This is a genomic window from Kitasatospora sp. NPDC092039 (genome assembly GCF_044756065.1).
Lineage (GTDB): Bacteria > Actinomycetota > Actinomycetes > Streptomycetales > Streptomycetaceae > Kitasatospora.
In genome coordinates this window covers 724,631-771,165 of record NZ_JBIVSD010000001.1, presented here as the reverse complement: position 1 = coordinate 771,165, position 46,535 = coordinate 724,631, and the positions used below count along the sequence as shown (strand labels likewise).

Annotated in this window: 31 protein-coding genes (1 of these 31 cut by a window edge); 16 read left to right on the top strand and 15 right to left on the bottom strand. The window is 74.5% G+C overall.

Annotated features, from left to right (window positions below):
- Positions 1 to 118 precede the first annotated feature (118 nt).
- Entirely contained in the window at positions 119 to 706 is a 588-nt protein-coding gene (locus ACIQI7_RS03310) for a hypothetical protein (RefSeq protein WP_401104500.1), read from the bottom strand.
- Positions 707 to 950: 244 nt separating this feature from the next.
- Here ACIQI7_RS03310 and ACIQI7_RS03305 point away from each other — a divergent pair, with 244 nt between their 5' ends.
- The 4 genes from ACIQI7_RS03305 (at position 951) to ACIQI7_RS03290 (ending at position 4,558) form a co-directional block, all read left to right on the top strand.
- Complete coding sequence (locus tag ACIQI7_RS03305) at positions 951 to 1,088, top strand: hypothetical protein (RefSeq protein ID WP_401104498.1); 138 nt, start codon at positions 951 to 953, stop codon at positions 1,086 to 1,088.
- A 39-nt stretch (positions 1,089 to 1,127) separates the two neighbouring features.
- A complete protein-coding gene (locus tag ACIQI7_RS03300) occupies positions 1,128 to 1,985 on the top strand; it encodes a PhzF family phenazine biosynthesis protein (RefSeq protein WP_401104495.1) in 858 nt (285 codons plus the stop codon).
- Between the two features lie 110 nt (positions 1,986 to 2,095).
- Positions 2,096 to 3,628, top strand: a complete 1,533-nt coding sequence (locus ACIQI7_RS03295) for a phosphotransferase (protein ID WP_401104492.1) — start codon at positions 2,096 to 2,098, stop codon at positions 3,626 to 3,628.
- A 9-nt stretch (positions 3,629 to 3,637) separates the two neighbouring features.
- Positions 3,638 to 4,558, top strand: a complete 921-nt coding sequence (locus tag ACIQI7_RS03290) for a LysR family transcriptional regulator (protein WP_401104491.1) — start codon at positions 3,638 to 3,640, stop codon at positions 4,556 to 4,558.
- A 7-nt stretch (positions 4,559 to 4,565) separates the two neighbouring features.
- Here ACIQI7_RS03290 and ACIQI7_RS03285 read toward each other — a convergent pair whose 3' ends face one another.
- The 3 genes from ACIQI7_RS03285 to ACIQI7_RS03275 form a co-directional block, all read right to left on the bottom strand.
- Positions 4,566 to 5,780: an MFS transporter gene (locus ACIQI7_RS03285; RefSeq protein WP_401104488.1), complete on the bottom strand. Its 1,215-nt coding sequence runs from the start codon at positions 5,778 to 5,780 to the stop codon at positions 4,566 to 4,568.
- 155 nt (positions 5,781 to 5,935) lie between these two features.
- A complete protein-coding gene (locus ACIQI7_RS03280) occupies positions 5,936 to 6,193 on the bottom strand; it encodes a ferredoxin (RefSeq protein WP_401104486.1) in 258 nt (85 codons plus the stop codon).
- Complete coding sequence (locus ACIQI7_RS03275) at positions 6,190 to 7,404, bottom strand: cytochrome P450 (RefSeq protein ID WP_387753825.1); 1,215 nt, start codon at positions 7,402 to 7,404, stop codon at positions 6,190 to 6,192. Before ACIQI7_RS03275 ends, ACIQI7_RS03280 begins: the two co-directional genes overlap by 4 nt.
- Before the next feature lie 518 nt (positions 7,405 to 7,922).
- Between ACIQI7_RS03275 and ACIQI7_RS03270 the strand changes: the two genes are divergently transcribed.
- The 3 genes from ACIQI7_RS03270 to ACIQI7_RS03260 are packed head-to-tail and all read left to right on the top strand — an operon-like array spanning position 7,923 to position 10,101.
- On the top strand, positions 7,923 to 9,008 hold the full coding sequence (locus tag ACIQI7_RS03270) for an S-(hydroxymethyl)mycothiol dehydrogenase (RefSeq protein WP_401104483.1): 1,086 nt from the start codon (positions 7,923 to 7,925) through the stop codon (positions 9,006 to 9,008).
- Complete coding sequence (locus ACIQI7_RS03265; protein WP_401104480.1) at positions 9,005 to 9,640, top strand: MBL fold metallo-hydrolase; 636 nt, start codon at positions 9,005 to 9,007, stop codon at positions 9,638 to 9,640. Before ACIQI7_RS03270 ends, ACIQI7_RS03265 begins: the two co-directional genes overlap by 4 nt.
- Positions 9,641 to 9,699: 59 nt before the next feature.
- Complete coding sequence (locus ACIQI7_RS03260) at positions 9,700 to 10,101, top strand: pyridoxamine 5'-phosphate oxidase family protein (protein ID WP_387753819.1); 402 nt, start codon at positions 9,700 to 9,702, stop codon at positions 10,099 to 10,101.
- 42 nt (positions 10,102 to 10,143) lie between these two features.
- On the opposite strand, the gene ACIQI7_RS03255 is transcribed toward ACIQI7_RS03260, so the two are convergent.
- The 5 genes from ACIQI7_RS03255 to ACIQI7_RS03235 form a co-directional block, all read right to left on the bottom strand.
- On the bottom strand, positions 10,144 to 10,896 hold the full coding sequence (locus ACIQI7_RS03255; protein WP_401104477.1) for an SDR family oxidoreductase: 753 nt from the start codon (positions 10,894 to 10,896) through the stop codon (positions 10,144 to 10,146).
- A 112-nt stretch (positions 10,897 to 11,008) separates the two neighbouring features.
- A complete protein-coding gene (locus ACIQI7_RS03250) occupies positions 11,009 to 12,334 on the bottom strand; it encodes an MFS transporter (protein WP_387753815.1) in 1,326 nt (441 codons plus the stop codon).
- A gap of 3 nt (positions 12,335 to 12,337) precedes the next feature.
- Complete coding sequence (locus ACIQI7_RS03245; RefSeq protein ID WP_401104473.1) at positions 12,338 to 12,973, bottom strand: DUF5825 family protein; 636 nt, start codon at positions 12,971 to 12,973, stop codon at positions 12,338 to 12,340.
- Positions 12,973 to 14,880, bottom strand: a complete 1,908-nt coding sequence (locus ACIQI7_RS03240; RefSeq protein WP_401104470.1) for a RiPP maturation radical SAM C-methyltransferase — start codon at positions 14,878 to 14,880, stop codon at positions 12,973 to 12,975. Before ACIQI7_RS03240 ends, ACIQI7_RS03245 begins: the two co-directional genes overlap by 1 nt.
- 164 nt (positions 14,881 to 15,044) lie before the next feature.
- On the bottom strand, positions 15,045 to 15,890 hold the full coding sequence (locus ACIQI7_RS03235; RefSeq protein WP_401104467.1) for a ferritin-like domain-containing protein: 846 nt from the start codon (positions 15,888 to 15,890) through the stop codon (positions 15,045 to 15,047).
- Positions 15,891 to 16,275: 385 nt separating this feature from the next.
- Here ACIQI7_RS03235 and ACIQI7_RS03230 point away from each other — a divergent pair, with 385 nt between their 5' ends.
- Positions 16,276 to 17,670 (top strand): FAD-binding oxidoreductase, encoded by a 1,395-nt coding sequence (locus ACIQI7_RS03230; protein WP_401104465.1) that lies wholly within the window; start codon positions 16,276 to 16,278, stop codon positions 17,668 to 17,670.
- Positions 17,671 to 17,685: 15 nt separating this feature from the next.
- Here ACIQI7_RS03230 and ACIQI7_RS03225 read toward each other — a convergent pair whose 3' ends face one another.
- The 6 genes from ACIQI7_RS03225 to ACIQI7_RS03200 form a co-directional block, all read right to left on the bottom strand.
- On the bottom strand, positions 17,686 to 18,423 hold the full coding sequence (locus tag ACIQI7_RS03225; RefSeq protein WP_401104462.1) for a class I SAM-dependent methyltransferase: 738 nt from the start codon (positions 18,421 to 18,423) through the stop codon (positions 17,686 to 17,688).
- A 126-nt stretch (positions 18,424 to 18,549) separates the two neighbouring features.
- Positions 18,550 to 19,761: an MFS transporter gene (locus ACIQI7_RS03220; protein ID WP_401104459.1), complete on the bottom strand. Its 1,212-nt coding sequence runs from the start codon at positions 19,759 to 19,761 to the stop codon at positions 18,550 to 18,552.
- A gap of 174 nt (positions 19,762 to 19,935) precedes the next feature.
- Positions 19,936 to 20,181, bottom strand: a complete 246-nt coding sequence (locus ACIQI7_RS03215; RefSeq protein WP_401104456.1) for a hypothetical protein — start codon at positions 20,179 to 20,181, stop codon at positions 19,936 to 19,938.
- Between the two features lie 152 nt (positions 20,182 to 20,333).
- Entirely contained in the window at positions 20,334 to 21,767 is a 1,434-nt protein-coding gene (locus tag ACIQI7_RS03210) for a glutamate-cysteine ligase family protein (protein WP_401104453.1), read from the bottom strand.
- Positions 21,764 to 23,296 carry a flavin monoamine oxidase family protein gene (locus ACIQI7_RS03205; RefSeq protein WP_401104450.1) on the bottom strand — a complete coding sequence of 511 codons (1,533 nt, stop codon included), beginning with the start codon at positions 23,294 to 23,296 and terminating at the stop codon, positions 21,764 to 21,766. Before ACIQI7_RS03205 ends, ACIQI7_RS03210 begins: the two co-directional genes overlap by 4 nt.
- Before the next feature lie 101 nt (positions 23,297 to 23,397).
- Entirely contained in the window at positions 23,398 to 24,084 is a 687-nt protein-coding gene (locus tag ACIQI7_RS03200) for a DUF6308 family protein (RefSeq protein ID WP_401104447.1), read from the bottom strand.
- Between the two features lie 181 nt (positions 24,085 to 24,265).
- Here ACIQI7_RS03200 and eccB point away from each other — a divergent pair, with 181 nt between their 5' ends.
- From eccB to ACIQI7_RS03160, 8 genes are all read left to right on the top strand, one after another.
- Positions 24,266 to 25,837, top strand: coding sequence for a type VII secretion protein EccB (gene eccB / locus ACIQI7_RS03195; protein ID WP_401104444.1), 1,572 nt, complete (start codon positions 24,266 to 24,268; stop codon positions 25,835 to 25,837).
- Between the two features lie 74 nt (positions 25,838 to 25,911).
- Positions 25,912 to 26,238 carry a hypothetical protein gene (locus ACIQI7_RS03190; protein ID WP_355256093.1) on the top strand — a complete coding sequence of 109 codons (327 nt, stop codon included), beginning with the start codon at positions 25,912 to 25,914 and terminating at the stop codon, positions 26,236 to 26,238.
- Positions 26,239 to 26,273: 35 nt separating this feature from the next.
- Entirely contained in the window at positions 26,274 to 26,582 is a 309-nt protein-coding gene (locus ACIQI7_RS03185) for a WXG100 family type VII secretion target (protein WP_401104442.1), read from the top strand.
- Between the two features lie 21 nt (positions 26,583 to 26,603).
- Positions 26,604 to 26,969 (top strand): hypothetical protein, encoded by a 366-nt coding sequence (locus tag ACIQI7_RS03180; protein ID WP_401104439.1) that lies wholly within the window; start codon positions 26,604 to 26,606, stop codon positions 26,967 to 26,969.
- An 80-nt stretch (positions 26,970 to 27,049) separates the two neighbouring features.
- On the top strand, positions 27,050 to 29,320 hold the full coding sequence (locus tag ACIQI7_RS03175; RefSeq protein WP_401104436.1) for a hypothetical protein: 2,271 nt from the start codon (positions 27,050 to 27,052) through the stop codon (positions 29,318 to 29,320).
- A gap of 136 nt (positions 29,321 to 29,456) precedes the next feature.
- Positions 29,457 to 29,906: a YbaB/EbfC family nucleoid-associated protein gene (locus ACIQI7_RS03170; protein WP_401104434.1), complete on the top strand. Its 450-nt coding sequence runs from the start codon at positions 29,457 to 29,459 to the stop codon at positions 29,904 to 29,906.
- A complete protein-coding gene (locus tag ACIQI7_RS03165; protein ID WP_401104433.1) occupies positions 29,899 to 30,198 on the top strand; it encodes a hypothetical protein in 300 nt (99 codons plus the stop codon). The genes ACIQI7_RS03170 and ACIQI7_RS03165 overlap by 8 nt, the downstream gene beginning before the upstream one ends.
- Before the next feature lie 130 nt (positions 30,199 to 30,328).
- On the top strand, positions 30,329 to 46,535 hold the 5' portion of the coding sequence (locus tag ACIQI7_RS03160) for an ADP-ribosyltransferase (RefSeq protein WP_401104577.1). Its footprint extends 7,808 nt past the window's final position; the window shows 16,207 of its 24,015 coding nt (coding positions 1–16,207); the start codon lies at positions 30,329 to 30,331; the stop codon falls past the right edge of the window.

Below are 46,535 nucleotides of genomic sequence, written 5' to 3'. Positions count from 1 at the left end.
GACAACATGACCCGCCGTCTCACCGGCGAATCAACACCCACCTGGCGAGGCACCTGAACCCGACATCATGGAACTCACGAGATCAAACGCCCTCTAAGACACCGCTGATCCGGAAGGGCTAAGGCACGAGCGGCGGGCCCTCGTCGCGGGTCCAGAGCGCGAAGTCGCTGCTGGTGGCCACCGCGAGGGTGCGGCCGGTCGGCGAGAAGCCGGCCGCGCGGAAGGTGGACCGGTCGGCGTCGAGGACCGGCCACCAGCTCTCGCCGGGCTCGCCCTGCCACGGCCCCCGCCCGGTGGCGAGCAGCACCCGGTGGTGCGGCCACTCCGGGGCGACCACCTCGACGTGCCAGCCGCCCTCGGCGGAGGTGTGCAGCCCCCCGCCCCACATCCCCGCCACCGGGACGCGCACGTCAGCGACCTGGCCGAGACCGGGACAGGCGAGGTCCGGGCCGTCCGGGTCCTCGGCGGGCTCGCGGTCGCGGGCCAGCTTGCGGCCGGTCACCGCGTCGAACAGGCCGTGGCCGCTGTGCGAGACCGTCAGCACCACGTCGTGGCCGCTCTCCGGGTGGACGGCGAAACCGATGCCGAGCAGCCCGCCGACGGCGATCAGCCCCTGGCCGACCGGCCGCCACGGCTCCGGCGGGGAGGCCACCCCGGCGGCTGTGATCCGGTCGCGAAGGTGCCGCTGGTACGGGGTCAGGGCCATGCGGACGATCATCCCACCGGCGCACGCCCGCCGCGTCGGGCCGTCGGCGGGCGGCCCGTCAGCGCTCCGGTCCCAGCCGCAGCACCGCCGGCGCCCCCGGCCCGGCCGCCGGCAACGCCGCCGGCACGGCCGGCGCGGCCGCCCGGCCCACCCCCGACGACACCTCCCGGCGGGCTGGGCCCGTCCCAGCAGGTGCGGCGGGGCGACGGCCGCCACCAGCGCCGTCCAGCCCAGCGCCCCCGAGGTGTCCCGGCACCTGGCCGTGCTGCGCCGGGCCGGCCTGCTCACGACCCGGCGGCGCGGGCGGTACACGCGCTACGAGTTCGACCTGGCGTGCGGCGCCACGCTCGGCTCGGACTTCCCGGAGGCGGTGCCACGGTGAGCGGGGAACAGTGATCGCCGCGCGCGCGTTCCTCCGGGCATGACCGACGACGCCGCTCCCGAGATCCTCCGCTACGCCGCCTTCGCCACCCGCCCCGAGGGCGGCAACCCGGCAGGCGTGGTGCTCGACGCCACCGGGCTGACCGACGAGCGGATGCTCGCCGTCGCCGCCGAGGTCGGGTACTCCGAGACCGCCTTCCTCACCCCCGGACCGGCCGAAGGGGCCTACCGTGTACGGTACTTCAGCCCGCTCGCCGAGGTGCCGTTCTGCGGCCACGCGACGGTCGGCTCCGCCGTCGCCCTGGCCGAGCGCACCGGCCCCGGGCAGTACGTCTTCGCGACCGCGGCCGGGGACGTCCCGGTCGAGGTCGAGCGCGGCGCCGACGGACTGCTGCGCGCCACCCTCACCAGCGTCGAGCCGAAGGTCGAGGAGGTGCCGGCGGCCGACGTGGCGGAGGCGCTCGCCCTGCTCGGCTGGTCCGCCGCGGACCTCGACCCGGCCCTGCCGCCCCGGCTCGCCTACGCCGGCGCCCGGCACCTCGTCCTGGCGGTCGCCACCCGCGAGCGGCTGGCCCGGCTCGACTACGACTTCGACGGCCTCGCCGACCACATGCGCGCCCGCGACCTGACCACCCTGCAACTCGCCTGGCGGGAGGCTCCCGAGGTCTTCCACGTCCGCGACCCGTTCCCGGTCGGTGGCGTGGTCGAGGACCCGGCCACCGGCGCCGCCGCGGCCGCCTTCGGCGCGTACCTGCGGGACCTCGGCGCGGTGGCGGCCCCGGCGGTGCTGACGCTCCACCAGGGCGACGACCTGGGCCGTCCGGGCCTGCTGCGGGTCGAACTGCGGGCCGGGGACGCCCGGGTGCGGGTCTCCGGCACGGCGGTGGCCATCGGCTAGCGCCGCCTCCGGGCCTCAGGGCGGGGGCGGCCGCAGGACCTGCTCGCCCTCGCCCCCCGGGGGATCGGCGCCGTACCCTTCGGTGCGGGCCGTCTCCGGAAGAAGCTCCCGTGCTCGACCCCGCGCTCAAGCGGTCGCTCCGGCAACTGCGTTCGGTGCGGGCGCGCAGACCCGACGGCAGCGACCCGGGCCGCCTCGCCGGTTGGCGGGAGGAAACGGCGGACGCCCTGGACGAGTCGGCCCTCCGGCTCGTCTTCGCGTCCGACCGGGCGCGGGCCGCGGCGGAGGCGGAGGCGGAGCGCGAACGGGCGCGGGCCGCGGCCCTCCGGTCGGCGGGCGCGGAAAATCGGTCGCGCCCGTCCGCCCTGGTGGGCGAAGCTGCTCCGATGCAGCGAGCGAGCAACCGGACCGTGACGGTCGATCTGACGTACGGCGACGAGTACTTCGGGCAGCTGGGCCCCTTCGAGGTGGAACTCGGCTGGTGGTCCTCCGTGGACGAGGTGGTCGCCCGGGCGACGGAAGCGGCCGGGGTGCCGGTGCTGGTGGCGCGGCTGGTCGAGGGCCGGAGCGGGGAGCCCGGCCACGGCGGGCGGGTGCGCTACCACGCCGAGGCGCTGCGCCGGCCGACCGGGATCGAGCCCGGGGCCCCGGACGGCGGGACGGCCGCGCTGCTCGGCCCCGCGGAGCACCGGGCCGCCTGGGCCACGCCCGTCGGGCTGCGGGAGGCGCTGGCCTGGGCGGAGGCGGAACTCGCGGCCGCCGGACGCCCGTCGGCCGCGCCCGCGCGGCAGATCCGGACGTGGAACCTCTCCGGCCTCTTCCGTCTGCCCACCTCCACCGGGGCCGACGCCTGGCTGAAGACCACGACGCCCGCGTTCAACGCCCAGGAGGGCGAGGTCATCGCGCTGTTCGGCGGCGTCGCCCCCCGGCTCGTCCCCACCGTCCTCGCCGCCGACGCCCCGACGGGGCGGCTGCTGCTCGACCACGTCCCCGGCGAGGACTGCTGGAGCCCGTCCGCCGGGACCGTCGCCGAGGTCGTCCCCCGGCTCGTCGCCGCCCAGGCGGCGCTCGCCGACCGCCCGGCCGACCTGGCCCGCCTGCGCGACCGCACCCCCCGCGCCCTGGCGGCCCAGCTGACGGCGCGACTGGACCGGCTCGCCGAGGAGACCGACCTGACGCCCGAGGAGCTGGAGCGGCTGGCCGGCTTCGCCGCCGAACTGCCCGGGCTGCTGGACCGGCTCGCCGCCTGCGGCCTGCCGGAGACGCTGCTGCACGGCGACTTCCACCCCGGCAACTGGCGCTCCGACGGCGCGGGCACGGTGGTCGTCGACTACAGCGACTCCTGTCTCGGCCACCCGGCCCTGGACGGTTTGCGTCCGCGCGCCTACCTCGGCGAGGAGGCCTGGCAGCACCACGCCCGGGTCTGGACGGAGGCCTGGCGGCGGCACGCTCCCGGCTCCGACCCGGGGCGCGCCCTCGAACTCGCCGAGCCGCTCTACCACCTGTCCTACGCCCTGCGGTACCAGGAGTTCCTGGACCACATCGAGCCGAGCGAACGCCCGTACCACGAGGGCGATCCGGCCGCCGAGCTGCGCGCCCTGCTGGCCTGCCGGCCCGCGGACCGGCAGGCCGGGCGGGCGTAGACTGCCGGGGTGGAACGACCGACGCCGGCTCCCGGAGCCTCCGGGACAGCCGTCCTGCCCGAGCTGCCGTTGCAGGAGCTGGAGTGCTTCTCCGTCCTCGTCCACCAGTTGCACTTCGGGCGGACGGCGGAGCGCCTCGGCGTCTCGCAGGGGCGGGTGTCCCAGCTGATCAAGCGGCTGGAGAGCCGGGTCGGCGCCCCGGTGTTCCGACGGACCAGCCGCCGCGTGGAGTTGACCGCGCTGGGACGGGCGCTGGCCGAGCAGGTGGTGCCCGCCTTCGAGCGGCTGCGCGAGGGGTACGAGGCCGCCCGGGCCGGGGCGGCCACCGCCCGGCCGCTGCGGCTGGGCTTCCAGTGCGCGGTGTACGAGCCGGTGGCCCGGGTGATCGCGAGCCTGCCGGAGGGTACGGCGCGGCTGGTCGAACTGCCGTGGGCGGACCCGTTCTCGCACCTCGCCCGGGGTGAGATCGACCTGGCCATCGTGCTCGCCCCGTGCCGTGAGCCGGGGCTGGAGGTGCTGTTGGAGTTCTCCCGCCAGCCGGTGTACGTGGCGTTCTCCGCGGCGCGGCGCCTCGGCGGGGCGGACGGGGTGAGCGCCGAGGAGCTGGCCGCGCTGCCGCTGATCGAGCCGTGCGGCCCGGCGCCCGAGTACTGGCGGCGGGTGAACGCGCCCCGGCGGACACCGGACGGGCGGGAGCTGTGCTACGCGGCGGGTGCGGCCACCATCCAGGAGGGACTGTCGATGGTGGCCAGCACCGGCCAGGGGCTGCTGCTGTGCGGGCGCAGCACGACGTACGTCCAGCGGCCGGACATCCGCTTCCTGCCGGTGCCCGAGCTGGAGCCGACCGCGCTGGAGGTGGTCCGGAACGAGCGGCGGCCGCACCGGCTGGCGGCGGAGTTCGTCGAACTGCTGGCCGGGCACGTCGACTGAGCCCGGGCTACACCGGCTGCCCGCCCTCCCGGCCGGGCCGCCGCTCGCGCGGCCGGGTGAGCAGGGCGAGCAGCAGCCCGACGGCCGCCAGCCCGGCCGCGGTGAACAGGACCGCGTGGTTCCCGGCCCGGTCGACGACCAGGCCGCCGGCGAAGGAGCCGAGCGCGATGCTCGCGTTGAACACGCCCGCCCAGACCGCCGCCGAGGCCTCGAACCGGGCCGGGGCGGCGGTGCGGACCCAGGTCTGGGTGGAGACCGAAACCCCGCCGTACGAGGCGCCCCAGACGACCAGGACGAGCAGCACGGCGACCACGCCGGTGGCGTACGCGAGCAGGGCGGCGGCCAGGGCGACGCCGCTGAGGGCGAGGGCGACGGCCGTCTTCGGGCGGCGCCCGGACAGCGGGCCGAGGGTGAAGTTCCCGGCGACGCCCGCGAGTCCGTACACCAGCAGGCAGGCGGCGAGCACGCCGCCGCCGAGGCCCGCCTCGGCTTCCAGGACCGGGCGGACGTAGGTGTAGCCGGCGAAGTGGCCGAGCACGACGAAGCCGGTGATCGCGATCCCGGCGGCGACGCCCCGGTGGCGCAGCGCGCCGGCCAGTCCGCCGAGCCGTCCGCGCTCGTGCGCGGGCAGCGCGGGCAGCGTGGCGGCGAGCACGGCGGCGGACCCGGCACCGAGCAGGGCGAGCGCCCAGAACGCGGCGCGCCAGTCGAGCAGGGCCGCCAGGTAGGTGCCCAGCGGGACGCCGAGGACGGAGGCGATGGAGATGCCGGAGAAGATCAGTGTCATGGCGAGCGCGATCCGCGGACCGTCGGCGAGGCGCGGACCGATGCCGACGGCGAGGCCCCAGACGATGCCCATGGCGACGCCGAGCAGGACGCGTCCGGCGGCCAGGACGGCGAAGTCCGGTGCCAGCGCGGTCACCGCGTCGGCCAGGGCGAGCAGCAGCATGAAGGCGACCAGGACGGTCCGGCGGTCGCGCCGGCCGACGAGCAGCGGGGCGAAGGGGGAGAGGACGGCGGCGATCAGGCCGGTGATGGTGAGGGAGAGGCCGGTGACCCCGTCGGTGACCCCGAGGCTGCGGGACATCGGGGTGAGCAGGCCGACCGGCATCATCTCGGAGGACACCACGGTGAAGGTGGCGAGCGCGACGGCGAGGACCGGCGACCAGCGCTGGCCGGTGGGTGAACCGGCCGGTGGGGCAAGGGTTTCGGCGTTCGTCATGCGGCCAGCTCACCAGCCGGCGAAAGGGCCGAACAAGATCGATGAACTCATCGACCCATTAGCCGGGCTCATCGATCAGTCGGCCTGCCGGAGGTTCCCGGTGGCGCCCGCCGCCGCCGTCGTCGTCGGAGCGGGCGGGCGCCACCGGGGCGGACTCACTCCGCGGGGTCGATCCGGTAGCCGCCGCGGGCCGAGTGCAGGCTGAGCGCCTCCACCGGGCAGAAGTCCACCGCCTCGCTCAGCCCGTCCGTCAACTCCGCGCCGCCGTCCGCGTACCCGGCCAGCGGTGCGGCCAGCCCGTCGGCGCCCAGGGCCAGCGAGTCGGGGGCGCTGCGGGCGCACATCCCCGAGCCGATGCAGCGGTCCCGGTCGACCCGGACGAGCACCGGCTCGGTGTCGGCGCGGCCCGTCACCAGACCACCCGCAGGGCGTTCGGGCTGCGGGTGAGCAGACCGCGCCGCCAGTCGATCAGCTCGACCGGGTCGGCCAGCCGCAGGGCGGGCAGCCGGCGGGCCAGCCGGTGCAGGGCGAGCTCCAGCTCCATCCGGGCCAGCCAGGCGCCCAGGCAGTGGTGCGGCCCGGCGCCGAAGGTGAGCGTGGGCGCGGCCAGCGGGGAGAACAGCTCGGTGCGCAGGTCCTGGGTGAAGACCGACGGGTCGTGGTTGGCGGCGGCGGCGTCGGCGGCGACCACGCTGCCGGCCGGGATGACCACGCCGCCGATCTCGACGTCCTCGACGGTGCGGCGCATCAGTCCGGGCATGTGCTCCTGGGCGTCGCCGAGCGGGACGGCGCGCAGCAGCTGCTCGGTCGCGGCGGCGGCGCCGGCCTCGTCGGCCGCGAGCCGCTGCCAGGCCTCGCGGCCGTCCTGGAGCAGGTAGACCAGGGCGTTGCCGAGGCTGGTCATGGTGGTCTCGTGCCCGGCCACGACCAGGCCGATGACCAGCGCGACCAGCTGGCCCTCGGTGATCGAGCCGTCCTCGGCGGCGGCCGCGAGCAGACTGCTCACCAGGTCCTCGCCGGGGGCGGCGCGGCGCTCGGCGATCACCTCGGCGCCGAAGGCGGCGAACTCGGTCATCGCGGTGACGATCTCGTCGGCGCTGTGGGCGGTGATGGAGAGCGCGTGGTCGCTCCAGTGCGCGAGCCGGTTGCCGTCCAGGTTGTCCAGGCCCATCAGCCGGCTGATCACCGCCACCGGCAGCGGGCGGGAGTAGCCGGCGATGATGTCGGCGGGGGAGCCGTGGTCGATCAGCTCGTCGATCAGCGACTCGACCACCGAGGCCACCCAGGGCCGCCAGCGTTCGATCGCGCGCGGGGTGAAGGCCCGCTGCACGGTGCGGCGCAGCCGCTGGTGCTCGGTGCCGTCGATGTTCAGCATTCCCTGCGGGTCGTCCAGGATGTTGGGCGTGACCGTGATCGGCGGGGCGTCCGGCGCGTAGAGCGGGGCGCGGCCCAGCCGCGGGTCGGTCAGCACCTGGCGCACGTCGGCGTGCCGGCTGACCAGCCAGACCGGCGTGCCGGTGGGCAGTGCGGCGAGGCGGGGCGGACCGGGTTCGAGCCGGCGCATGCAGTGCAGCGGGGGGAGCGGGGCGGTACCGGCGCTGGTCGCACTGTTCTCGGTGGACATCCGTACTCCAGACTCCAGAGCGGTGGGCCGCGGGGTGCGGCCCGACGGGGGGTGGATCCGGGGATGGTGCAGGGGGACGGGTGGTGCGGCCGGCTGGCGGCTCGACACGGGCCGGGTGCGGTCGGGCTCCTACGGGGGGTGGCGCGAAATGTGCGGGGGCGTACGGTCGGTACGCCCGCGGCGCGGCCGGCGCACGGTCGCGCGCCGACGGGTGGGGCGGGTGTGCTGAGCGTGGTCGCGTGGACCGTCTCAGCTACGACCGTACGTGGGCGGCGGGCCGCCCGTCTGCGGCACTTCCAGCCAACGCCGGTGCTTTCCGGGCACTTCGAGGCGCGCTGACAGGCGCTCAGCGCCACCCGCGCGCCCCCATCCGTACGGCCGCGCTGGACCCTCGGCGGGTACGCCCCGCCGGAGCCCGGCCCGGGCGGGCGATACGCTTCGTGGGCAGTACGTCCCGCAGTCTTTTGTCGCAGGTCACGCCGGTGCAGAGCCGCACCGGCCGACGGAGGTGGAATCGGATGCCCCAGCAGGTCAAGGCAGTCATCGCGCGCGCCAAGGGCGCGCCCGTGGAGGTGACCACGATCGTGGTGCCGGACCCTGGCCCGGGCGAGGCGGTGGTCCGGATCCAGGCGTGCGGCGTCTGCCACACCGACCTCCACTACCGGGAGGGCGGCATCAACGACGAGTTCCCGTTCCTGCTCGGCCACGAGGCCGCGGGCATCGTGGAGTCGGTCGGCGAGGGCGTCACCGAGGTCGAGCCCGGCGACTTCGTGGTCCTCAACTGGCGCGCGGTGTGCGGCCAGTGCCGCGCGTGCGAGCGGGGCCGCCCGCAGTACTGCTTCGACACCCACAACGCCAAGCAGCGGATGACGCTGCTGGACGGCACCGAGCTGTCCCCGGCGCTGGGCATCGGCGCGTTCGCCGAGAAGACCCTGGTCGCGGCCGGCCAGTGCACCAAGGTGGACCCGGCCGCCGAGCCGGCCGTCGCCGGCCTGCTGGGCTGCGGCGTGATGGCGGGCCTCGGCGCGGCGATCAACACCGGCAACGTCGGCCGGGGCGACTCGGTCGCGGTGATCGGCTGCGGCGGCGTCGGCGGCGCGGCCGTGATGGGCTCCCGGCTGGCGGGCGCCGCGAAGATCATCGCGGTGGACATCGACGACCGCAAGCTGGAGACCGCCCGCCGGCTGGGCGCCACCCACACCGTCAACTCCCGCACCACCGACCCGGTCGAGGCGATCCGCGAGCTGACCGGCGGCCACGGCGCCGACGTGGTGGTCGAGGCGGTCGGCCGGCCGGAGACCTACAAGCAGGCCTTCTACGCCCGCGACCTGGCCGGCACCGTCGTCCTGGTCGGCGTGCCGACCCCGGAGATGACGCTGGAGCTGCCGCTGCTCGACGTCTTCGGGCGCGGCGGCGCGCTGAAGTCCTCCTGGTACGGCGACTGCCTGCCCTCGCGGGATTTCCCGATGCTGATCGACCTCCACCTCCAGGGCCGCCTGGACCTCGGCGCCTTCGTCACCGAGACCATCGAGCTCGACCAGGTGGAGCAGGCCTTCGAGCGGATGCACCAGGGCGACGTCCTGCGTTCGGTGGTGGTCCTGTGAGCGAGGGGACGCGCATCGACCGGCTGGTGACGGCCGGCACCTTCGAACTCGACGGCGGCAGCTGGGAGGTGGAGAACAACGTCTGGATCGTCGGCAACGACGACGAGGCGGTGGTGATCGACGCCGCGCACGACGCCGAGGCCATCGAGGCCGCGCTCGGCGGGCGCCGGCTGCTGGCGATCGTCTCCACCCACGCGCACAACGACCACATCGACGCGGCCCCGGCGCTCGCCGCCCGCACCGGTGCGCCGATCCTGCTGCACCCGGACGACCTGCCGCTGTGGAAGCTCACCCACCCCGAGCGGCTGCCGGACGGCGAACTGGCCGACGGCCAGCGGATCGAGGTGGCCGGCACCGAGCTGACGGTGCTGCACACCCCGGGCCACGCGCCGGGCGCGGTCTGCCTGTACGCACCCGCGCTGGGCACCGTCTTCACCGGCGACACCCTGTTCCAGGGCGGCCCGGGCGCCACCGGCCGGTCGTTCTCGCACTTCCCGACGATCGTCGACTCGATCCGCGAGCGGCTGCTGACGCTCCCGGCCGAGACCGTGGTGCGCACCGGCCACGGCGACCCGACGACCATCGGCGCCGAGGCCCCGGCCCTGCCGGAGTGGATCGCCCGCGGGCACTGACGCTCCACCGGTACGGCCCCCGGGGAACGACCGTTCCCCGGGGGCCGTACCATCCGGTCATGGCCCATGACCCGCGCGACCTCGACGAACCGTTCCTCGCCTTCTGGCGGGAGCGGCACATCTCCACGCTGACCACCACCCGCCCGGACGGCACGCCGCACGTGGTGCCGGTCGGGGTGACGTACCAGCCGGAGACGGGGACCGCCCGGGTGATCACCAGCCGCACCAGCCGCAAGGCCCGCAACGTCGCCGAGGCCGGGCCCGAGGGCCTGCGGGTCGCGGTCTGCCAGGTGGACCGGGCCCGCTGGTCGACCCTGGAGGGCGTGGCCGTCGTCCGCGACGAGCCCGAGCAGGTCGCCGAGGCGGAGCGCCGCTACGCCGAGCGCTACCGCGAGCCGCGGGTCAACCCGGACCGGGTGGTCATCGAGATCACCGTGGACCGCGTCCTCGGCCGGGCCTGAGAGCGCCCGGGCGGGACGGGATCGCCCCGGCCGCCGGGCCGCTTAGTACCGGGCGTCGGTGGGGTCGATGGTGAGCTCGGTGACCCGGGCGTGTCCGGGCCGGCTCATCGCCCACTCGACGGCGGCCGCCACGTCCTCGGCGAGCAGCGGGTGGTACGGCCAGTCGTCGACCTCGTGGACGCGCGGGGCCGCGGCCCCGGAGAGCACCGAGGCGAACTCGGTGTTGGTGGCGCCGGGGGAGATCAGGCAGATCCGGCAGCCGCCGGCCGGCCGTTCCTCCTCGGCGAGCGAGCGGACGAAGCCCGCCAGGCCGTGCTTGGTCGCGGCGTAGGCCGCGTAGCCGGGCGAGGGCCGGGTGCCGAACAGGGAGCCGATCAGGACCAGGTCCCCGCCGGTGGCGTCCAGTTCGGGCAGCAGCCGGCGCGTGACGACCATCGGGGCCAGCAGGTTGACCCGCAGCTGGGACTCCCAGGGCGCGCAGTCGGCCTCCCGCACCGGGCCGTAGCCGCGGCCGTGCCCGGCCGCCAGCACCGCGCCGGCCAGCGGACTCGGCAGGGCCGCGAGGACCTCCGTCAGCGCGTCGGACAGCTCGTCGGTGCGCTCCAGGTCGAGGGGCACCGCCACGGCTGCGGTGCCGTGCCCGGCGGACAGCTCCGTGGCCAGCGCCTTCAGGCGGTCCTCGCGCCGGGCGATCAGCACCAGGTCGTGTCCGCGGGCGGCGAGCCGGCGCGCGGTGGCCGCTCCGATGCCGCTGCTCGCTCCGGTGACGAGCACGGTTCCCGTTGTGCGGGGCATGCGTCCTCCTGCTTCTTCGGTGACGGACTCGGGGGCTTCGGCGCAGGCCCCAGGCCCCAGGCCTGGGGCCTCGCACCTCAGGACTCGCACCTCAGGACTCACGCCTCACGCCTCAGGACTTCTTCGCCTCGGCCGCCCGCTCGATCCCGGCGAGCATGTCGCGCGGGAACCAGAGGCTGCTCGCGCCCGCCAGGGCGACGGCCGCGGCGCCGACCAGCACCGGCACGATGCCGACCCGGGAGGCGAGCCACCCGCCGACGAAGGCGCCGACCGGCAGGGTGGCGGTCAGCACGGCCCCCAGGAAGGCGTTGACCCGGCCCAACAAGTGGGCCGGGGTCACGAGTTGGCGGCCGGTGGTCATGGCGATCGACCAGACGGTGGCCAGCAGCCCGAACAGCAGCTGGTACAGGACCAGCACCGGGAAGGGCAGCCCGAGGGAGGCCGCCGGGATGAGGAAGAGGGCCGCCCCGGCGCCGACGGCGCACAGCCGGATGGCCCGGGCCATGCCCAGCGCCCGGGTGACGGAGGTCGCGGCCAGCACCCCGGTGCCCATGCCGACGGCGTAGGCGGCGTAGACCGTGCCGAGCTGCCACGGGGGCAGCTGCAGCTCCCGGTCGGCGTACAGGATGAACAGCCCGCCGCCGGCCCCGCCGCCGAGGTTGAGCCCGGCCGCGGCCAGCGCCTGGCGGCGCAGCAGGGTCTCGCGCCGGATGACCGCGAGGCCCTCCTTCAGCGCCTCGACACGGGAGCGCGCACCGCTGCCCGCCTCCTGCGCGGACCGGTTCAGCGACGCGGGCAGCGCGAGGAACAGGGCCCCGCCGACGAGGTAGGCGGCGCACTCCACCAGCAGCGCCGGGGCCGGGTCGATCACGCCGATCAGGATGCCGCCGAGCGCCGGCCCGCCGATCAGGCCGATGGTCCGGGCCCCGGTGAGCGAGGAGTTGGCCGGCAGCAGGCGTTCCGTGGGCACCACCCGGGGCAGACAGGACTGCAGCGCGACGCTCTGGGCGGAGCTCAGCGCCCCGGAGGCGGCGGCCGCGGCGAACAGGTGCGGCCAGGTGAGGCCGTCCAGCGCGGCCGCGAGCGGCACGCTGCCGATGGCGGGGACCTGCAGCCAGGAGACCGCGACCAGCATCCGCCGCAGCCGGGCCCGGTCGACGGCGACGCCGATCAGCGGGCTGAGCAGGACGCCGGGCAGGTAGGTCATCGCCATCAGTGCCGAGGAGCCCAGCGGCCCGGCGTGCAGGTGGGCGATGGCCAGCAGCGGCAGCGCCAGCGCGGTGACCTGCCGCCCCACCGAGCTGGTCATCTGCTCGGTGACCAGCAGCAGCAGCGGCCGGTGCCGGCGCAGCGGTACGGATTCCGGGGCCGGGGGCGGCGTCGCGGGCGGGCCGGACTCCGCGGGTACGGACGACTCCTCGGCCGTGGAAGATCCCATGTATCAGACTCCTGTGTCGGGCACGGTCCAGTGGCGGATGCGTGGCGGCAGCGTCACCGCCCAGCCCCGGGTGACGAGCACCAGGCCCTCGGACGCCAGCACGGACACCGCCTCACGGCCCGTACCGCTGAGGTCGTCCAGGGCGGTGGGGGTCAGGCAGGTCCGGAAGGTGGCCACCAGGTCGGGGTGGTCCAGGGCGAAGCGGGCCGAGGCGTCCGGGTCCCGGCGGTCCCTGACCTGGAGGAAGCCCGGGCCCTGCCGGTAGTAGAACCGCCCGTACCCGTACGTGGCGCGCCAGTCGGCCAGGGCCCGGCTGGGCGCCGGGCCCGTCGGGGCCGCGTCCCCAGGGCCCCCGGCCGCGTCGGCGGGCGGCGGCAGGTGGTGCAGGTGGTGGAGGGCGAAGTCGGCGGCCGCCGGCTCGCGCAGCACCGGGTCGTCCGGGGCCAGGGACCAGCGCACCGGGAGGACGTGGCTCTGGCACTCGCGCAGCAGCCGGACGGCCTCGGCGGCGGCACGCCCGCCCGCGCCGAGCGGGACCGGCTCGGTGAGGACGACCAGCCGGCCGTCCGTCCGGTACGGCAGCGCGTCCGGCAGCTCCGGCCGGTCGGGCGCGGCCAGGGAGGGCTTGGCGATCGGCATCACACCACCTCCTCGGGGGTCGGCACGGCGGCGACGAGCGGGGCGTCCTGGCCGGGGGCGCGGACCGGCACCGCCCGGGTGGGCAGCGCGAGCAGGGTGTCGCCGTCCTTGAACACCAGTCCGTGCGCGAGGAGTTCACGTCCCCAGGCGGTGAGCTCGGCCGGCGGGACGTGGTGCCCGGCCTCGGCCAGGCGACGGTGCAGGGCGGCGATCGTCCGGCCGTGGTCCAGTTCGCGGAACGCGGCGGCCCGCCACTGGGTCAGCCGGTGGGTGCGCCGCGGCCAGCCCTCGCGTTCGTCGTGGACGAGCAGGTCGCCGTCCTCGCCGCCGTCGCCGTCCGCGGCCGGTTCGAGCAGGAGCCGGGAGGACGGGTAGGCCTCCGTCCAGCGGTCGATCTCCTCCACCAGCCGTCGTTCCAGCTCGCCCTGGATGCCGGCGGCCGGGGCGTCGAACAGGTAGACCAGGTCCTCCAGTTCCTCCCGCGGCAGCTGGTAGACGTGCTGGTAGATGTCGGCCGGGCGGCGCTCGGTGAAGCCCAGCGCGGGGTTGGTGAAGTGCGGGCTGAACCGCTCCAGGGCGATGCGGGTGGCACCGCCCGGGGGCTGGAGGTGACGCAGCGCCGGCATCTGGTCGATGATCTCCGTGTAGTCCTCGTCGTGCTCGCCCGGGAACCCGTACAGGTAGTTCCAGACGCAGGTGAGCGCGTGGTTCTCGCACTCCCGCATGGTACGGACGTTGCGGGCGCCGGTGACCCCCTTGTCCATCAGGCCGAGCACCCGGCTGTTCAGGCTCTCGATGCCGGGCTGGACGTGGGTGACCCGGGCGCGGCCCAGCAGGGCGATCTGCTCCCGGCTGAGGTTCGACTTCACCTCGTAGTGGATGCGCAGGTCCCACTCGCTCTCGGCGGCCCGTGGCAGGAAGTCACGGAAGTAGTCCATGCTGATGATGTTGTCGACCGTGATGACGTCGAGCAACTTGTGCCGGTGGACGAGCCGTTCGATCTCGGACCAGAGCTGCTCGCCGCTCTTGGAGCGGAACTCCATCAGGCTGCCGTTGAGCCCGCAGAAGGTGCAGTGGTGCTTCTCGCCCCACCAGCAGCCCCGGGCGCCCTCCACCACGAGCTTGGGTTCGACGAACTCGGCCACCGGGGAGGCGTCGAAGGACTCCTGCCAGGCGTCGAAGTCGGGGCTGGGCAGCAGCCCGACGGGCACGGTGCCCTTGGCCTCCCGGTTGGCGTGCGAGGTGTCGCCGTCCCACCAGCAGACCCCGGGGACGTCCGCGGGGGCGGTGCCGCGCTCCAGGTGGGCGAGCAGCGCCGGGAAGGCCCTCTCGGCCTCGCCGCGCACGACGTGGTCCAGGAAGCGGTGGTTGCGGTGCAGGGCGTGGCCCATGACGCTGTCGCAGTTGCTGCCGCCCAGCACGGTGACGACCTCGGGCCGCAGCCGCTTGATCTCCCGGGCGAGGGCCAGCGAGGGCACGTTCTGCAGGAAGGTGGTGGTCATGCCGACCACGTCGGGGTCGCCGGCGAGCACCTCACGGGCGGCCTCGGCGATGAACCGGGCGGCGTGCGGCCGCATCCGCAGCAGGCTGTCGATCGACGACCCGGTGCGCTGCGCGTAGGCGGTCAGCTGCTCGGTGCCCCAGTGCTCGTCGTCGTACAGGCAGCCCGAGAAGACCCAGTCGCCGAAGCCGTCGAACACCTGGTCGTCGGCGACGGTCATGTACTCCATCGGGGTCAGTTCGCCGTCGCTGTGCTCCAGCAGGAACTCGGCCCAGCGCAGCCACCCGTGGTACTCGGTGACCTCGTCGGCCGGCCGTTCCCGGGTGACGAGCGCGTGCAGGAGACCGACCTGGAGCGACGGCATCTCCAGGGCCTGCCACGGCATGGAGACGAGCGCGATACGCATTCCCTGGCCTTTCGGACTCTCGGAACAGTGGAGAGGCGGCCGTACCACCGGGGGTACGGCCGCCTCGGTACAGATGCGCGCTTACTTGGCGGCGCGGCGTGTGCTCACGCTGTACTTGTTGGCCGCCTTGGTCTCAGCGCGGACGGCAACCTTCTTGATCTCCATCACACCTCCATGTGTTCTCGCGGGGATTTGCGGCGCCGGGACAGTTCTTGCCGGTCGTCCCGGACGTTCAGGAGCACCCGCATGCGGGTGGCGTGCCGCGCCCGGAGCCAGGCGGCGACACGGGGTGCCGGCGTACCGGGCAGCAGCCGGTGCACCAGCTCGGACAGCTTGTCCACGTCGTTGTGCCTCAGCACCACCTGTTCGGCGGCGAGCAGCAACTCGGCGGGCAGGCTGCGCAGTCGGTCCGCGCCGGGTCCGTGGGTGAGGTAGGCCATGCCGAGCGCGACGTGGCGGGACTCGTCCCGGCGCACCAGCCGGTACACCTCGCCCAGGCCGTCCCCGCGCAGGCCCTCGTCGAACCAGCGGAACTCGTCGGCGGCGAAGCCCTCGGCCAGGGTGTGGGCCAGGAAGCGGGCGGTGTAGTCGTCCAGCGACCACAGGTCGTGCGACAGCTCCTCGACGGCGTCCCCCGGGTCCTTGACCGACCCGGCGACGGCGTGCGCGTAGCGGTGGAAGACGGCCGAGTGCTTGGCCTCGTCGGCGACCGCGGTGGCGAGCACCAGCTTCATGTCGCCCTCGGGGCAGGCGTGCAGCAGACCGGCCGCCACGTCCATGCCGACCTGCTCGGCGTAGGTGCTGCCGCTGGCGATCAGCCAGGAGAGCTCCGAGGGCGGGGCCGGGTCGGTGCGGTCCCGCAGGGCCCGGTGGACCACCTCGGCCGGCTCCCAGTCGTGCGAGCGGGCGTCACGGATGAAGCGGTGGTGCAGGTCGGGGACGCCGCGGGTGCGGTAACGGGCCACGCCCGACGGACGTGGCCCGCCCGGAGCACCTTCGGTCCCTGCCATCCCTCACCCCGTCGCCGCCGCGCCGACCGCTGTCATGTCCGGGGAAGCAAAACACGGCGACCCCGATTGTTCGAACGCTTTCGTCGCTCCGTCCCCGCAAACGCGCCAAGATCCAGCGGGCGGACGCTCCTTGTGCGGCGCGCCGGGAGATCCACGGATGACCAGCGGAGATCACCGGCGGGCGGACCGACGGAACGGTCGGTCCCGGCGGGTTCAGGTCGCCCCGGAGGATGGCCGAAACCCGACCTGTGGCCGGGAATTCACCCCCACGCGGCCGGTGGTCCACCTATCGTGTGTGCGCCATGCATCGGTCACGGGGGGCGGCGCACCGGCTGACGGAGCCCCCCGCCCGGCCGTGACGCCGTGAGGGAGAGGGGCCGCCACCATGCCGCAGGACACTCCGGAGGACGTCGCGCCGCAGGCGGCACCGCCCGGGCACTGGCTGAGCCCCGGCGACGCCGGGTACGACGAGGCCCGCGCCGTGTGGAACGGCATGCACGACCGCCGCCCCGCCCACATCGCCCGCTGCCGCAGCGCGGCGGACGTCGGCGAGGCACTGCGCTTCGCGGCGGCCCACGGCCTCGACGTCACCGTCCGCGGCGGCGGCCACAACGTCGGCGGCAGCGCCGTCGCCGACGGGGCCCTGATGATCGACCTGTCGCCGATGCGCGCCGTCACCGTCGACCCGCGGGCCCGCACCGCCGAGGCCCAGGGCGGCTGCCTGCTGCGCGACCTCGACCAGGCCACGGCGCCGTACGGACTGGCCTGCCCCGCGGGCGTGATCTCCCACACCGGCCTGGGCGGGCTCGCCCTCGGCGGCGGGTACGGCTGGCTCGCCCGGCGCTGGGGCCTGACCTGCGACCACATCCTCGCCGCCGAGGTCGTCCTCGCCGACGGCTCGGTCGTCGAGGCCACCGAGGAGAGCCACCCCGAACTGCTGTGGGCGCTGCGCGGCGGCGGCGGGAACTTCGGCGTGGTCACCCGCTTCACCCTGCGGCTGCGCCCGGTCGGGCCGGCCCTGTTCAGCATGGGCGTCTACGCCCTGGACGACGTCCCGGACGCCCTGGCCGCCTACCGCGAGTACACCGGGCGGCAGCCCGTGGGCCTGCACACCGTCGGCGGGCTGAAGCGCGCGGGCGACCAGGAGTGGATACCGGAGCACCTGCGCGGGCGGCCCGCGCTGCTGCTCCTGGCGGTGTGGACCGGGGACGAGGAGGAGGGCCGGGCGCGGACCGAGGAGCTCTACCGGGAGGTCGTGCCCGCGGCCCGGATCAGCATCCCGATGTCGTACCCGCAGCTGCAGGCGCTCGGCGACAGCAGCGAGCCCAAGGGCGACCGCTACTTCGTCAAGTCCTGCTACGTCGAGGACCTCTCGCCCGAGGCCGTCGCCCGGCTCGTCGAGGCGACCAGGGCCAACCCGTCCGCGCTCTGCTCGATCGACTTCGAGTTCCTGCGCGGGGCCATCGCCGACGTCCCCGAGGAGGACTCCGCCTTCCCCGGCCGCGCCGCGCCCTTCCAGGTGACGGCGGAGGCGCACTGGACCGACCCGGAGCAGGACCCGGAGCACGTCGCCTGGTCACGCGCGACGGTGGAGGCCCTGCGGCCCTTCGGCACCGGCGGGGCGTACGCCAACTACGTGCAGGGCGAGGGCGACCGCAGGGCGCGGGACGTCTACGGCCCGGAGCGCTACGCCCGGCTCGCGGCCGTGAAGAAGGCGTACGACCCGGCGAACGTCCTGCGCGGCAACCTGAACATCCGCCCCGAGGGCGCGGCGGAGTAGCCGGCGGCCCCTCGCTCAGCGCGGCGCGCAGCCGCCCGGCCCGACGACCAGCCAGTGCGCGGGCAGCTCGATCCGGGCGCCGTCGGGCGTGGACTCCGTGGTGGACAGCGGCAGTTCGCCGGCGGCGAGGACGTCGAGGCCGGCCGCGCGGAACAGCTCGGGGAACACCGAGTCGGCGACCTCGCCGGGGGTGAGTCCGTGGGCGAACACCGGGCGCAGCTTCGGCGGCGGGCCGGCCGGGCCGCGGGCGAGCTCGCCCAGCACGCCCTTGGCCGCCTCGGCGAGCTCGAACACGAAGGCCCGGCCGCGTGCCCCAAGCAGGACGCCGATGGCTTCGACCACCCGTGGGCGGTCGGCCGGCTCGCTCTGGTGGATCACCCCGCGCACGTACACGTTGGCGTCGCCGAGGCGGCGGTGGAGCGCCCGGACGGCCTCGGCGTCGGTGGCGTCCAGCCGGGTGAACTCGGCCCGCCCGGCCGGGTCCCCGCGCCGGGCGCGGTCCAGCGCCGCTTCGGACAGGTCGACGCCGAGGGCGAGCGGGAAGCGTTCGGCGAGGAAGCGGGTCTGGGTGCCGTTGCCGCAGCCCAGGTCGACGACGGGCAGCGCAGGGTCCGCCAGGTGGGGGCGGAACAGCGTGAGGTGGCGTTCGGCGCTCAGGGCCGGGTCGGCGTCCCAGATCACCGAGCCGGGTTCCTCGGGCGCGTCGCGCCAGAAGCCCTCCCAGGCGTCCAGGTACCGACTCGTCACGCTCATGGCGGAGACCTCCGGGTTTCACACAGGGTGTCTGGCTCGTGTCTATCGGTACCCGGCCGGGGCGGCAAGCGCGGCCGGGCGGCCGGTGGCCGGCGCGCGGCGGGCGCGCACGGCGGCGCCCGGGGGTCAGGCCTCCGGGCGCGGCAGGCGCAGCAGGCGCAGCAGGTAGAGGCCGGAGGCGGCGGCGAGCGCGGCCATGCAGGCGGCGAAGACCAGGCCAGCGTGCGCCAGGCCGAGCGGCCCGCTGAGCAGGCCCACCCCGATGACCGGGATCGAGATGCCGAAGTAGGCGACCACGAACAGGGCCGAGAGCGCGCCGCCGCGGTGCGCGGCGGGGGCGGCGCCGGCCACCTCGCCGACCGCCCCGCGCAGGCCCATGCCCTGCCCGGCGCCGCCCACCAGGGCGCTGAGCACCAGCGGCGGCAGGCTCTTCCAGGCGAGCGAGGCGGCCAGCAGGGCCATTCCGGCGATCAGCACCAGGCAGCCCAGCGGGATCGCCCGGGCGGTGCCGAGCCGGGGCACCAGGAGCTGGCCGACGGTGGAGGCGAGGAAGGCCGTGAAGACCACCAGGCCGACCAGCGCGCGGTTGTGGACGCCCAGGCCGGAGCCGAGGAAGGCGGGGCTGACCGAGGTGAACAGGCCCAGCAGGGAGAAGCCGGCGAAGGCGGCGACCCCGGCCGGCACGAACACCCGGCGGACCTCCGGCGGCAGGGTCGGCCGGGCGGCGCGGGCGGTGCGCAGCGGGCGGGCCCCGGCGACCGTCTCCGGCAGCAGCAGGGTGAGCGCGAACGAGACGGCGAGCAGCCCCAGGTGCACGGCGAACGGCAGCACCAGCGGGTGCGGCGCGTACTGCGAGAGCAGGCCCGACAGCAGCGGTCCGCAGCCGAGCCCGCCCATGTTGGCGGCGGTCGCGACGAAGCTCGCGCGGGCCCGGTGCCCGGGCGGGGCGAGCTCCAGCACGTACGCCGTCCCGGTGCCGGTGAACAGGCCCGCCGAGAACCCGGACAGCAGCCGGCCCAGGCAGAGCAGGGCGACGCTGTCCGCGGCCAGGAAGACCACCGCGCTGGCGGCCGAGCAGGCCAGCCCGCAGAGCAGCACGGGCCGGCGCCCGACGGTGTCCGAGACGTTGCCGACCAGCAGCAGGACGCCGATGACGCCGACGGCGTACACGGCGAACACGACCGTCACCGTCAGCTCGGAGAAGCCGAGCTCCTCCTGGTACAGCCCGTAGAGCGGGGTGGGCAGCGTGGTGCCCGCCATGCAGACGGCGAAAGCGGCGGCGGCGGCGAGGTGGCCCGCCCGGGCGACACCAGGCCGGGCGGTCCGACGATCGGTCATTCGCCCACCCTAGGCGCGCCGCCGGGGGCGGGCCCGCGCGTCCGGGGCAGTGCTGCGCCGAATGGCCGTCCGCGGGCGGCCCGGTGGCCGTCGGGCCGCGCCCGGGTGTCCGGGCGTTCGGGCGTCGGGCGTTCGGGCGTTCGGGCGTCCGGGCGTTCGGGCGTCCGGGCGGGGTCAGTGCTCCGGGTGCCGGGCGGCTTCGAGGGCGGGGGTGCCGTCCGGCCGGGGCGCGGGCTGCCACCGGGCGCGTGGTCCGGCCGGACGGGTGTCCGGGCGGGGCGTGCCCAGGGCGTCGAGCACGGTGTTGTCGAGCGGGCCGGCGGCGAGGCGGTCCAGGACCCGCGCGCAGGCGGTGCGCAGTCCGTGGCCGTGGCGGCGCACGTCGGGGACGACGGAACGGAACGCAGCGAGGACGGACATGCGGCTCACCTCCGGGGCGACCTGCCGGTCTTGCAGGTGCGGTCCGTTCAGCTTCCACCCGCCCGCCGGTGCCGGGGCCCGGATTGACGGGCTGCTGACACCCCGCTGACGAACTGCTGACGCGGGGTGGTGCGTGTCCCCCCCGGCCGGCCTCAGACCCGGTGCGCGGCGACGTAGCGGGCCGGGTCACGGCGCAGGTCGCCGTGCCAGCGTTCCCGGCACTGCTCGGCGAAGGTCCGGCCGGTGGCGAGGACCTCGTCCAGCGGATCCAGGTACCCGAGGACGTGCGGCGGTTCGAGGCCGGCCGCGATCCGGGCGGCGAGGCCGGCCCGGGCCAGCCGCAGCAGTTCGGCGGCGAGCGGGCGGACCGGGTCGCCGCCGAGGCGGGTGGACAGGCCGAGGGCGGGCAGTTCGGCCAGTGCCGCCCGGTGGTCGTGCAGGGTGTAGCGGCCGAGCAACTCCCAGGCGGCGGACAGGGATTCGGGGTGGTAGCTGAGCCCGGCCCAGAGTGCCGGGACGGCCGGGATGTGCGGGTACGGCGGGCCGTCCGAGGCGCGTAGCTCCAGGGTGTTGCGGACCCTGGTGTTGGTCCAGAGCTGGTTGAGGTGGGCGGCCCAGTGCGCCGGGGTCGGCCGCGAGCCGTCCGGGTAGCCGTGGCGGAGCAGGTCGGCGAAGGTGCGGTCGGGGGGTGCCGGGTGGTAGCGGCCGTCCGGGGTGCGGTAGTGGATCAGCGGGATGCCGACCGCCCAGTCGACGACCTCCTCGACGGTGACGCCGGGGCGCAGCGCGGGCGGCAGCACCCCGCCCCGGCGCGGGTCCATCCGCAGCCAGGCCCAGCACCGGTGGGACAACAGGCCGCTGTCTGAACTCCCCGACTGGAGGGGAGAGTTGACGAGCATGGCGGAGACCACCGGGGCGGCGGCCATCTGCATCCGCAGCTTCCGGGTGAAGTCGTCGGGGGAGAGGTAGTCCAGGGTGACCTGGGTGGAGAGCGACAGCGCCATCACGTACCGGGCGCGGCCGCCCGGCTCGCCCAGCCCGGCGAAGTAGTCCCGCATGATGGCGCCCCGGGTCATCGGCACCCACTGCATGTCGGCGAGCCGGTCGAACGGCAGGTACGCGCCGGGCAGCAGGGCCAGGCCGAACCGCCCGACCAGCTCGGCGAGTCGCTCCAGTGCGGCGCGCATGTCGTCCACCGCCTTGGCGACGGACGGGACGGGCGTCGAGGAGTACTCCAGCTGGCCGCCGTGCTCCAGGGTGATCTGGCTGCCGTCCGGGAGCAGGATCCCGGTCAGCCGACCGGCGTCCTCCAGGCGTTCGCCGCCCCACCGGGCCAGCACCGCCTCCAGGACGGCCAGCACGCCGCGCTCGCCGAAGTAGCGGGCGGCCAGCCCGGTGACCGGGTCCACCAGGCCGCACTCGACCTCGATGCCGACCAGTTCGCTGCGGCCGGGCCGGAACGGGGCCAGCAGCGCGGCCCGGTCGAGTGCGGGGGCGGAGTCGGGCGCGGGGGCGGGCGCGGGCGCGGGGTCGGGGTCAGGGGCGGGCGCCGGGCCGGGCGCACGGTTGGGATCGGCGACCGTCACACCGCCCCCACCCGGGTGCTGACCCGGGGGTGCCCGGCCCGGTCCAGCAGCGCGCCCACCGCGCCCAGGGCGGACTGCGCCGCGCCCTGGCACCAGGCGTGGGCGCCGGACAGGTGCTCGCCGGCGAAGAACACCCGCGGCCGCTCCGCCGGGAACGGGGAGCCGAGCACGGTCAGGTAGCGGGTGTGCTCGCCGGGCGTCAGATGGGCGAAGGCGCCGCCGCCCATGCCGGTCTGCACGTCCCAGTTGCAGTGCACGATGTCGTCCACGTCCCCGGTGATACCCGGGTGGAGCCGTTCCAGGCAGTCCAGCACCAATGCGTCCCGGTCGGCCTGCTCCAGCGCGGCGAAGCGGCGGGCGTTGGCCCCCCACAGGTAGGCGCCGAGCAGCGCCGTCGGCTCGGCCGAGCGCAGCGGGTCGCGCACCGCCCAGCGCGGGCGGGAGCTGCCGTTGACGCCGTCCTTCACCCGCACCGCGTTGTCCGAGGGGTACCAGCACTGCTGGATCGGCAGGTCGGTGAAGCTGCCGCCGCCGTGGATGCCGTCCTCCAGCTCCCAGCGGCGGCGGGTGAGGTGCAGGACGGTCTTGATGCTGCTCGCGTAGCTGATGCCGCGGATGGCGTGCCGCTGGGCGTGCGGCAGGCCCGGGGTGACGGTGATCCGGTCGAGCGCGGGCGCCGGGACGCAGCACACCACGTAGTCGACGTCCTCGCGCAGCGGGGCGCCGATCCGCCGGCCGCGGAGCCGGACGCCGTCCGTGGTCAGCGCCAGTTCGTCGATCTGGGTGGAGAGTTGGAGCGTTCCGGGGCGCAGCGCGGCGACGAAGGCGTGGATCAGCGCGTCCAGCCCGTCGACCAGCTCGACCTGCCCGCGGTGGAACAGGCCGAAGTAGTCGACCAGCACCTCCAGCAGCGAGGACTGCTCGTAGTGGGCGAGGCCGGTGGCGTGGCCGACCAGGTCCCAGGCGTCCTGCGACAGGTGCTCGTGGACGAACTGCCACAGCGACACCGAGGCCGCCCGCTCCAGCGCCGGGTCGTCCCAGTGGCCCTCCAGCGTGCGGCGCTGCTGCTCCACGCTCAGGGTGCGCCACACCGAGCCGAGCAGGTGGTCCAGCAGCGGGGCCGGGGCCCGCCGTTCGGTCGGGCGCAGATCGTACGCGGGGAACAGCGCCGCGACGTCCTGCACCCGGACCCGGCGGCCGCGCAGGTGGTAGTAGGCGCGCGGGTTGGCGTTGACGAACGGGCGGGTGGCCAGCCGGAAGCGGGAGACGTAGTGCAGCACGCAGTGGTGGTTGCCGGGGATGCGCATGGCGCCGAGGTCCACGTGGGTGCCGTCCCAGAACCGGTGGGTGCGCACCCGGCCGCCGGGCCGGTTCGCCCGCTCGTACACGACGACGTCGAACCCGCGGCGCTGCAGCTCGTAGGCGCACACCAGGCCGGCCACGCCCGCCCCGACCACCGCCACCCGGCCGCGGGCACCGGCCACCGGCTCCTCCAGCGAACGCGGGAACGCAAAGCTCGTCTCGAACATCGGCACCGTACCCCTCTGAGGCGGGACCCCCGCCCCAGCCTCGGCCAGACGCCCCGCGCCTGCCACTTCGCCGCACCGATGCGGGTGACGGTCGCGGGGCCTCAGCCCGCCGCGGCCCGCCCGGCCTCGCCCTGGTGCATCCAGGCGATGACGTCCAGCACCCGCAGCACGCCGATGTCCTCGCCGATCCCGGCCTCGGCACGCAGCCGCGCCAGCCGGGCGCGGAACGCCCCGCCGTCGGCGCGCAGCGCGTCGGCCAGCGCGGACCAGAAGGTGGTGTCGACCTTCGGCCGCCGGAACAGGGCCTTCACCCGGACGTCGTAGACGGGCACCAGGTGCGGCCGCTTGCGGGCCAGCAGCTTGCCCGCGACCACGGGGCCAGCCCCGTCCGGCTTGCCCGGGTACGTGCCGCTCGGGTTCGCCAGCCGTTCCCACAGCTCGGCGGCCGGCCCGCCGGGGGCGACCAGCGGGGCGCAGGCCGGATCCTCCAGCCGGGCGTCGCGGGGGATCGCGGACAGCAGGCGGTGCCAGTGCCCGTCCGGGTCGGTGAGCAGCTCGACGGCTCCGTGCGGCTCGACCGAGACGCTCAGCATGGTGATCGCGAGCAGGTCGTCGGCGGTGAAGCGGTCCGCCGTCTCCGGGCGGTCGCCGCCGCCGGCGAGCCGCTCGAAGTGGGCGCCCGTGTAGTACGAGTCCCCCTTCGCCCGGCGCCGGGTGAAGTACGTGCGCAGCAGCCGGAGCGAGGTCGGCCCGTCCCCGTACACCGGCGGAATCCACAGCGCCGTCATGGGAGCCCCCTCGGTCCGGCAGTCCGGGGGCCAGTGTGGCAGAGGGGTCCGACAGTCCGGGGCCGGTCCCGTCCGGGGCGGTGAACCGGGCCGGTGGTGGGGGCCGTAGGACCGTAGTGGGCGCGCCGCGGTGCGGCCGCGTGGCAGCGGGTGGGTCCGCGAGGAACCGGGGAGGAACTGGATGCAGTCCCGACGCGACCAGGTGCAGGCGCACCTGTTCGTGATGAGCAGGGTGGCCTCGGGCATGCTGCGGGCGGAGCCCGACGCGCCGGACACCCCGACCGGGCGCACCACCCGGGGCACCATGACCGGCCTCGCGGTGGGGGTGCTGATCGGGCTGGGCGTCACGGTCTACGGGGTGATCCGGCCCGGGGGCGGCGACGGCTGGACCAAGCCCGGCACGCTGGTGGTGGTCCGGGAGACCGGTGCCCGCTACCTGTCCGTCGGCGGGCAGCTGCACCCGGTGCTGAACGACACCAGCGCCAGGCTGCTGGCCGGTGAGCAGATGACGGTGCGCCAGGTGAGCCGGGAGTCGATCGCGGACGCGCCGCGCGGCGCCCCGGTCGGGATCGTCGGCGCCCCGGACGGGCTGCCGCCCGCCGCCGACCTGGGCGGCGGCACCTGGCTGGTCTGCGGCACCGTCCAGCCCGGCCCGACCGGCGCTCCCGCACCCCGGCTCGGACTGCTGGTGGACCCGGCGTCCGAGGGCCGGGCGCTGACGCCGACCCAGGGCCTGCTGGTCGCCGTCCCGGACGGCTCGACGCACCTGCTCTGGCAGGGCCAGCGGCTGCGCGTCGACACCGCCAACCAGGCGCTCCAGGCGCTCGGTTACGGCGGCGCGACGCCGTTCCCGGTGCAGGCCGGCGTGCTGAACGCGCTGCCCGCCGGGCCCGACCTCGCCTCGCCCGCCGTCCCCGGGCGCGGTGAGACCGGCCCGGTACTGGGCGGGAAGCCGACCCGGATCGGCCAGCTCTTCGAGGCCCCGGGCGGCGCCCACTACCTGCTCACCAAGGGCGGCCTCGCGCCGCTCACCCCGACGCTGTACAAGCTGCTGCTCGGCGACCCGCGCACCCAGAAGGACGCGTACGGCGGCGCCGCCCCGGTGCCCGCGTCGATCGGTGCGATGGACCTCGCGGGGCACACCGCGCCCGGCGGCCCGCCCTCCGCGGGGCTGCCCGAGGCGCCGCCGGCGCTGGTCGCCCCGCTGCACGGCGAGGGCGTCTGCGCCGACCTGCACACCGGCGCCGGCGCTCCGACCACCGCCGTCACCGTGCTGCCCGCCGACCGGGCGGACGCGGGCCGCCCCCCGGCGGTGCCGGCCGGAGCGCCGGGCGGGGCCTGCGCGGTCGCCGACCGGATCGCCGTCCGGCCGGGGCGCGGCGCCCTGGTGCGGGCGCTGTCCGGCGCCGGCGCGGGCGGCACGGAGTACCTGGTGACCGAGGGCGGGGTGCGCTACCCGCTGCCCTCGGCGGCGGCGGCCAAGCAGCTCGGGTACGGCGGGGCGACACCGGTCTCCGTCCCGGCCGCGGTGGTGGCGCTGCTGCCGTCCGGGCCGAGCCTCGACCCGGCGGCGCTGGGGGACACCGCGGCGCCCACCGTCGGAGCGGTCACCCCGGGGGCGACCGGAACCGCCGCGGTGCCCGCCGCCGTGCCGGGGGCGCCGGCCGCGCCCGCCGCGGGGGGTGCGGTGGTGCCGGGAGTGTCCGTCGCGGGTGCCGCCGTGCCCGCCGCAACGACCTCGGGTTGCGGCTGAACCACCGGTAGCGGCAGCCCCGTTGAGTCGATCAGAGCCGCGCGACCAGCGCGCGGAGAGACAAGGAGCACCTGGTGAGCACGCCGGCGAACTTGAACAAACAGGACGAGGCGATCCGCAAGGCGCTGTCCGACATCGAGCAGCAGATCGAGAACATGATCACCGCCGGCCGCACGGTCGAGCGGATCAGGGAGGAGCTGGCCGCCGGCTACATCTCCGGTGCCAGCTCGACCTTCCAGGAGAAGGTCGGCGACTGGATGACGCGCTACCACACGGTCATCGGGGCCTTCGAGCGCTTCGCCGAGGCCACCAAGGGTGCCGACCAGGTCCTCACCCACGCCGAGGAAGAGGCCAGGATGCACGCCGCCGACGGCATCCTCACCGCCCTGAACGGCGCCTGACGGCGCGTCGCGGACCAGAAGGGAACGAGCACACCATGTCGATGGACAACTTCGGGAGCATCCAGCTCCACCACGAGACCGTCGCCCAGGCCGCGAGCGAGCTGGGCCAGGCGGGCAAGCTGATGGACGACGCCCTGTGGGAGGTGGAGCAGAAGCTGAACTCCCTGACCGAGAGCGGAAGTTTCCAGGGTGCCGCCGCCGACGCCTTCACCGAGTTCAAGCGGGCGGTGACGACGAACGCCGCGCAGATGAACCAGGACATCATCGCCGCCGGCGGCAAGCTCACCAACATGCACCACATCATGACCGAGGCCGACCAGGGCGCGCGGAAGCAGTTCGGCTAGTCACGAGGCGGAGACGGTCCCATGGGTGACACCACGATCAAGGTCTCGACCAGCGGTCTCAAGGCGTTCGCCGCGAAGCTGGAGGCCTTCCGGATCGACATCGGCACCGAGGCGAACAACGTACTCACCTGTCCGCCCGTGCTGCCGGGCAACAACGGCGTTCCGGAGATCCAGGCGCTGAAGACGGGCGCGGACGCCTTCAAGGACAGCGTCAGGGAGGCGCTGACCACGATCCAGACCGACGTCGGGAAGATCAAGCTCGACCTGGAGATGGCCGGCACCAAGTTCGATGAGGGCGAGGACCACAGCCTGACGGAGGCGGAGACGATCGAGCTCTTCGGCGATGTCCTGGCCGGCGTCACGAAGCCCACGACCAGCACCGGCTGAGCCGCCGGGTCGCCGGGCGGAGCACCCGTCCGGCGACCGGGCCGACACCCGTCCCGTCCGCACGCCTCCAGGAGGAAGCCGTGGCAGAAACAGCACCCAGCTCGTATCCGTGGGAAGGGGCCCTGGCGGCGTTCGCGTCCTCGACCCAGGGCTCGATCATGAGCCGCGACTCCGTGACCGACAAACCGTGGATCACCGGGATCACGGTCAGCAGCACCCTCAAGTCGACGAACGACGCCCTGAAGCCGTACAAGGAGGGCGAGCAGGCCGGCTTCGACATGTGGGCCGAGTGGGTCTACGACGCCCCCGGCGAGACCTACACGTACAGCACGATCGTCGGCGTCACGTGCGACTGGAACTTCTGGCAGCTCAAGCCGCCGGAGGGCGCCCCCAACAACGACACCCCGCTCGGGAACTTCGGGAAGGCCGCGGACCAGATCCTCGGCCCGCTGATCTGGGGCGTCGGCTACAACGACCGCACCAGCGCCCCGAGCTTCGATCACCTGGCGGGGGTCATCACCGCCACCAACACCTGGGTCAAGGAGCAGCAGAAGACCGTCCAGGGCTGGGCGGACAGCGTCGAGGGCGCGGGCAGCGAGTTCCAGGGCAGTGCGGCGGGCCGGTTCAAGGAGGTCCTGATCGGGCTGCGGAACCAGCTCATCCAGGTGCACGTCGAGCTCGGCGACGACGCCGACACCAAGGCCCAGTGCCTGCGGGACACCGCGGACGCACTGCGCACGGCGGTGTACGGGCTGTACCAGGGCTACACCGCCTGGCGTGCGGTTCCGGACTCGCGGCTGGAGGCGGGGACGAAGTGGTCCCTCAAGAACGACGACAAGGACCAGAACGGCAAGGGGGCGTCCTTCTCCTGGCCCTCCGAGTGCGTCCACTCGGCCTTCGGCGCGGCGACGGCCTACGTGCAGCCGACCATGACCAGGAACACCAACGGAACGCTCACCTTCACGTTCGCGACCACCGGCGCCGCCCCGTCGCCGGAGAACAAGGAGGCCCTGAAGGCCTGGATCGACGACATCGCCAAGAAGATCTGGACGGGCTGGATCCAGATCGTCCTGGACAAGCAGGCGACCGACGTGATGACCACCTTCAAGCAGAAGTACAACCACGCCACCGCCGTCCTCCAGAAGCTCCAGCCCCCGCAGAAGTGGCTGCCCGCCGACAAGCCGCCCACCAAGGACACCCCCAATCCGCCCGGCACCGGTGACGGGGGCCCGGGGAGCGGCGGCCCGGGCAAGGACGACCTCAACCCCGAGAACAAGGACAAGACCGGCCCCGATGGCGGGGGCAAGAGCCCGCCCCCGCCACCCGTGACGGTGCCCGGCACCCCAGGCGGCACCGGCGGCAGGAACGGCTCGGGGACCGGCGGCCAGTCGACGCTGCTGGACGGCAAGGGGAACCCGCTCCTGGGCAAGGACGGCAAGCCGGTCACCGTGCCGCCCGGCAGTACCGTCAACGGCAAGGGCGAGGTGATCGGCCCGGACGGCAAGCCGGTGGTCGACAAGGACGGCAAACCGCTCGTCGTCCCCCCGGGAACGACGGTCGGCCCGCCGGCCACCGTCCCCGGCACCGGCACCGGTACCGGCGGGGGCGCCTTCAAGGTGCCCGTCGGGTCCAAGCGGAACGACGACGGCACCGTCACAGGCCCGGACGGGAAGCTGCTGAAGGACGCCAACGGCAACCTGGTCGTGCTCGGCAAGGACGACACGATCGACAAGGACGGCGTCGTCCTGGGGTCGGACGGCAAGCCGGTGTCACAGTTCGAGCAGTTGATGAACGACCAGGCGCACGCCCTCCTCGCCGGCCGTCCCACCACCGGGGTCGAATATCCCGGCGGGGGCTCCATCGGGGGCAGCTGGACGGGGCTGCCGTCGCTCGGCGGGATCTCCACCGGCTCCGGGAGCGGCGACTTCACCACCTCGTTCAAGGGCGGCACCGACCTGTTGGGCCAGCCGTTCACCGGTTCCGGCGGGTCCGGTGGCCGCGGCACCGTGGCGGCCGGGCCGCCGACCCTCGGCATCGGCGGCAGGGCGGCCGCGATGAGCGACCCGGCCAGGATCGCCGAACTCGCCGCGGAGGCACAGTCCGCGCGCACCGCCGGGGGACGGGCCGCGGCGGCCGCCGCCGAGGAGTCCCAGCTGATGGGCCGCGGCATCTCGACCACGGGCGGGACCAACGGCATGACCGGTCCGATGATGCCGCCGATGGGCGCCGGTGCGGGCGCCGGTGCGCCCGGCCAGGGCGAGAAGGAGCGCCAGCGCACCACCTGGTTGTCCGAGGACGAGGAGGTCTGGGGCACCGACTCCGGCGCGGTGACGGGCGTCATCGGCCGCTGAGCGTCCGCGGCCGGCGTCGAACCAGACGGGCGGGCGCAGCCGTAGAGAGGACCGTACGACCCCATGGACCGGCGCGTTCCGGGCCCGGCACCTCCGGGCCCGGGGCGCGCCCTCGGGAAGAGAGGGAGGTGCGGGCGTGGAGTTCCCGTTCACCGCACAGATCGAGCAGGCGATGGCCGCGCTGGAGGAGCAGCAGGTCAAGATGGCCGCGGCGGCCAAGGAGCTGGAGGCGGCGACCGCCTCGGTGACGTCCAAGGACCGGTTGCTCACCGCCGTGGTCGGGGCTCAGGGACAGGTGGTGTCGCTGACCTTCCACACCACCGCCTACCGCTCGATGGCCCCGGGCGAGCTGTCCAAGGCGATCATCGACGTGCTGAACACCGCGCGGGCCGACCTCGGGGACCGGGTGGCCGCGACGATGAGCGGGTTCAGCGGCCTCGGCGAGACGCTGGCGGCCTCGATGGTCGGCGGCACCGAACTGGACGACCTGTTCGCCCCGCTGCGCCAGATGCGGCCCGGCTTCGCCGACGCGGCGGCGGCGGAGGCGCGGCGCAAGCGCGACCGGCAGGAGGAGTTCCGTGGCTAAGCCGACCCTGACCGCGCTGTCCGACCTCACCGACAAGTTCTCCAAATACCCCGAGCTGTCCGACCTGTTCAAGGAGCTCGAGAGCAGGACCCGGGAGATCAACGAGTACAACAAGAACTCGGCCGGCAACGACGAGATCGGCAAGACGTACCACGAGAACGTCGACGAGCCCACGACCTCCATCACGGGGCTGTTCAAGAGGGTGCGGGCCACCGTCGAGAGCGCCGGGCAGGCGGGCAAGAACACCTCCACGATCCTCAACAACGCCGACGAGGACGCCAGCCGCACCTGACGGCGCCCCCGCCTCCCGTCGTGCCCGGGGCGGGCGCCGACGGCCCGCCCGAACCCCGCCTCCGGGCGCCCTCCTCCACTCCTTCCTCCCTCCGTTCGACCACTGCCAGGAGCGCATCACCGTGTCGATCATGCTGCCGCCGGGCCTGGCGAAGTTCTTCGGCATCGTGACCGGCATGAAGTGGCCGGAGGCCGACGAGGACAAGCTCCGTACGGCGGGCGACGACTACCTCGTCATCCACGAGAAGGTCCCCGAGCTCCGCGGCTACCTGGTCGAGCTGGTGAAGCTCTGCAACGAGAGCTTCGAGGGCGAGGCGGCCGACGCCTTCATGCAGAAGATGCGCGAGTTGATCGGCGAGACCGGCGGTACCGACTTCGTGACGGCGGCCGGCCACATGGCCAAGCAGCTCGGGGACTTCGCCCACAAGGTGGCCAACCAGGTCGAGTACGCCAAGTGGATGATCATCGCCCAGCTCATCCAGCTGGTGGCCCAGATCGCCTGGGCGATCGCCATGTCGCCGATCACCTTCGGCGGCTCGCTCGCGGGGATCTTCGTCGCCTACGAGACCGCGGGCGCGGTGATCAAGCAGGTCTTCATCTGGCTGTTCAAGCAGCTCCTGCTGCACGAGTTCCTCTCCATCACCACCGCCGTGGTAATGGACGGGATCATCCAGGGCATCCAGATCGGCAAGGGCCACAAGGACCACTGGGAGAAGGAGTCCTTCATCCAGGCGGTCGAGATGGGGGCGATCAACGGCCTGCTCACCGGGCCGCTGGAGCTGCTCACCTTCGGTCTCGGCAAGGCGTTCGGGCGGATCTTCGGACGCGGCGTCGGCAAGGAGCTGCAGGCCGACCTCAAGGCGCTGGCCGGATCCGAGTTCAAGGACCTGCTGAAGAACGAGCTGAAGTCGATGAGCGGCGCGGAGTTGAAGGAGTTCTTCAACATCCTGCGCAGGAGCGAGTCGAAGATCGGCGGCAAGGAGGCCGTGGAGCAGGCCAGGGCGAAGGTCGCGAAGGACCTGGAGAAGCGGCTCACCGCAGCGGAGGCCGGGCGCAACAGCCTCAAGGATCTGACCGGGCAGCTCAAGAAGGAGTACCCCGCCGGCGCGGGGAAGGGCATCGAGAACGTCGCGGGGAAGGGCGGCAACACGCTCAAGGACATCGCCGGACAGCTCGGGGAGAAGTACGGCAAGGGAGCCGGCGAGCAGGGCATCGAGAACGTCGTCGAGCACCTCAGCAAGGTCGAGAAGCTCACCAGGACGATGGGGGAGGCCTTCGGGCGGGACCTCGTCAAGCTGGGCGTCGACGCCGAACTCGCCAACGCCGCAGGCCGATTGATCGCCTCGCGACTCGCCAGTGAGGGGGCCCGCTACGCGATCGACCTCGGGGCGGTCAACAAGCTGGTGTCCACGCTGGTCGCCTCCAGCAAGGGGCTGGAGGCGGGGACGCTCAGGGCCGAACTGCAGGGCGTCACCCGGCAGATCACCCACATGCAGAACGAGCTGAAGCAGCTCGGCGGCGGCTCGCTGACCGGCGGCGCGAAGGACCTGGCGGCCCTCCAACTGCAGCAGCAGGAGCTCCGGGAGAGCGTCAGGGCCGTCCAGGACCTCGCCGGGCGGGCCGTCGGCCTGATGGACGGCCTGCACCCGCAGAGCGCCGGGCAGTTCCTGTACAAGCTCGGCGAGGGCGTCGGCAACTACCTCAAGGGCGGCGTCCAGAACGTCGTCAGCGAGGGCGCCTACAACCTGACCTTCGGCGAGAACCACGAGTTCACCGTCAGCGTGGAGAGCTTCTACGGCGGTGTCGCGATGGGGGCGCTCGGCCACCTCGGGCACATCGCCGGCGGCCCGCTGCGGCTGAAGCTCTCGGACATCGAACTCCCCAACTACGCGCGCTTCCCGTTGGCGGTGGTGTCCAACCTGATGGGCCACCCCACCTCGCTCTGGGTCTCCCGCCCGGAGGGGGCCGGGGGCGCCCCGCACGTGACCGGACTGCCGGAGGGCACCCGGCCGGAGCACCTCAAGCTGGACTCCGACGGCTCGCCCGCGCCGTCCGGGGACAAGCCCGCGCGGCCCACGGCGAACACCCCGGCCGAACCCCCGGTCAAGGTGACGGGCGGGGACGGCGGGCCGAAGGCGCCGTCCGAGCCGTCCAAGGCCTCCTCGGACACCTCCAGGCCGGAACCGCCGAAGCAGAGCTCGACGGTCGGCGGCCCGAAGGAGGAGCCGAGGCGGACGCCGGTGGAGGAGACCACCGAGACCGTGCCGGTTCCTGCGCACGCCACCACCGCCACCTCGTCGGACGTCCCGCCGCCCGCCCACGCGCCGGGCACCGGGCAGCACGGGGAGCGGCCGCAGGACCAGCGACCGCAGCCCACCGGTGACGGGGACCGGACGGTGCCCGAGCCGCGGACCCCCGAGCCGCGGAACGACGAGCCCCAGCGCCCTGACCCGAAGGACCTCGCCCCTCAACACCCCGACCCGCAGAACCCGCAGCCGACCGGGCACCGGGACCCGGCCGAGCCGGGTGGCACCGAGCGCCTGCAGTACCTCGACGTCGGCGACGACTCCCACGTCCCGCCGACCACCGGCCACTTCCTGCCCCACACCGGGCCGGACCGGCAGCCCGGCTGGGTCGCGGGCGAGGCCGAGCCGAGCCGGCACGTCCTGGAAGTGCTGGAGAAGCTGCCCGTCGACCCCACCCGCTACACCGTCGTGATCCACACCGACGGGAGCGGCGCGCCGATGCCGCCCGGCGAACTCGCCTCGGTGGTCCGAGGCCTGGCCTCGCTCGGGCACCTGTCGGGTGACCGTCGCACGATCGAGTTCGTCTCCTGCGGCCTCGACGGCGCCACCGGCCAGGGCTACGTCCGGCAGGTGATGGAACACGTCTGGTCGAACCCGAAGCTCGCCGACCTCAAGGCGGTGGCGGCCGACGGCCCGGTCTGGGTGGCGCCCCGGTTCAGCGGCAAAACCGTGGTGGAGGGCCCCGGCACCGGCCACGTGATCGTCGCGGCGAACGTCGGCTTCGGCCCGGACGGCCGCCCGACGGTGGTCGGCGGCGGTGCGTGGCACACGTACGCCAGGCCGTCCGACGGCGGCGAGCCGGTCGTGACCAGGACCGAGTCGCAGGTGCCGGCGGGGTACGAGCACCAGCCCACCGGCGAGGTGCGGCCGATGGACGCCGCCATGGTCTTCGGTCCGGACCCGGAACCGAAGGCCTACCACTACACCGACGCCCCCGAGCACGTCCGGGCCGAGGCGGACGGGGTGCGGGCCGAACAGTGGCGCCGGACCCAACGGGACCTCCAGGACCAGTACGAGGCCAAGCTCGCCGAGGCGGCCGAGGAACTGCGGACGGACCCGGACGGCAGCGGCCACCGGCGCGAGGACGAGGCCGAGCGGCTGCTGGACGAGGCCCTGGACGCCCCGGGCCGGTTCCCGGAGGACGCGCCGGCCGACCTGCGCGGAGCGGTCCACGAGCGGGCCCGCACGATGATGTACGAGTCCCTGGCCGCCCGGCCGGAGGACCGGCAGCGGATCCTCGGCGACCTCGACGGCCTGGTGCGGGTCGCCGCCGTCCGCGAGGCCGCCGTCCGGGTGGCGGTGCAGCACTTCGACCGGGCGCTGGCCGCCGGGGACGCCCTGCGGATCACCGACGGCGCGACCGGCGTCGCCCTCACCCCCGAGCGTCCCCCGGCGTCCGTCGTGGAGCTCGTCCGGCAGGACTTCCGGGCGCGCGCGGACGAGGAGGCCGCCCGGATCTACGCGGACGCGGACAGCCTCACCACCGAGGCCAACACCCTGGCCGGCCAGGCCCTGCGACGGCTCACCGAGCACGCGCGCGCCGAACTCCTCCTGGAGACCGACCGGGCGAAGGCGCTGGCCGAGGTCGAGCAGCGGGTCGAGCAGGCGGTCGGCGGCTGGTACGACCGACTCTCGCCGACCGACCGGGAGATGCTCGCCGCCGTCGGCGTGACGGAGCACGTCGACCTGTCGCCGAGCAGTCTGCGGGCGATCCGGGAGCGGCTGCACGAACGCGTCGCCGCTGACTACGACGAGGCGGCGGGCCCGCGGGACGAGGCGACCGGCAGGCGCCGGGGCCACGACGAGGTCAGGGAGCTGTACGCCCGATCGCAGGCCGAGAATCCGTCCGCCCTGCCGCACGAGTTCGCCGTGCAGGCGGTCCGCGAGGCCGCGATCAACCGGGCCGTCGCGGAGGCGGAGAGGGCGGCCGACAGCTGGGCCGAGGACCTCGCGCGCAAGGAGTTCGCCGAGAGGTTCGGCGCCGACGAGTCCGACGTGCTGCGGGCCAAGGACACGGTGCTCCGCGAACTCGCCGGGGAGATGGACCGGGCCGCCACCGAGCGCGTCGGCGAGCCCGCCGCGCTGCGCGCCGCCCTCGACCGGCTCGTCGACCCCGCCGCCCTGCACGACCGGCTCACCCACCAGGCCGCCCGCCTCGCCGTCCGCCGCCAGGCCACGGCCGAGGCCCAGGCGGCCGCCCGCGAGCACGGCCTGTCCCCGCACGCCGCCGACCGCCTGACGGAGGGCCACGGCGACCGGATCGCCCGCGCCTTCGACGAGTCCTTCCGCTCGCACGAGGACCTCGCCGGCCGCCAGGAGCACTGGCAGAACGCCCGCGGTGAACTCGTCCGGGAACTGCGCGAGCACGCGGCCTTCGAGAAGGAGGCCGCCCCCGCCCTGCGCGAGGCCGCCAGGGGCTTCGACGGGCTCGCGGCGCGCCACACCCTCATCGAGGCCCTGACCGACCACCTCAAGCGCGAGTACGGCGACGACTTCGTCGCCCGCTACCGCGAACTGTGGAGCCTCGACCACTTCGACGCGGCCGGTTGGAACGCCCACCAGCGCGCCCACGAGGACGCCTTCGGCCGCCGGACGGACACCGCGGAGGAGCCGATCCGGACCACCGGCGGCGACCACGGACCCGCCGACGGACAGCTGACCGTCCGCGCCAGGGACACCGCCGACCTGCCGGGCGGGGACGACCTGACGGCGGCCGTCGCCTCGGCGCTGGGCGCTCCGGTCGCCCTCCACGAGCACCCGCCGGTCACGACCGAGGTCCGTCCCGGCGTGCACTGGCTGGCCGACCGGGGACCGGATCCGCGCGCCACCGACGAGGCGCTCGCCCACTTCCCCGCCGACCCGTCGCACTTCACCCTGGTCTTCCACGGCAAGGGACCGGACGGCGCCCCCCACCTCGACGGGAAGCCCGTCCCGCCGCACGAGCTGGCCAGGACCGCGCTCGACCTGTACGACCGGGGCGTGTGGGACGGCCGGCCGCTGCGCCTGGCCGGCTGCGACGCCGGCCGCGGCGGTGCGGACTCGTACGCGGCGCGCTTCGTCGCCGCCCTGCGCGAGCTCAGGCCGGAGCTGAAGATCGAGGTGGACGCTCCGGGCGGCACCCTGTGGTCGGTGCGCGACCACGCCGCGGGCGACGGCTCGCGCAGGTTGATCGTCAGCCGCGACGTCGGGTTCGACAGCAACGGGCTGCCGCGCGTCGAGGCGGGCGGCCACTGGGTCCGGCTCACGGCCCCGGACGAGCACGCCCCGGTGGTGGCCACCGAGCTGCCGGCGCACCTGGACGGCGGGTCCGCGCCACGGGCCGCCACTCCCGAGCACCCGATCGTGGTGCCGGACCCGCAGGCGCACGAGTTCGGTGCCGGCCGCAGGCACCTGTACAACGCGCCGGAGTACGAGACCGTCGCGAAGAACTTCGAGCACTCCGTCGGCCTGCTCGCCTATCGCCACGAAGGGGCGCTGCGAGCGGCCCGGGAGAGCGCGTACCGGCTGTACGAGGTGCTGAAGGCGGCCCACGGCGACCCCACCGGCGAGCAGGTCTACCGGGCCTTCCTGAGCAAGGACCTGACCTCGGCCGGGCAGGTCGGCGAGCATCTCACCCAGGGGGAGTTCCACGAGCTGCTGGCGACGGGCAACCTCCGTGAGCTGATGACCGCCATCTTCAACGCCGCGTACGCGCACGACGCCACGCGGCCGCCCGGTTCGTACGGCCTCAAGCAGGTGCTGAACGGCCTCGCCGAGGACGGGGAACCGGTTGCCCGGTTGCGTGAACTGGGCTTGGACGCCACGCGGGTGTCGCAGCAGCTGGACTACCTCAACAGCACCACCCGGAAGCTCTCGCACAAACTGACCGGCGGGGGCGGCTACTTCGACAAGGACTACTTCGCCACCGGCGTGGTCGCGCACAAGGCCCCGCTGGCGCTCCACCGGGAGTTCCGGGCCAGCTACGAAGCCCGCACCGAGCGGACCGAGACGGACCCGCCGAAGCCGGACCGGAAGCTCATCGACTTCCAGATGCCGTTGAGCCCCCGGGAACGGCAGTTCCAGAACACCGACACCTCCCAGCTCCTCCACTGGGAGCCGGGCAACTTCAGGCACCAGGTGAACTCGGCCTCCAGCTGGTACGGCGAGACCCGGAACACCAAGGGGATGCAGCTCAGTACCGGCGTCTCGGCGACGACGGCGAAGATGCTCAGCGCGTTCCGCGCGCTCAAGGTCCCGGGCGTCGAGACCCAGGACATGCTGGTCGCGCTGGTCGGCTGGATGCTGCCGCTCGGCGACCACTCGCTCTACGAGATCCTCAAGGGTGCCGAACTCGCCGGCGAGCTCCCGCCGGTGCCCTCGCACCTGCTGACCGAGGCCGCCGTGATGTACCGGCACATCCCGGGCCTGCCCGAGAGCACCCTGCGCCGGGAGCTCGGCATGCTCCCGCACGAGTCGGTCTACCACGCCCTGGCGACCCGCTCGCGCCGCAACGGCGGCTTCGACGAGGAGGGCCTGGAATCCCTGCGGCGGGTGTGGCAGCGGATGGCCGAGCCGGGCCACGAGCCGTACTCGTCCGAGCGGGAGTGGCTGACCGACAACGGCCTGACCAAGGCCGAGCTCGGCGCGCGGCTGAGCCTGGCCCACGTCGAGGCGCTCAACATCTACACCGGCACGGCGTACCCGCTGATCAACGTGCTGCTGAAGTTCGACGGACCGCTGCTGCACACCGCGCTGGGCAAGCAGATCGACGCGTTGCTGGCCGGGCCGGTCAAGGGGGTGCCGTCGGTGCTCCTGGGTCACCCGGTGCTCGGCGAGCTCATCGCCCGTCCCGAGCGGGAGCTCCGCACGCCCGAGCACTCCGCGGAGCTCTCCCGGATGGCTCGGGCACTGCTGCCCGAGATCGAGAAGGAGCTGCGGATCCACGCCGAGATGATCATCGAGGCGCTGGACCGGCTCCCGGCCGTCACCGGGGTCGTCTACCGGGGCGAGTGGGGGCTGGGCCGCCTGGACGGACCGGAGGCCGTGTTCACGGCGGCCAGGCCGGGCAGGACGCAGAGGAACGCGGGGCTGCTGAGCACCAGCCGACTGGAGGAGACGGCCGAGGGGTTCCTGGCATCCGACGCCAAGCTGGCCCAGTACAAACTGGCCCACCGGGTCCTGGCCCGGATCCGTCTGGTGGGCGAGCACGGGGTCGACATCACCCCGTTCTCCCGCTACCGGGACGGGGAACGGGAGGTCCTGATCAAGCCCGGTGCACTCCTCACGGTCACCGGCACCGGCACCGGCAGCACCGAGACCGGACCGTACGAGCGGATCGACTACATCGAGAGCGGAGCCGCGCGGCCGTTCGAGTGGCGGAACGACTCGCCCCAGTGGCCCCAGCCGCTCCACGAGCAGCTCAGGCACCAGCTGGCCCGCCTCGCGAACACCTCCGACGTGCGGTTCCACCGGGACCTCTGGCCGCTCGCCAAGGCCGTGGGCGCCCATGCCGGGCTGCCGGGCGCGCACCGGGCCCATGCGGACGCTCCGGACGAGGTCCTGGTCCGCCGGGCGACCGAGCACCTGTGGGACGCCGCGCGGATCGCCGCCACCCTGCACGACGCCGTCGGGCACACCCTCGCCGAGCTCACCGGAGTGACCCTGGTCGCGACCCTGGCCCGGACCGAGCTCGGTCTGCCGCCGGACCACCGGATCACCCAGGACGACCTGCGGCGGTTCACCGAGCAGGTGACCGGCGGGACCGGGACGGGCGACCACGACCTGCGCCGGCTCCTGGCCGTCGCCCAGGACGTGGAGCACACCGGCCACGCCTCGACCCTGGACGACCTGCGGACGGCCTGGGCAGCCGTCGGACGGGCCGACGCCGAGCCGGTGGTCCCGGGCGAACCGAACCTCTACCTGCTGGGGGACCGGCCCGCGGACTACGACGCGCTGGTACCGCTCCTGAAGACGCTGCAGTTCCGGGACGACTTCCTCACTGTGGTGCTGGACACCGTCGGAGGGCGCCCCGGCCTGAACGGCACCGCCCTCACCCCGGCCGAGGCCGCGCACGCCCTGTTCAAGCTCGTGCAGGACGGCAGCTGGGACGTCCGCAGGCCACTGCGCCTGCTGGCCACCGACCTGGCGTCGGACGCCCACCGGTCGTACGCCGACCAGATGCTCGGCCACCTGTGGCGGATGAACCGGAAGGTCGTGGCACTCGCGGCGGCGGGGAACGTCTGGATCGTCGCCTCGCCGCTCGGCACCACGCACCTCCTGGTCGCCGAGAAGGTCGGTCTGTCCTTCGTCGGGGAACAGGTGCACCTGGGCCCCGGGAACTGGCTCTGGCTGGAGCACGGGAGCCGGCCGGAGAAGCTCGGGCCGTACTTCCTGGACGAGGGCACCGAGTTCAGGGTGGGCAACGGTGAGAGCACGCCCTTCGTCGGCCCGTCCCCGCACGCCGTCGGGCTCGGCGTGGACGTCTCCTCTTGGGGTGCGCACCCCGATGCGGACCCGGCCGAGGAACAGCCGGGGCACGAGCCGGGGCAGGACTCCGAGGGGAGGATCATCGAGCTGGACGACCTGCTCGACGTCGGCGGGCCCAGCACGCACGCACCGCAGACGGGGGACGGGAGCACCGCGGCGGGGCAGCAGCCGGGGTCGGTCGCCCGGGTGCCGCAAGCCGTTCCGCCGGCGTCCGGTCCGGTCGTCCACCAACTGCCGGGCACCGGGTGGGTCCAGCAGGGCCGGCCGCTCACCGACACCTCGGGACGGTTCCACGGCTGGGTGCTGGACGGCACGGTGCTGCCGGATTTCGGGTACGTCGAGGGCACGTACCTGACGTTCGAGATCGTGGGCCGCACCGACGCGGACGGCTTCCCGGTGGTCGACGGGCACCAGGTCACCGCCTGGGAGATGGCCCGGCTGATCGCCGATCTCAGGACGCACCGGTACTGGAACGGGCTGACGGGGCTCGAGTTCGCCATCCCGCGCCTGGGTGCGACGCAGAACGGCGTGTACCTGGCCATGGTCCAGGTCTACCTCTCCATGGTGAACGTGAGCGTCACCGTCCGCGCGCCCAAGGAGGACCTCTGGTTCATACCGTTCCCGGGCCGGCACCTCGACGATCCCGCGCACCCCGGTGGCGGCCGGACCTTCGTCGCTTCGACCTCGGTCGGCTACGACGCCAAGGGCTTCCCGGTGGTCGCCACGGGCGGCACGTGGATGGTCGCCCAACCCTACGAGGGGCAGGGCGGCTCCAGCGTCTCGATCGCCCCCGCGGTCATCGAGACGCCGGCCGGCTACTCGGGGGGCCCCGCCGACCGGGTCGTCACGGAACTCCCCTCGGAACTGCGGCTCACCGGACCGAGCCCCACCCCGCCCCCGCCGGCCGAGGCGACGCCGCCGTCGTCGCCGACCCTCCCGCCGTCGTCGCCGGTCCTCCCGGCCCCGGCGGCGACCGGGCAGGACGGGCAGTCCGTGGCGGGCCGGCCGCCGGTGGGCCTGGGCGGCGGGGAGATGCCGGTGCCGGGGCCGCTGCACGAGTGGGTGCAGGCGCTGGACTACCTGTCGTCGGAGGAGCGGCGGCAGCTGGCCTCGGAGGAGGCGTACCTGACGGGTCTGCGGGAGGAGTTGGAGCCGGGGGACTTCGCGCAGGCGGCGGTGAGGCTGCTGATCGAGGTCGATCCGCGGACCCACCAGCCGGTGGCGGCGCGGCGGACGGCCGAGGACCTGCTGGCGCGGATGCTGGCGGACAAGGTCGTCGCGGAGCGGTTGGTGGCGTCCGGTGCCAGGGTCGTGGTGGTGCCGCGCGACGTCCCGATGACGGACGTCCCGGGCTTCGTGGCGTCCGGGCACGGTACGGGCGACGGCCGGGACTGGGCGGTGGTCCGGGGCGCCAGCGGTCACGGGCTGGTGCTGATCACGGAGGAGAACCTGCTGGGTTCCCGGACGTCGGTGGGACCGGACCCGGCGCATGCCGAGGGCTACTCCACGTCGGTGCACGAACTGGCGCACGCGATCCACGAGTTCGGCCTCACCGCGGCGCAGCGCGGGCTGGTCGAGGAGGCGTTCCGGGAGCGGAGCGACGCCGACGCGCTGACCGGGCTGTTCGGTGAGGAGGACGTCACGGCCTGGCCGGACGGCGGTCTGCGGGACGGGAACGGCGACCGGGTCGGGAACTACTCCGCGCGCGACGAGCACGAGTTCTTCGCGCAGCTGGTCACCGCGTACTTCGGGTACAACCACGGGAACGACCCGGTCACGGGGCTGGCGCGGAACAACGGCGCCGAGTGGGTGCGGGAGAACGTGCCCGAGCTGGTGCCGCTGCTGACGGACCTCTTCGGTGCGGACCCGCAGGTCGGCCACCCGGAGCCGGCCAACCCGGTCGCCCGGACCGATGCCGAGGAGCAGCTGTTCGACGGCTTCCGGGAGTTCGTGCGCTCGGCCGAGCGGGAGAGCCGGCTGGCCCAGCGGCCCGGCGAGGAGGAGCTGTTCGGGCGGTTCCGGGCGTTCATGGAGTCGGCCGAGCGGGAGAGCCGGCTGGCCCAGCGGCCCGGCGAGGAGGAGCTGTTCGGGCGGTTCCGGGCGTTCATGGAGTCGGTGGAGGGGGAGGGCCGCCCGGTGGTGCGGCCGGGCGAGGACGACGTGCTCGACGGGTACCGGGCGTTCATGGAGTCCGCGACGCGGACCGAGGGGCCGCACGAGGACGACGGCGCGGTCCTTCAGCCGGGCGACGTCGTCACCGAGGCGAACGGTACGCAGCACACCGTCCTCGGCCCGGTGCTGCCCACCCGTCCGACGAGGATCGACGAGCACGGCCTGGCGGCCTCGGACGTGCTGATCGGCCTCGGCAGCACCCGTACCCAGCTCCTGGAGCACTTCACCGACCGGTTCGCCCGGGTCCTGCACGGCGAGGAGGCGGCGGCCAGGACGCTCGCCGAGAGCCTGTTCGGCGCGGAGACCCTCCAGGCCAAGCTCACGGCCCTGTCCCGGGGCGAGGTCTGGGACGTCCCCTTCTCGATCGGCACCTGGAGCGGCACCGTCCGGGTCGCGGCCGACCTCGGCCGCAGCACCTTCGTCAGGTCCGCCGACGACTTCGAGTTCGAATACGGCTCGGAGCGGCAGACCTCGGTCGGGGTGACCGGCGACCGGCTGCTCCAGCTGAACGCCGGCGTCCAGGCGAAGTTCAAGTTCGGCAAGCCGGCCGACCTGACCGAGACCGTCGGCTACCAGCGTGACTGGCAGCACGGCAAGGCCGACGCCCAGGCGAGCCGGATGGTGGCCCGCGGCAAGACTTCGGAGACCGCCGCCCTGTTCGACACCGTCTTCCAGCTGAGGGCGGAGTTCGTCGGCCTCGGCCGGCGCACCCTCGGCGTGTTCGGCGAGGTCGCCTCGGAACCGGTCCCGCCGGTCGACGTGCGGGCCCAGGTGGCCGTCCCGCTCCGGGAGACCGGTGCTCCGCGGCCGGCCGTCCCTCCGCTGCTGCCCCCGCCGGGGGCGGGTCCGGGCGGCGGACGGCTGTCCGGTCCGCACATCGTGACGGACGTGTGGGCGCTGCCGCACACGCCGGAGGCGGCCGCGGGGCCCGAGGGCATCCAGCTCGTCGACCTGAACGCGGCCGGGGGCGCCAAGGGCATGCCCGGGTTCGTCGCGGGCTTCGAGGCCCAGGCGAGGGAGCACTTCGGCAGCACCTGGCCCGCGCTGAAGGCCAGGCTGCTGGAGCAGATCGACCTGGGCGCGCTCCACCAGGACCTCAAGGCCCTGATGTCGGGCGAGACCAGGACGGTCGAGGTGGACAGCCTGACCGGCCCGAAGGCCGTCATTACCCTGCGGAACGCCCGGATCCACACGATCGGGCCGACGGCGGAGCTGCCGCCCACCGAGTTCAACATCGCCACCGGGACGTCCCGCTCGCACGTGGAGCAGGACACCACCGGCAAGGGGTGGCAGTTCCCGCTGGTGGGCACCGGGACCGGATCGGCGAAGAACGGCGGCGGAGGCCTCGGCGCCGGTGTCAGGACGGGCCGGGACCGGGTCGTGCTGACCGGCGGCGGCGACGAACTGTCCCTGGGTACCAAGGTGAAGACGGCGGGAGTGGTGTTCGAGGGCGAGGCCCGGATCGAGGTCGAGTTCGGGGCCTTCGGCACGGTGCGGCGCGTCCAGGCCCGCTCGGTCGACGCCGGGCTCGGCTTCCGGGTGGTCATCGACCGGTCGGAGACCAGCCCGGCCGCCCCTGACCAGGTCAACCCTGCTCCGCACCCGGACCACGCGGCACTGCCGCCCGGCGCGCTGGTCCCGCACCCGCCGGCCGGGATCTGGCACGGCTCGGCCGCCTACACCGGGCTGCCCGAGACCACGGTCGTCCGCGACGTGCGCAGCGTCGCGCCGCTGCACGCCAGGCTGGACGAGATCGGCCGCGCCCGGCTGGGGGCGAAGGACTGGGCCGGGGTACGGGAGGACGTCCTGCGGGCGTTCTCGCAGTCGGCCGTCGCGGCCCACCTGGTGGGCATGACGCAGGAGGTCCCGCTGCGCAGCCCCGCGGTCGCGCTCGGCCCGCTGAGCAAGCTCGGCATCGGCGTCACCGCGCACGTCACCGCGTTGACGTACCGGCGGGAGCAGGCGTCCGCGGACCTCAACCCGGTCCGGGAGAGCACGACCACCGAGTCGAAGCGGCTCCTCGACTCGGACGCCTGGAACGTTTCGGCCCAGGGCTTCGGCAAGGGGCCGGTGCGCACCCGCGAAGACGTGCTGGACGAGAGCGGCAAGCCGTTCACGGACACCCTCCAGGGCACCGCCACGGTCACCCGCGAGGTGCGCGACCGGGACGGCTGGCGGGGCGGCAGCTCGGCCAAGAGCTACGCGAGCGGCAAGTACCGCAGTGCACAGGTGCTGTACGACGCCCGGTTCGAGCTTCAACTGACGGTCAACGGCAGGCCGCACGGCGAACCGATCGCGCTGGACGCCGCGCTGAGCATGGAGCAGGCGCACACCCGGCCCCTGGCCCGGAACAGCCGGGTCATCGGCAACCCGTTCGACGGGGCGGCGCCGCCGCGCTCCGACGTCCCGCGGCCGCAGCCGGAGACCGCAGGGCAGGCCCCCGCGAACCTGCGGGTCCCGGACCGGCTCGGCCACTCCGACGTGGTGCTCGGCGTCGGCCGGCGCGGCCGGTCCGTGCTGGACGTGGTCCAGCACGCCCTCGGCACGGCGGGCCCGGTGTCCGCCCAGGCGTCCGTCCGCCTGGCCGCCCGGTTGGACGGGGCCGGCCTGACCGCCTCGCTGTCCCGGCTCAGCCGGGGCGGCACGCTCCGGGTGCCGGTGGACACCGGGCACTGGAAGGGGAAGGTGGAGGTCACCGTCGCCCCGCTGGCCCTGCGGCACCAGCGGACGGTGGAGGGCTTCGAGTTCGAACTCGGGAGCCAGCAGCGCACGATGGTCGGCTACAGCTGGGACCGGCTGAACCGCTGGCGGATCGGGGCCGCGCTCAAGGGCACCGTCCCGCACGTGACCGTCACCGGCGAGTACGCCCACACCAGGGACAGCGTGCGGGGCCTGACCATCGAGCGCACCGGCGGTACCGGAAGCCGCGGCAAGAGCGTGGAGACGGCCGAACTGTTCGACGGGGACGCCGTGTTCAGCATCCGGTTCGTGCCGGACCGGTTCCAGCGGGCGCTGGCCGGGACGACCGCGGCGGCGCCGGTCCTGGTGGCCGCGCCGCACCGCGAGGTGGTGCGGCCCCCTGCCGACCACAACCCGGCGGCCCGCCAGCTCCCGGACAAGCGGCTCGGCTCCTCCGACATCGTCACCCGGGTCCACCTGGAGGGCGCGGACGGAACCGTGCACACCGGGCCGGAGGCGGTGGCCACGGTGGTCGCCGCACTCCAGCCCAAGGGCCGGGCGGCGCTCGGCCGGGACTGGGAGGGGATGAAGGCCAAGCTCCTCGACGCCCTCGACTTCGACGCCCTGCACCCGCTGCTGAAGCCGATGACCTCGGGCCACGAGATCGTGCTGACGCACGGCCGCAGCACGGTGCGGATCACCGCCTCGGTGGACCGGGTGACCAGGTCGGGCGACGCGCCCCAGGTCGAGTTCAACATCGGCGCCAGTACCCAGACCGCCTTCACCAGCTCCGACGCCGGCGGCAACGCCGGCAGCGGGCACGCCGACGCGCTCGGGCTCAACGTGCTGGGAAACCTGGGCACCGGTGTGTCCCCCGTGGTCGGCGGCGGTGTCACCCACACCCGGCGGCAGGACGCGCTGGAGTACCGCCGGGACGTCGTGACCACCGGAACGGCCGTCAAGACCAAGCTCGCGGCCGAGGCGCACCGCGCCGTGATCCGGCTCTCGGTGGTGATGGAGCGGCGTCCCGCCGTCCCGCTGCCGCTGGAGACCCGGCCGGTGGTGCCCGCCGCCGAACCCCCGCGGTCCGGACTGCCCAGGGTCGCCCACCGTCTGGCCGGGGCCGGTGACGCCGTCGTCCCGCAGTGGCGGCTGCGCCGTACCGTCGCGGAGACCGTCATCCACGCCGACGTGCTGACCGAGCCCGGCCGCACCACACCGGAGGCCACCGTGCCGGGGCGCCGGCGCGGCCCCGCACTGCCGAGGGAGCTGCGGGTGCCGCCGGCCGAGGTCTTCACCTCCGGTCTGCGTCCGGGGGACGTGCTGCGATGGCTCGGCGACACGGCGGGCCTGCGCAGCCTCCTGCGGACCGAGGGCCCGCGGTTCTTCGGCGAGGGCACCTGGAAGCGGCTGGAGCCCGTCGTCTCCGGCGGGCTGAGCCACGCCCAGCTCTCCGCCCTGCTGACCCCGGCGGTCGGAGCCCACCACGAGGCCGGCCCGGCGGCCGGCCCGCAGCGGGCGGTCGGCACCCCGTCCGTGAGCCGGCGCTGGTTCGTCGACGACGTCGAGGTGACGGTCAAGGCCTCGCTCGTCCAACTGGAGTACCTGGGGGACAGCACCAGGGCCGCGCTGAGCCCGGCGAACGAGTCGGGCGGCGGCAGCCGGAGCACGCGGCTGACCGGCCGGCAGTGGAACGTCCGGGGCCAGGTCGGCGTCCAGGGCGACGTAGGCGGCCCGGTCGAGGCCACCGGTTCGGTGCTGCTCGGCGGTGCCCACCGGCAGCGGCTGGGCACCGTCACCGACGCGGGCGGCCGGTTGGTGGCCAACGCCAAGGCGAACACCCCGATGGCCCGCTACACCGGCCACGTCCAGCTCGAACTGACCTTCCACAAGGGCGGCGACCCGACCGGGCAGACCCCCGGCACCGAACGCTCGCTGTCCGGACTGGTACCCCTCGAACTGGAGATCCCGCACGCCGACACCAAGCCGGGCGTCTCGCCCGAGGACCACTGGACGCAGTTCACGCCCGAGCACCCGGACGGCCAGGCGGTGTCCAGGCGCCCGGTCGGCGTCCAGGTGGCCCGCGCGCTCGCCCCGCACCACGAAGGCGGCGTCCACGTCCTGCGGGACCCCCTCGCGGACCGGGCCACGAGCGAGAACCTCGAACGGAGCGTGGGCCGGATCCAGGACGACCCGCGCTACTTCACCGTCGCCTACCACTCCGTCACGGAGAACGGGGCGCCGGGTTGGAACGGCCGCCCGCTGCACCCGGACGACATGGCCGACTCGCTGGCGGAGCTCCACGCCGCCGGGACGTGGGACGGCAGGCCGCTGCGGTTCGTCGCCTGCGACGCCCAGGAGTACGTCACCCAGGTGCTGCGGGCGCTGCGCGAGCGGCTGCCCGGCGTGGAACTGGAGGCGTACGCCGCCGACGGCAAGCTCTGGGTGGTCCAGGACCAGGGCCGCACCCACCTGGTGGTCGCCGGGCGGGTCGGTTGGGACGCCTCCGGCCGGCCCCGGCTGGAGGCGGGCGGGCAGTGGCAGCACCTGAGGCTGCCCGTGGAGGAGGCCGGGGGCCAGGTGCCGCCCGTCGACGACGGGGCGGGCGTCCAGGCCCCGCAGCCGCAGCCGCAGCCGCACGGCGCGCCGGTGGTCGAGGTGGTCGGGGCACACGGCCCGCAGCTGCACGACCCCGACCCGCTCGCCGAGGCCACGC

Bases quoted from the DNA above. Each gene is read 5' to 3' on its own strand.
- ACIQI7_RS03310 (WP_401104500.1), bottom strand. From the start codon at position 706: ATGGCCCTGACCCCGTACCAGCGGCACCTTCGCGACCGGATCACAGCC.
- ACIQI7_RS03300 (WP_401104495.1), top strand. From the start codon at position 1,128: ATGACCGACGACGCCGCTCCCGAGATCCTCCGCTACGCCGCCTTCGCC.
- ACIQI7_RS03285 (WP_401104488.1), bottom strand. From the start codon at position 5,780: ATGACGAACGCCGAAACCCTTGCCCCACCGGCCGGTTCACCCACCGGC.
- ACIQI7_RS03275 (WP_387753825.1), bottom strand. From the start codon at position 7,404: ATGTCCACCGAGAACAGTGCGACCAGCGCCGGTACCGCCCCGCTCCCC.
- ACIQI7_RS03270 (WP_401104483.1), top strand. From the start codon at position 7,923: ATGCCCCAGCAGGTCAAGGCAGTCATCGCGCGCGCCAAGGGCGCGCCC.
- ACIQI7_RS03260 (WP_387753819.1), top strand. From the start codon at position 9,700: ATGGCCCATGACCCGCGCGACCTCGACGAACCGTTCCTCGCCTTCTGG.
- ACIQI7_RS03255 (WP_401104477.1), bottom strand. From the start codon at position 10,896: ATGCCCCGCACAACGGGAACCGTGCTCGTCACCGGAGCGAGCAGCGGC.
- ACIQI7_RS03250 (WP_387753815.1), bottom strand. From the start codon at position 12,334: ATGGGATCTTCCACGGCCGAGGAGTCGTCCGTACCCGCGGAGTCCGGC.
- ACIQI7_RS03245 (WP_401104473.1), bottom strand. From the start codon at position 12,973: ATGCCGATCGCCAAGCCCTCCCTGGCCGCGCCCGACCGGCCGGAGCTG.
- ACIQI7_RS03240 (WP_401104470.1), bottom strand. From the start codon at position 14,880: ATGCGTATCGCGCTCGTCTCCATGCCGTGGCAGGCCCTGGAGATGCCG.
- ACIQI7_RS03235 (WP_401104467.1), bottom strand. From the start codon at position 15,890: ATGGCAGGGACCGAAGGTGCTCCGGGCGGGCCACGTCCGTCGGGCGTG.
- ACIQI7_RS03230 (WP_401104465.1), top strand. From the start codon at position 16,276: ATGCCGCAGGACACTCCGGAGGACGTCGCGCCGCAGGCGGCACCGCCC.
- ACIQI7_RS03225 (WP_401104462.1), bottom strand. From the start codon at position 18,423: ATGAGCGTGACGAGTCGGTACCTGGACGCCTGGGAGGGCTTCTGGCGC.
- ACIQI7_RS03220 (WP_401104459.1), bottom strand. From the start codon at position 19,761: ATGACCGATCGTCGGACCGCCCGGCCTGGTGTCGCCCGGGCGGGCCAC.
- ACIQI7_RS03215 (WP_401104456.1), bottom strand. From the start codon at position 20,181: ATGTCCGTCCTCGCTGCGTTCCGTTCCGTCGTCCCCGACGTGCGCCGC.
- ACIQI7_RS03205 (WP_401104450.1), bottom strand. From the start codon at position 23,296: ATGTTCGAGACGAGCTTTGCGTTCCCGCGTTCGCTGGAGGAGCCGGTG.
- ACIQI7_RS03200 (WP_401104447.1), bottom strand. From the start codon at position 24,084: ATGACGGCGCTGTGGATTCCGCCGGTGTACGGGGACGGGCCGACCTCG.
- eccB (WP_401104444.1), top strand. From the start codon at position 24,266: ATGCAGTCCCGACGCGACCAGGTGCAGGCGCACCTGTTCGTGATGAGC.
- ACIQI7_RS03185 (WP_401104442.1), top strand. From the start codon at position 26,274: ATGTCGATGGACAACTTCGGGAGCATCCAGCTCCACCACGAGACCGTC.
- ACIQI7_RS03180 (WP_401104439.1), top strand. From the start codon at position 26,604: ATGGGTGACACCACGATCAAGGTCTCGACCAGCGGTCTCAAGGCGTTC.